Raw genomic sequence first — 57,671 nt, 5'->3', positions numbered from 1 at the left:
CTCCTACAGGTTTCGCCCCGTTTTTCTTTGATCGAGATGAGTCATGAACCGAAATCTGCTGACCGTTGGACTGACTGCACTCCTCGCAGGCCTGCTGCCAGTTGCCGCGCATGCCACCACTCCCCCGCCGCCGGGCAACGTATTCAAGGACTGCCGCGACTGCCCGGAAATGGTCGTGCTGCCCGCCGGCACGTTCACCATGGGCACACCGGACGATGAAGTCGGGCGCGAACCCGATGAGGGCCCCCTGCACGAAGTGACCTTCGCCAAGCCGTTCGCCATGAGCCGCTTCCAGGTCACCGCCGGTGAATGGGACAGTTACGTACGCGAGAGTGGCGTGACCATCGCCAACGGTGACACCCGGCCGGGTCGCGAGTGCGTCGCCAGCAAGCCGCGTTATCCGCAAAGTCCGCGCCAGCCAGCCGTCTGCATGAACTTCGACGACGTCAAACACTACGTCGCCTGGCTGTCGAAAAAAACCGGGCAGATGTATCACATGGTCAGCGAAGCGCAACGCGAATACGCGGCACGCGGCGGCAGCAAAGGGCCGTTCCCCTTCCCGTTCGATGAAGGCAAGGAATACAGCATCAGCCAACACGCCAACACGTACGGCCCGGCGGACGGTTACAGCTACAGCTCGCCAGTGGGCAGCTACCCGCCGAACGCCTTCGGCCTGTACGACATGCACGGCAATGTCTATGAGTGGGTCGAAGACTGCGAACACCCGGACTACGTCGGTGCGCCCACCGATGGCAGCGCATGGCTGGAACCCAATTGCGAAGCCGTGCGGATTCGCGGCAATGACTGGGGCGAAGCACCGGTGTTCTCGCGCTCCGGCAACCGCAACGCCCAGTACCCGCAAGAGCGCGGCGACTGGATGGGCTTTCGCATCGTGCGCGACCTCTAAACACTCCCCCCTGTAGGAGCTGCCGAAGGCTGCGATCTTTTGATCTTGACCTTTAAAAGCAACATCAAAAGATCGCAGCCTTCGGCAGCTCCTACAGGTTTTTTGTGTGCCCCCTGCCGCCAGTCGGAGGCCGCCAGTCGGCGACCTTGTAAATTAACCCTCCCACCAGACGTTCTACTGGGTATCTGCCTTCACGACCCAAGGAATTGTCTTCCATGACCCAGCCTCCCCGTGGCGCCATCGGCGAGTTGTTCGCCCTGTTGAAACCCTTTCGGCTCATCGTCGCCGCGTCCATTTTCCTGGGCATGGTCGGCGGCCTGAGCGTCACGGTATTGCTGGCGACCATCAACAACGCACTGCACTCGGACATTGGCCTGACCCAAGGCGTCGTCGCCCTGTTCGCCGGCCTGTGTTTGCTGGCGCTGTTGAGTTCGATCTGCTCGGACATCGGCACCAACTACGTCGGCCAGCACATCATTGCAAAGCTGCGTAAACAGCTGGGTGAAAAGGTCCTCTCGGCACCGATCGAACACATCGAGCGCTATCGCAGCCATCGCCTGATCCCCGTGCTGACCCACGACGTCGACACCATCAGCGACTTCGCCTTCGCCTTCGCGCCGCTGGCGATTTCGGTCACGGTGACGTTGGGTTGCATGGGTTATCTGGCGATGCTGTCGTGGCCGATGTTCCTGATCATGATCGCCGCGATCCTGATTGGCACCGCCATCCAGGCCTACGCCCAGAGCAAAGGCGTGCAAGGTTTCATGGCCGCCCGCGACGCTGAAGACGAACTGCAAAAGCATTACAACGCGATCGCCGAAGGGGCCAAGGAATTGCGCATCCACCGGCCTCGCCGCCAGCGCATGTTCGTCTCGGGCATCAAGGCCACTGCCGAATTCATCTGCAATACCCAGGTGCGCTCGATCAATACCTTCGTCATTGCCAAGACCTTCGGCTCGATGCTGTTCTTCGTGGTCATCGGCCTGGCGCTGGCCCTGCAAACCTATTGGCCGAGTGCCGACAAAACCGTGATGAGCGGTTTTGTGCTGGTGTTGCTGTACATGAAAGGTCCGCTGGAGCACCTGATCAGTACGCTGCCGATCGTCAGCCGCGCGCAGATCGCGTTCCGCCGCATTGCCGAACTGTCCGAGCAATTTTCCACCCCGGAACCGCACTTGCTGTTGAGCGATCAGGGCCACGTCAAGCAAGCGGTGCACGAACTGAAACTGGCTGACGTGCGTTTCAGTTTTCCGGCGGCCGAAGGCGCTGCGCCTTTCCAGTTGGGCCCGGTGAACCTGACGATCAAACAAGGCGATATCACCTTCATCGTCGGCGAGAACGGCTGCGGCAAGACCACGCTGATCAAACTGCTGCTGGGCCTCTACACGCCGCAACAGGGTGAAATTCGCGTCAACGACGAGGCCATCGACGCGCAGAACCGCGATGATTATCGCCAGTTGTTCACCACGATCTTTGCCGATTACTACCTGTTCGATGACGTGGTCCAGGGTGATCAGCAGATCCCCGAAGACGCCAACAAGTACCTGCAACGACTGGAAATCGCGCACAAGGTCAGCGTCAAGGACGGCAACTTCACCACCACCGACCTCTCCACCGGCCAGCGCAAACGCCTGGCCCTGGTCAATGCCTGGCTCGAAGAACGTCCGGTGCTGGTGTTCGATGAATGGGCCGCCGACCAGGACCCGACGTTCCGGCGAATCTTCTACACCGAGCTGCTGCCGGACCTCAAGCGCCTGGGCAAAACCATCATCGTGATCTCCCACGATGACCGCTACTTCGACGTGGCGGACCAGTTGGTGCGCATGGAAAGCGGCCGGGTCGTCACCGAGCTGGCCCCTACCTGAAAACGCTTACTCGGTCTTTGTAGCAGCTGGCGAAGCCTGCGTCCGGCTGCGCAGCAGTCGTCAACTCGGCTCGTGTGGTCTGCCTGACACACCGTGAGTGCTGGTTTCACGACTGCTGCGCAGCCGAACGCAGGCTTCGCCAGCTGCTACAGACCGAGTTGCGGCGGCCTTCCCGAAATTATTTATGCGGTTTCTTTCCGGTTTTGCATTCGTGCTGCGTCTAATAATCATTCCTATTAACAAAAACTCTGCACAACACTTTTCCAGGAGCTCAGGTAAGTAATGCGACCTCAAACCCGCTGCACACCACTCGCGCTGGCCGTACAGCGTCCGACTTTGCACCGCACCCTGTTCACCAGCGTACTGCTGACCGCCACCTTGCTGGGGAGCTCGATGGCCAATGCGGCACCTGTAAAAGTGAATATTCCCGTTCAGCCGCTTTCCAACGCGTTGACTGAACTGGGCATGCAGACCAACCTGCAAATCCTCTACAGCCCGGACCAGGTGGCCGGGATCAAGTCCCACGCGGTGTCCGGTTCGCTGGAACCGTCCGACGCCCTGAAAGCCCTGCTGCAAGGCACCGGCATTTCGTTCCAGATCAATGGCAATAGCGTCACGCTGGTGTCGGGCGGCGGCTCGAGCCTGCAATTGGGCGCGACCACCATTTCCGGCCAGGCCCTGGGCCTGACCACTGAAGACACCGGTTCCTACACCACCGGCGCCACCACCACGGCGACCAAGCTGCCGCTGACCATCCGTGAAACCCCGCAGACGGTCACCGTCGTGACCCGTCAGCAAATGGACGATCGCGGTGTCACCAGCGTCGCCGACGCCCTGCGTAACACGCCCGGCATCACGACCCAGAAGTACGACAGTGACCGTACCGAGTTTTCCGCCCGTGGGTTTGCCATCACCAACTTTCAATACGATGGCGTCAACATTCCCTACGATGGCGTTTACGGTGAAAACCCCAACAACAGCGACGACGCGGCCAACCTCGACCACATTGAAATCATCAAAGGCTCTACCGGCCTGATGACTGGCGCCGGTGATCCGTCCGCCACGGTCAACCTGATCCGCAAGAAGCCGACCAAGGAATTCAAGGCCTCGATCAGCGCAACTGCCGGCTCGTGGGACAACTACCGCACCGAAGGCGATATCTCCGGTTCGCTGACCGAAACCGGCAACGTGCGCGGCCGTTTCGTCGGTGCCTACCAGGACAAAGATTCCTACATCGATCATTACAGCCAGAAAAAGGACCTGTTCTACGGCGTCCTCGAGGCTGACCTGACCGACGATACCCTGCTGACCATCGGTGCCGACAAATCCAGTGCCACCCCGCGTGGCAGTTCCTGGACCGGTAACGCGCCGTACTTCACCGACGGCGGCCGTACCGATTTTTCTCGCAGCTTCAACCCGGGTGCCGACTGGAGCCGTCGTGATTTCGACAGCGTCACCTATTTCTCGACGCTGGAACAAGCACTGGCCAATGACTGGAAATTCAAGGCCAGCTTCGACCAGAAAACCACCGATCACGATACCCGTCTGGCCTCGGCCAGCGGCGGCAGCCCGGACCGCGCCACCGGCGAAGGCATGTTTCTGTACTGGGGTCGCTGGGAAGGTCACCGCGTACAAAACACGGCTGACGTGAACGTCACCGGCCCGTTCACCCTGGGCGGTCGCGAGCATGAATTGGTGGCCGGCTTCATGGCGTCCCACTCGCGTCAGACCGGTGCGACCTACGACACCAGCGCCTTCAGCCTGGTGCCGGGCAGCATCTATGACTGGAATGGCGACCTGCCAAAACAGGACTTCCCGAAAAACGGCAAGTACGAACGCACCCAGAGCCAGAACGGTCTTTACCTGGCCACGCGCCTGCGTCCGACCGACGATTTGTCGTTCATCCTTGGCAGCCGTTTCAGCACCTTCAAGTACAATGAGGATTATTCCTACTATCAGGGCGCCGGCCTGAGCGACACCCATGCCAGCTACAAGGAACATGGCGTCGTCACGCCGTACGCCGGTGTGGTCTACGACCTGAACGATACGTACTCGGTCTACGCCAGCTACACCAGCATCTACCAGCCACAAATCTACAAGGACGTCAGCGGCAAGACCCTGGAACCGGTTGAAGGCAACAGCTACGAGACCGGCCTGAAAGCGGCCTACTTCGAAGGCAAGCTGAACGCCAGCCTGGCCCTGTTCCAGATTGACCAGGACAACGTCGCCCAATACGTCACCACCGACGACACGGGGCAGGACCGTTATAAAGCCATCTCTGGCGCCACCACCAAAGGCGTGGAACTGGAACTGGCCGGCGAACTGGCGCAGGACTGGAACGTGTCGGCCGGCTACACCTACGCCCGCACCCGTGACAAGGACGAACAACGCATCTTCGGTTTCCCGTTGGCCACCAGCAAACCGGAACATGTGGTGCGGACCTTCACCACCTACCGTCTGCCGGGCGCCCTGAACCAGGTCACCGTCGGTGGTGGCGTCAGCTGGCAGAGTGCTTTTTACGGCCAGAGCTACAGCCCCAACCTGGGTAATGGCGAGGGCGGCGCCACCACGCTCAAGCAAGGCGGCTACACCCTCGTGGACCTGATGACCCGTTTCCAGTACGACGAACACCTGAGCTTCACCGCCAATGCCAACAACGTCTTCGACAAGAAGTACCTGACGGGGCTGGGCAACTTCGGCACCACCTTCTATGGCGAGCCGCGCAACCTGCAGATCACCGCGAAGTATGATTTCTGAGGGGTGAGTTGAAATGAAAAATGCCCGTGTCGCGAGATACGGGCATTTTTTTTGGGGCAGAATCAAGGGCAGGATCAAAAGATCGCAGCCTTCGGCAGCTCCTACACAGGTGGATCGAGTTGATCCAGCGCCCGGTTCACCGCCAGTTCACCCAGCATGATGACTTGCGCAATCCCCAACAGAGAATTACGACTTGTCCCCTCCAGATGATCCACCAGGTCCGTGGCCATGACATTGGCCGATGCCAGCGACTCGCAAGCGTGGACCAGCAAGGTGACGGTATCGAGTTCCGGGTTGATGGTGAACATGCTGCTGGGCGTGCGTGGGGTGGCCATGATGTCGGCGGCCGAGTTGAGGTGGTAATCGAGGGCGCGGTCAGCGGCTTCGTGGAGTTTTTTTGAATCGAGAGATTCGTACGGGGATGCCGGATCGGTTTCCGGCGGGTTTGGTGTTGGTTTGATCATAGATGAAACTCCATATGGGACTAATGGAGCCATCACCCTCGCTACCAAACGAAAGGTGGTGGCCATACGAAGGTTGGTAGACCGGCCCATATGGCAAACCCGGCGCACCCGAGGGCGCCCTGCGCATGGCCACCATTGACACAAGTGCCCTAAGAAAAGCACCTGTAAAAGGTGACGCTGTGCGCCATATAAGGACGGGCTACCAAACCCGATCACTGTTTTTTTCAGCGACCGGCAAACGATAGAGCCCAGGCCCAAGGCGCACAAGCCGGCGGATTCTGGCGTACCTGTAGGCAACGGCGCAAGGTGTTGTAGCTTTCATCAAGTAACCTACAAAGCTTTTAAACAGGCCCGATCAATCAATGTTTAAACACGGTCCCTGTAGGAGCTGCCGAAGGCTGCGATCTTTTGATCTGCTATTTACGTCAACTCAAACCCGCGAACGCACCCACCCCGCCACTTCCGCATGAATCCCCTCCACCTCACCCAACAACCCACCCATGCGCATAAAGTCATGGGTCATGCCCGGCTGCTCCAGCAACGTCACGTCGTTGCCAGCCGCGCGCAACCGATCGGCATATGCCAACCCTTCGTCATGCAACGGATCATGCCCGGCCAGGTACACCAGCGCCGGCGCCACGCCCGACACATCAGCCGCCAGCAACGGCGAACAGCGCCAGTCCGCCAAGTCTTCTGGCGTGCGCCCGTAATGCGCGTAGAACCAGTCCAGCGTTGGCGTTTCCAGCAAATACCCCTCGGCGAAATCCCGATGCGAAGCACGTTTGGTCGTGGCATCCGTCACCGGATACACCAGCACTTGCGCCTTGGGCCTCAAGCTCAGTTCCCCGGGCTCACGCACCGCCATGATCGACAACACCGTGGCCAACGTCGCGCCCACGCTGTCACCGGCCAGCGCCACCCGATTCGCGTCCAGACCCCGCGTCGCGCCCTCGCGCACCAGCCAGTTCCCCGCGTCGCAGGCGTCCTGCACCGGTGTCGGGAAACGCCATTCCGGCGCCAGTCGATAATCCACGGTCAACAACGCAAACCCGCCCTGTGAGGCCAGTCGCCGACACAACGCATCATGGGAATCCAGGCTGCCGACCACATACCCGCCGCCATGGAAGTACATCATCACCGGCTGCAACCCATCGTCCGGCTGCCCATCTCGATACAGGCGCGCCGACAGGCTGTGGCCATCCCGTGCGGCAATCGTAAATTCCTCGCAGGAAACGCTGACCAGCGGCACGTCGAGAAACGCCGACGACGCTTCGAAATCAATCCGCGCCTGTTGTGGCGACTGTTCGTGCATCGCGCGGCTTTTGCCGGTCATCCGGCCGAACTCGGCGAGTTCGAGGAAAGCTTCAAGTTCTGGCAATACGGCCATGGGGGAATCCTTTAAAAAATACGTCGATCAATACACGCTTTTGTAGGAGCTGCCGCAGGCTGCGATCTTTTGATTTTTATTTTGAAAAGCAAGATCAAAAGATCGCAGCCTGCGGCAGCTCCTACAGGGGGTTACGCCATAACCGGGCGGTGCTCGAGCAGGTCTTCGAGTTCGTCGAGCAATTCGTTGCCGCGCAGCAGCTGGTAGTGTCCGCCGGCCAACAGGCGATCAACGCCGTGACTGCCGACCTGGGCCTCGAATACCCGACGTTCGTCGTCCCGTTCGGCCACCCACCAGCGATGAGCCGTGACCTGGATCGCGGGCAATCGGCGATGGGCCAGGGCCAGTTGCTTGAGGCGTGAGCCGGTGGCGAAGATCTGCGTGAGTTCCCCCGCGCCCAAGGCGGCCTGTTCATTGGAACCGTGCATGGCCGCTTCAATCACGGCCATGGAACCCTCGCGCTCGTTCAGGTCCGCGGCTTTCAGCGCGATCAGCGTTTGAGCCTCATCGGCTGGCAGCCCGAGCACAAACCTCAGGAAATCGCTCAAGTCCTCGCGCCAGTCCCCGGCCTCGGCGGTGCCCGCAACATAGCTGTCGACCAACCCGGCAAACGCCACGGCCTCACCCTGCGACTCCAGTTCGTGCGCGACCAATTGCGTCAACGCGCCCCCCAACGACCAGCCCAACAGGTAATACGGGCCTTCCGGCTGTTGCGCACGAATCCGCTGCGCATAGGCCTGCGCCATCGCCAGCAGCGACGCCTCCTGCCAGTGTGGATCGAGCAGCATGCGGCATTGCACGCCGTATACCGTGCGACGTCCTTCCAGACGCCGCGCCAGCGGCTCGTAGTCGAACACCGTGCCGAACCCGGCATGCAGGCAGAACAGCGCCGGCACATTCGGGATTCGCGCATTCAACGCCAGCAACGGGTCCGGCGCCGCTGCCATCGGCTCGGCAGCCTGATAGCCGCTGAGTTCGGCGATGCACGGTTTCTGCATCAAGTCCCGCAGCTTCAATTCGAAGCCCAGTTGCGGCTGACTGCGCACCCGCGAGATCACTTTCAGCACCTGCAACGAGTCGCCGCCCAGTTCGAAGAAGTTGTCGTCGATGCCCACTTGCGGCAGGCCCAGCACCTCCTGCCAGATCGCCGTCAACGCCGTTTCCAGTGCATTGCGCGGTGCGCGATAACCACCGAGCGCCCACTCAGGCGTCGGCAGTGCACGACGGTCGAGCTTGCCGTTGGCCGACAGCGGAAAACGCTCCAGCACCAGGATTCGCGCCGGCACCATGTAATCCGGCAGTTGCGCTTGCAGCTCAGCCTTCAAGCGACGGTCCAGCCCGACAGCACCGGCCGCCACCACATAACCGACCAATTGCTTGCCCGTCGGCGTGTCATGCACCACCACGGCGGCATCTTGCACACCCACGCAACCACGCAGACGCGCTTCGATTTCGCCCAGTTCGATACGGAAACCACGGATCTTCACTTGCTGGTCCAGCCGCCCCAGATAATCGATCAACCCGCACTCGCGCTGGCGCACCAGGTCGCCCGTGCGATACATGCGGCCACCCGCCTCGAACGGGTCTGGAATGAAACGTTCGGCGCTCATGCCCGGGCGCTGGTGATAACCACGGGCCAGGCATTCGCCGCCCAGGTACAGCTCGCCACTGACACCGACCGGCAACGGATTGAGGTCCGCATCCAGCACATACAAACCACGCCCGGCCACGCCGCGCCCAATCGGCGCATACGCCGCATCGCAGATTTCGCTCACTTCGGCACGCCACAACAGCGGCGTGACCACGGTTTCGGTCGGACCGTAGCCGTTAACCAGACGCTGCGGACGCAAGGCGCGTTTGACCTGCTCGAAACTGGCTTCCGGCACCGCGTCACCGCCAAAGCAGTACACCTCGACCGCCGGTGGATTGCCCAAGCGCTCGGCCACTTCGGCCATCTGTTGCAGGTACGCCGGCGGGAAGCAGGCGACGGTGACGGCATGCCGATGCAGCACTTCCAGGGTTTGTTCCGGGGTCCACACACTGTCGTCGCGAATCACCAGACTACCGCCCGCCAACAACACACTCAGCCAACGCTCCTGCGCACCGTCGAAGGCGAATGACATGAAGTGCAGTTCACGGCTGCGCGGTGCCAGTTCGTAAAGGTCGATGATGCCGCGGCAGTGCCGGGCAATCGGCCCGCGCGCCACGGCCACGCCTTTCGGTTGACCGGTGGAACCGGAGGTGTAAATCAGGTACGCGAGGTGCCCCGGCAAGGGTTGTGAAACCGGGCACTCGGCGTTGTCGGCAACGCTCAGCTGATCGAGCAACAATCGTGGCGGGCTGTCAGCCAGGGTCAGCCGTCCCCCCAGATCGCTGTCGCACAGCAGCAGGCTGGCGGCCGAATCGCTGAGCATGTAGGCCAGGCGTTCGGCCGGGTACGCCAGGTCCAACGGCAAATAAGCCGCCCCTGCTTTCAGCACCGCAAGGAACGCGACAATCGTGCGTTCAGAACGGGGTAGCGCCACGGCCACCAGGCTTTCCGGGCCGATGCCGCGAGCGATCAGTTGCTGCGCCAGCCCATTGGCCTGTGCCTCAAGCGCGGCATAACTGACTTCCCGCTCTTCGCAGATCAAGGCAATTTTCTGCGGTTGTGTGCGCACATGCTGATTGAATGCGTGCAGCAAATCGGCGTTATCGGCGGACACCTGCGGCAGACTCAAACGCGCTTCAGGCAAACCGATATTGCCGAGCAGGCAGAACGCATCCTCAGGCAACGCCCGCAGCAACCCTTCAAGCTGCGCACGAATCCGCTGCACTTCCACGTCACTGAAGCGATCCCGCAGGAACAGGTATTCAACTTCCAGGCCTTCTTCGTTGGCGCTGACCATCAAGTCCATCGGGAAGTTGGTCACTCCGCCGCTGCCCACCTCGGCAAAGCGCAGCTCACCTTCCTCGCCGCCGCGTAACGCACGGTCGACCGGATGGTTTTCGAAGACGATGATGCTGTCGAACAGGCCCTGGCCACCTTGCCCGGCCCAGCGCTGGACGTCCGACAACGGCGTGTGTTCGTAGTCGCGGACCATCAGGTTGTAATCCTGCAAGGCACGCAGCCACTCGCCCAACGGCTGTTGTGGATCGAGGGTCTGGATCACCGGCAAGGTGTTGATGAACAGGCCGAGCATGTCCTGCGCCCCCGCAAGCCCGGTCGGACGCCCCGCCACCGTGGCGCCGAATGCGACGCTGCGCTGGCCGCTGTGGCGTTGCAACAGCAACAGCCAGGCGCCTTGCACCAGCGTGTTGAGGGTGACGCGTTGACGCTTGACGAAGGTGTGCAGTTTGCGCGTCACTTCGGCGTCGAGGTTGCTGTACATCACGCCATGCCCGGAACCGGCAGCACCCGACGCCTTGGCCAGGATGGTCGGCGCTTCGAGCAGCGCCAGTCGCTCGCGCCAGAAACGTTCAGCCTGAACGCCGTCCTGACGTTGCAGCCAGGCGATGTAGTCGGCGTAGCGACCGGTCGGGGTCGGCAGGCTGTCGTTGTGGTACAGGCGCAGCATGTCGCCCAACAACCGCGACGCGCTCCAGCCGTCCAGCAACAAATGGTGGTAAATCCAGATCATCTGGTAACGGTCGTCACCCAGGCGCACCAGCACAAAGCGCATCAACGGCGGACAACTCAGGTCGAAGCCTTTGGCCTGCTCCGCTGCCGCGAGTGTACTCAGTGCCTGCTCGGTGTCGGTGCGGTCACGCCAGTCGAGCTCTTCGATGGGCAACTCGACGTGGGCGAACACCGCTTGCAACGGATCGGCCAAACCATCGCGCCAGCGGAACGCTGCGCGCAACACTTCATGACGTTCGACCAGGGCCTGCCAAGCGGCGCGGAAACGCGGCACCTGCAAACCATCTACCGCCACGCTCAACTGGTTGACGTAGGGGTTCAGCTCCGGTGAATCGAGGCAATGGAACAGCATGCCTTGTTGCATCGGCGACAGCGGATACAAGTCTTGCAGCCCGACCCGGGCGGCGACGTCGAGGTGCGGCACCAGCGAGAACGCCTCGACTTTCGGCGCGTCTATCAGCGTTGCTTCACGACTGACGGCCACGGCGGCGAGCGCACGAATGGTCTGCTGTTCAAACAGTTGCTTCGGACTGAACACCAGCCCGCGCTGCCCGGCACGACTCACCGCTTGCAGCGAGATGATCGAGTCACCGCCCAGTTCGAAGAAATTCTCGGTGACGCCCACCGACTCCAGCCCCAGCAGTTCTTGCCAAATCTCCACCAGCAACGCTTCGGCCGGCGACGCGGCGGCCACTTGATCCTGATGCTGGCGAGTGGCTTCAGGCGCCGGCAGGCCCTGACGGTCGAGCTTGCCGTTCGGCGTCAGCGGCAACGCCGCCAGGCACATCAAATGCGTCGGCAGCATGTGCGCCGGCAAACGGCTGCGCAGGTGAGCAACCAGCGCTTCACGCAGGTCCTGCTCATCGGCGAGTGGATCACGCGGCACCACATAACCCACCAACTGGCGGCTGACCGGGCCTTCGCGATCAATCACAAAGGCTTCACGCACACTTGGGTGTTCAAGCAAGCAGGCTTCAATTTCGCCGAGTTCGATACGGAACCCGCGAATCTTCACTTGCTGGTCGATACGGCCAAGGTATTCAACGACGCCATCGGCACGGAACCGCGCGAGGTCGCCGCTGCGATACAAACGCGCGCCCGGCACGAAGGGATCCGGCACGAAACGTTCAGCGGTCAGGTCCGGTCGCTGATGGTAACCCCGGGCGACGCCCTCGCCACCGAGGTACAACTCGCCCGCGACACCCACCGGCAACGGCTGCAAGCCGCCGTCGAGGATGTAGGCACTGCGGTTGCCGACCGGCCGGCCAATCGGCATGAACGCCGAATCGAATTCGGTCTCCGGATACGCCAGCCAGATCAGCGGCGTGATCACCGTTTCGGTCGGCCCGTAGCCGTTGATCAGGCGCTTGGGTTGCAGCACCTGCTGCACCTCGTCGAACGCATGTTTGGCCATGCCTTCACCGCACGGGGTGTAGGAACGGATCGGCAGGTCACGCCCCGCTTCGCCCATGAAATCGGCGATCTGCCCCAGATAGGTCGGGGTGAAGCAGGCGATGGTGATGCCGTGCTTTTCAATCTCGGCGCACGTGCGCTCCACGCTCCACAACTCGTCGTCACGCGGCATCACGGCCGAACCGAACACCAACGGCGTCAGCCAGCGCTCGTGGGCGCCGTCGAAGCTGATCGAGGCAAATTGCAGTTCGCGGTCATCCGGGGTCATGCCGTACAACTCGCCGATCGACAGGCAATGCATGGCCAGCGGACCGTGGGCCACGCTGACGCCTTTCGGCCGCCCGGTGGAGCCCGAGGTGTAAATCAGGTACGCGAGGTTTTCGCCGCAGGTCAGGTTGACCGGGTTGCTGTCAGCCATGCCGTCCAGCGGTTCGCGGTCGATTTCCAGCACCGACAAGCCGTCCGGCAAGGGCAGTTTTTCCCGCAGCCACGACTGGCTGATCAGCAGTGAAATGCCGCTGTCTTCCATCAGATAGCGCAGGCGTTCGGCGGGGTATGCCGGGTCCAGCGGCACGTAAGCACCGCCCGCCTTGAGGATCGCCAACAGGCCAATGATCATTTCCGGCGAACGCTGCATCGCAAGGCCAACCCGCACTTCCGGGCCGATGCCCAGTGCGCGCAGGCGGTGGGCCAATGGGTTGGCGCGGCGGTTGAGTTGGTCGAAGGTCAATTGCAGGTCGTTGAAAATCAGCGCCGTGGCGTCTGGTCGGGCAATGGCCTGGGCCTCGATCAACTGATGCACACAGAGCGGGTTTTCTGCAGCGGTGAACGCGGGGTTCCACTCCAGCAACTGTTGCGCGCGTTCCGGCGCGGTCAGCAGGTCCAGTTCGCTCAGTGCAGCGTGTGGCGCGGCGACCATCGCCACCAGCAATGCGTTTAGGTGCTCGCTCATGCGGGCGATGGCGTCGCTGCTGAAGTGGGCGCACTGGTAGCTCCAATTCAGGCTGAGCTGGCTTTCGGCGGTGGCCGCCAGCGTCAACGGGAAGTTGGTGCGTTCATGATTCTGCGGAATAGAGAAACTCAAACCGGCCGGCGCGCCTTGTTGCAGCGCTTCGGCTACCGGGAAGTTTTCGAACACCAGCAGGCTGTCGAACAGCGGCTCGCCGGCACGCCCGGCCCAACGTTGAATGTCACCGAGGGCGGTGAATTCATGTTCACGCAATTCCAGGTTCTGCGCCTGCAAGCGAGTCAGCCACTGGCCCACGCTTTCAACCGCGTCCGGCGTGCTGATCACCGGCAAGGTGTTGATGAACAGGCCGAGCTGGCTTTCAGCCCCCGGCAAATCCACCGGTCGCCCGGCCACGGTCGCGCCGAACGCGACGCTGCGTTGACCGCTGTAGCGTTGCAGCAACAAGGCCCAGGCACCTTGGACCAAGGTGTTGAGCGTGACTTTTTGCTGACGGGCGAACTCGCTGAAGCGTTGGCTGGTGGCGACGTCGAACGTCTGGCGATGGTCGGCAAAATCGACGTCCGAGTGTTTTTTGCCCGTGCCATGCGCCAGGCTTTGCGCCAACAGTGTCGGGTTGTCGAGAGGCGCCAGTTGCTCGCGCCAGAACAGCTCGTCGGCCTGCGCATCCTGTCGTTGCAGCCAGCCGATGTAGTCGGCGAAACGTCCGGTCGGCGCCTGCACGGCTTGCCCGGCATAACGCTGCAGGACTTCGCTCAACAGCAGCGAGTTACTCCAGCCATCGAGCAGCAAGTGATGATGGGTGTAAATCAGTTGCTGGCGCTCGTCGTCGAGTCGCACCAGGGTCAAGCGCATCAGCGGCGCCCGGGTCGAATCGAGTTGCAGGCGTTCGCTGTCGATCAGTTGCGCCAGCGCTGGGGCCTGATCGCTGCGGCCGCGCCAGTCGAGGCAAGTCAGGGGCAATTGCAGATGACGATGAACCAGTTGCACCGGGGCCTCGAAGCCGTCGGGGAAGTGGAAACTGCTGCGCAGGATCGGATGGGTATCGAGCACCGCTTGCCACGCGCGGCCCAAACGTTCGGCATCGAGCCCGCGAGCTTCGACGCTGAGCTGGTTCACGTACGCGCCGCAATCCGATTCGTAGAGACTGTGGAACAACAAACCGGCCTGCATCGGCGACAGCGGATACAGGTCTTCGATGTGCGCCGGCGGCACTGGTAGGCCATCGAGTTGTGCCTGGGTCAGGCGCGCCAGCGGGAAGTCTGCCGGGGTCACACCGCCCGCGCCATCGCTGAGGCAATGGGCGATCAGCGCCAGCAATTCGCGCTGGTAATCCGCCGCCAGCGCTTCGATCTCGTGCAGGTCGAAGCATTCGCGGCTGAAGGTCCAGTCGAGTTTCAGCTCACCGCCGTAGACCTGGCCGTCCACCGACAGCCAGTTCGGCAACGGCGCATCAGCCGATTGCGCGGCGCCGCTGGATTCGCGAGCCGGGGTGAACAGTGCGTCCTCGGCGAAGCTTTGGTCGAACTGGCCGAGGTAGTTGAACGTGACCCGCGCTTGCGGCAATGCGGCCAACGCCGCTTGAGCCGAGGCATTACCCAGGTAGCGCAACAGGCCGTAGCCCAGGCCTTTGCCGGGAATTTCGCGCAGTTGTTGCTTGATCACCTTGATCGACCCGCCGAGGTCGACCGTCGGCGTCAAACGCACCGGGAACAGGCTGGAGAACCAGCCGACCGTGCGGGTCAGGTCGATGTCGTCGAACAGTTCTTCGCGGCCATGACCTTCGAGCTGAATCAGCGCCGACTCGTGACCGGTCCAGCGACTGAGGGTGCGCGCCAGTGCGGTCAGCAGCAGGTCGTTGACTTGCGTGCGGTAGATCGCGGGCGCCTGTTGCAGCAACTGCCGGGTTTGCTCACGGTCCAGACCGATGCTCACGCCCTGACGCCGATGCCCGGCTTGGCTGGCCTGAGCATTGGCGGCTGGCAACGAATCATCGGCGAGGCTCAGTTGCGCCTGCCACCAGTCCAGTTCGCTGACGGCGGCTTCGGAGCGTGCATACGCGTCGAGCTTATCCGCCCAGGCCTGGAAAGCGCTGGTCTTCGGCGGCAGGTCCTGCCCTTGATAAGCCGCCTGCAAATCTTCCAGCAACACCCGCCACGACACACCGTCCACCGCCAAATGGTGGATCACCAACAGCAAGCGCTGCGAGCCATCGGCCTGGGCGATCAACGCCACGCGCAGCAACGGCCCGTCTTGCAGGCTGAGGCTGCGTTGCGCCTCATCGCACACCGATTCGAGCGAGGCATCGCTGGCCACGCGAGCGGTCCAGAGCATGTCGATGACATCGGCGCTGTCGGCCCCGACATAACGCGCCGACCATTGACCGTCGACCTGGCTGAAGCGCAAACGCAGGGCATCGTGCTGCTTGAGCAGGCGTTGCAGCGCGGCTTGCAGGCGCGGCAATTCGAGGGTTTCGCGCGGCACCAGCAGCACTGCCTGGTTCCAGTGCGCGCGTTGCGGGATCGGCTCGTCGAAGAACCAGCGCTGGATCGGCGTGAGTGTTTGCACGCCGTCCACCGGCCCTTGTGGCGCCAGCGGTGCCGCCTGCTCTTTCACTACGGCGGCCAGTGCTTGCAAAGTTTGCTGCTGGAACAGATCACGCGGTTGCAGGCTCAGGCCTGCACGACGGGCACGGCTGACCACTTGAATCGAAATGATCGAGTCGCCGCCCAGTTCGAAGAAGTTGTCCTGACGCCCGACCTGCTCCACGCCCAACACGTCCTGCCAGATCTGCGCCAGCACCTGTTCGTGTTCGCTGCGGGGCGCTTCGAAGGCGCGCTGGCTGACCTGTGCGGTCGGCGTGGGCAGGCGTTTGCGCTCGAGTTTGCCGTTGGGGCTCAGGGGCATCTGCTCGATCAGCACCGTCTGCGCCGGCACCATGTAATCCGGCAGGCTGGCGAGCAGATGGCTTTTCAGGGTTTCACGCCAGACGCCTTGTTGCTCGGCAGTGGCGCTGACCAACGCCTGATCCTGCGGCACGATGTACGCCACCAATTGCTTGCCGCTTGGGCCGTCGAGGGCCAGCACCACGGCTTCCTGCACGCCGACATGTTCTTGCAGGCGCGCTTCGATTTCGCCCAGTTCAATGCGCAGACCGCGAATTTTCACCTGATGGTCGATACGGCCACAGTAGTCGATAGCGCCGTCAGCGCGATAACGCGCCAGGTCACCGGTGCGGTACAGCCGCTCGCCGCTGCCGAACGGATCAACCACAAAACGCTCGGCGGTCAGCGCGCCACGCCGGTGATAACCACGGGCCAGGCCAACGCCGCCGAGGTACAACTCGCCCACCGCGCCGAGTGGCAACGGTTGCAGTTCGCTGTCGAGGATGCAGGTGCGCAGGTTGGCGATCGGGCGGCCAATCGGCACGCTGTCGCGGCCTTCTTCCACGCAGATCCAATGGGTCACGTCGATGGCCGCTTCGGTCGGGCCATAGAGGTTGTAGAGATTGGCTTGCGGCAGGCTGCGCAAGGTCTGGCGTTGCAGTTCCATCGGCAGCGCTTCACCGCTGCAAATGATCCGTTGCAGCGAGGTGCAGGCCAGCGCCTCGTCGGCACCAATAAATGCGGAGAGCATCGACGGCACAAAGTGCAGCGTGGTGATCGCCTGCTCGACGATCAGTGCGGCGAGACGCTGCGGATCACGATGTTCACCCGGTGCGGCGATTACCAGCGTGGCGCCCTTCATCAGCGGCCAGAAAAACTCCCACACCGACACGTCGAAACTGAACGGCGTTTTTTGCAGTACGCGGTCGCTCGGCAGCAGGTAGTAGGCTTCCTGCATCCACTCCAGACGGTTATGCAGCGCCACATGGCGGTTGCCCGCGCCTTTAGGTTTGCCGGTGGAACCGGAGGTGTAGATCACATAGGCGAGGTTTTCTGCGATGACCAAATTGGGTAGATCGCTGGCTGGCAGATCGCTCAGCCAATCGGCGTCAGCATGCAGGCACACGATGTGCACCCTGTCCGGGGTCGGCAGTTGCGCCAGCAGATGTGGCTGGGTCAGCAACAACGAAATGCCGCTGTCGTCGATCATGTAGCTCAGGCGATCCAGCGGATATTCCGGGTCCAGCGGCACGTAGGCGCCGCCCGCCTTGAGGATCGCCAGCAGGCCAACGACCATTTCAAAGGAACGGTCGCAGGCAATCCCGACCAGCACTTCCGGGCCGACACCCTGGGCGCGCAAGTGATGGGCCAGGCGATTGGCGCGCTGGTTCAATTCGCTGTAACTCAGGCGCTGGCCCTGGAACACCAGCGCGGTGGCGTCACCGTCTTCCGTCACGCGTTCTTCGAAATGGCGATGCACGCAGACTTCGCCCGGATAGACCTGAGCGGTGTCGTTGAGGTCATCGAGGATGCGCCGGCGCTCGTCGGCGTCCAGCAGCGGCAACTCGGCCAGCGGGGTTTGCGGGTTCGCCAGAACACCGGCCAACAGGTTGCGCCAGTGCCGAGCCAAATGCTCGATGCGCTCGGCCTCAAACAAATCGGTCGCGTAGGTCAGGCTGGCGAACAGCTTGTCGCCCTCCTCCTGGGTGTCCAGTTGCAGGTCGAACTGGGTGGTGTGTGCGGTGGCGTTCAGCGCTTCCACGCGCAGGCCCGCGAGCAAGCCGCTGACCGCCGTTGGTTTGGCTTGTTGGTGATTGAACATCACCTGGAACAGCGGACTGTGGCTGAGGCTGCGTTCACCTTGCAGCGCCTGCACCAGACGCTCGAAAGGCAAGTCCTGATAATCCTGGGCATCCAGCGATGCAGCGCGGGTCTGGTCGAGCAACTGGCTGAACGGCAGACGCCCGTCCAGTTCGGCGCGCATCACTTGGGTGTTGACGAAGAAGCCGATCAGGCCACGGGTTTCCGTACGATTGCGGTTGGCAATCGGCACGCCAACGCGCACATCGGACTGACCGCTGTAGCGATAGAGCAAGGCCTGGAAGCTCGCCAGCAACAGCATGAACGGCGTGACGCCGCGCTGTTTGGCCAGGATCATCAAACCGCTGGCCAACGTCGCATCGAGGGCGAAATCCAGACGCGCACCGCGCTGGCTTGGTTGCGCCGGGCGTGGACGGTCGGTGGGCAATTCGAGCAGCGGTTGTTCGCTGCCCAGTGTTTCACGCCACCAGTTGAGTTGACGCTCCAGCTCCCCCGCTTCCATCCAGCGGCGCTGCCACATCGCGTAATCGGAATACTGAATCGGCAACGCTTCCAGCGCTGCATTCTGCCCTTGACAATGCGCGGCGTAGAGCCAGGAAAACTCCTCGACCAACACACCCATCGACCAACCATCGGTGACGATGTGGTGCAGGGTCAGCAACAGCACATGGTCTTCGGTATCGAGTTGCAACAGGCTGACCCGCAACAGCGGACCGTGCTGCAGATCGAACGGCCGGGCGATGTCCTGCTCGACCGCTTTCATGGCCAGATCGAGTCGTTGTTCCTGAGGTTCGGCGCGCAGGTCGATCTGTTCGATCGGCAACGAAGTGAACCCGGCCAGTGTCTGCACCACCTGACCGTCATCCTCGACGAATCGGCTGCGCAGGCTCTGATGTCGCTCCAACAACACGTCGAAACTCTGCTGCAACGCCGCGATATTCAGTGGCCCGTGCAACCGCAACGCAGCAGGAATGTTGTACGCCGAGCTTTGCGGATCAAGCTGCCAGAGGAACCATTGGCGCTGCTGCGCATACGACAATTCGAAGGTCGCTTGCGGCTCGGCGGCCGGCGGAATCGGCAGTTGGCCAAAGCTCACGCCCTGCTCTTGCATGCGTGTCAGAAACTCGCGGCGCTTGTCCGCGGGCAGGCCGGCGAAGCGGGTGGCGATACGCTGGGCAGTGGTGTGTTCCATCAGTTGATCTCCATCTCGTCGAGAAGCGACTCAAGCGCATCAAGACGTGCATCGTTGTCAGCCGGGGCGTGTTGCCCGGCCATGGCGGCATAAGCCTGCAGGTCGGTGGATTCGAACAGCGCGCGCAGCGGCAGCTCGATGCCCAGCTCCAGTTCCACGCGGGCACTGGCCTGGGCGGCGAGCAACGAATGCCCGCCCAGTTCAAAGAAGTTGTCGTGCCGACCGATCTGCGCCACGCCCAACACCTCGGCCCAGATCGCAGCCAGTTGCTGTTCGAGCTCGCCTTCAGGGGCGGCGAACGGTCGCTGCCATTCCTGTGCATCGGGCAGCGGCAGGGCCTTGCGGTCGAGCTTGCCGTTGCCGGTCAGCGGCAAGGCCTCCAGCAGCAACCAGTGGCTCGGCACCATGTAATCCGGCAGGTCGACCTTGAGCGCGGCGCGCAGGTGGTCGCGCCAGGCGATCGGGTCATGCGGGGTTTGCTCGGCCACGACGTACGCGCAGAGCTGCGGGCCAGCGTCCCCTGAATGCACGCTCAACACGGCTTGGCGCACGCCGGGCTGGGCCAGCAAGGCGGCTTCGATTTCGCCGAGCTCAATGCGGAACCCACGAATCTTCACTTGCTGGTCGATGCGCCCGAGGTAGTCGATGCTGCCGTCGGCACGCTGGCGCGCCAGGTCGCCGCTGCGATAGAGCCGTTGCGAAGCGTCGAACGGACTCGGCACAAACCGCTCGGCGGTCAGGCCGAAACGGCCGTGATAACCCCGTGCCAGACCGGCGCCAGCGATGTACAACTCACCCGCCACCCCCACCGACACCGGCTGCAACTGGCTGTCGAGCAAGTACCAGCGCAGGTCGCGGATCGGCAGGCCAATCGGGCTTTGGGCCTTGCCGTCGAGGTCGGCCAAACGAATGGCGCGATAAGTCACGTGCACCGTGGTTTCAGTGATGCCGTACATGTTGACCAGGGTTGGCTGTTGGTCGCCAAACCGTTCGAACCACGGTCGCAGGCTCGCGACTTCCAGCGCTTCGCCACCGAAGATCACCTGACGCAACGCCATGCTCCGCGAGCTGGCGCAGGCAATGGGCAACAACTGGCGGAACGCGGTCGGGGTCTGGTTCAACACCGTCACGCGCTCGTCGCACAGCAACTGGTGAAACGCTTGCGGTTCGCGGCTGATGTAATACGGCACGATCACCAGACGCCCGCCAGTGCACAACGAACCAAACAGCTCCCACACCGAGAAGTCGAAGGCGTAGGAATGGAACAATGTCCAGACATCGTCCGGGCCGAAGTTGAACTCGGCAGCGGTCGCCGTGAGCAAGCGCCCGACGTTGCCGTGGCTGAGCAATGCACCCTTCGGCTGACCGGTGGAACCCGAGGTGTAGATCACGTACGCGAGGTTGTCCGGGGTCGCCAGCGCCGGCAGGTTGTCGTCGCTGCAGGCGTCCAGTGGTAACGACTCCAGGCTCAGCACCTGCACGCCGTCGCGGGCCGGCAACGCTTCGATCAAGTGCTGTTGGGTCAGCAGCAGCGTGATGCCGCTGTCTTCGATCATGTAGCTCAAGCGCTCGGTCGGGTACTGCGGATCGAGCGGCACGTAGGCACCACCGGCCTTGAGAATCGCCAGCAAGCCAACCACCAACGGCATCGCTCGCTCGGTGGCGATGCCGACCCGAACTTCAGGCCCGACGCCCTGTTCGCGCAGTGTGCGCGCCAGTCGATTGGCCTGTGCGTTGAGCGCGGTGTAGGTCAGTTGCTCGCCTTCGTAGACCAGCGCGATGGCGTTCGGTCGTTGTGCGGCTTGAACTTCGAATATTTGGTGCAAGTTTGGCGACGGCGGCTGTGCCTGGAATACCGGATTCCACTGCTCGATCAGCGCGTCGTATTGCGGCGCATCCAACAACGGCAAGTCGGCAACGCGTTGCTGCGGGTCGTTGACCACCGCGCGCAGCACGTTCAGCCACTGCTCGGCGAAGCGCTGCATCGATGCTGCGTCGTACAGGTCCGTGGCGTACGTCAGGCTGGCGTCGAGTGCTTCGCCCTGCTCCTGGGTGTCGAGCACCAGATCGAATTGCGTGGTGGTTTGCTGCCAGTGCAGACGTTCGACGTTCACGTCCGCAATGCTGCGCTCGATGCTCGTACCCAGTTGCTGCTGGTGGTTGTAGAGCACCTGAAACAATGGGCTGTGATTGAGGCTGCGGTCCGGCTGCAAGGCGTCGACCAACTGCTCGAACGGCAAGTCCTGATTCGCTTGAGCTCCCAATGCAACCTGCTTGACCTGTTGCAGCAAGGTGCTGAAGGACTGCTGCCCATCGATCTCCGCACGTAGCACTTGAGTGTTGATGAAGAAGCCAATCAGGCCTTCGGTTTCGAAGCGTGAACGTCCGGCACTCGGCACGCCGACGCTGATGCTCGACTGGCCGCTCTGGCGATGCAGCAAGGTCTGGAAACTCGCCAGCAACAGCATGAACAGCGTCACCTGTTGTTCCTGGGCGCGTTGACGCAAACCGGCGAGCAGCTCGCGATCAACGTTCAACATCAGGCTCGCGCCGCGCTCGGTGCGACGGGCCGGACGGGTCAGCTCACTCGGCAATTCCAGCGGCGCCTGGCTGCCGGCCAGTTGCTCGCGCCACCAATCAAGCTGACGTGCACCCTCGCCGGCTTCCAGCCAGTTGTGCTGCCAACGGGCATAGTCGCTGTAGTTCACTGGTAGTTTGCTCAGGTTGGCAGCGTTGCCTTCAACGGCAGCCTGATACAGCGCGCTGAACTCATCGACCATGACCTGCATCGACCAGCCATCGGCGGCGATGTGGTGCACGGTCAGCACCAGCACGTGTTCGTCGGTGTTCACCTGCAGCAGCAACACCCGCCACAACGGGCCGTGGCGCAGGTCGAACGGCCGGGCGATTTCTTCGGCCACAGCCTGCTCGACCGACGCCTGATCGAGTGTGCGTTGTTCCAGTTGCAGCGCCAGGTTGTCGTGCAGCACCGGGCGCGCCTGCTGGCCATCCTGCTCGAACGTTGTGCGCAGGGTCTGGTGACGGGCCGGCAACTGAACGAAGGCTTCGCGCAGCGCATGGCGGTCCAGCGAGCCCTTGAGGCGCAGCGCGGCGGGAATGTTGTAGGCCGGGCTCTGTGGGTCCAGCTGCCAGAGAATCCACTGGCGCTGCTGGGCGTAGGACAGCATCGGCAGCTGATCGGCTGGCGCACGCAGCAGCAGTGGTTGGCCACTGCCGTTGGCCAGCGCCGCACGCTCGGCAAACTCCGCCAGATTCGCCGCCGAGAACAGGCTGCTTACCGACAGTTCAAGCTGCAGCTGCTGACGCACGCGGGAAATCACTTGGAGCACCAGCAACGAGTGCCCGCCGAGCTCGAAGAAATTGTCGTCGCGGCCCACCTGTTCGACCTGCAAGACGTTTTGCCAGATCTGCGCGAGTTGCGTTTCCAGGCCTTCGAGCGGGGCTGCGAACTCGGCTTGAGCAGCGCTAGCCTCAGCGCGCGGCAAGGCCTTGCGGTCGAGTTTGCCGTTGTTGTTGAGCGGCAATTTGGCCAGCAGGATCAGATGGCTCGGCACCATGTATTCCGGCAACGACTGGCGCAGAACTGTTTTGAGTCCTTCCAGATAATCAGCCTGAGAGGCCACCGCGCCGCTGGCCACGATATACGCCACCAGTTGCGTCCCGTCCTGAGCGATGACCGCTGCTTCATGCACGTCCTCCCTCGCTTGCAGGCAGGCCTCAATCTCGCCCATCTCAATGCGGAAACCGCGGATTTTCACTTGATGGTCAATGCGCCCGACGTATTCCAGATCGCCGCCGGCGTTGTAACGCGCCAGATCGCCGCTGCGGTACAGCCGCGCGCCCGGTTCACGGGCGAATGGGTCCGGGAGGAAACGTTCGGCAGTCAGCGCCGGACGATCGAAGTAGCTTTGCGCCAGGCTGGCCGGCGCGCCGATGCTCAACTCACCGACGCCGCCGTTTGGCAACAACTGACCGGCCGAGTCCAGCACATACACTGCCCTACCCGCGATAGCCCGCCCGATGGGGACACCAAACGCGTCGCTGGCATCTTCGACCCGGCATTCGTGAACACTGGAAACCACCGTCGCTTCGGTCGGACCGTAGGTGTTGAGCAAACGCACGTAGCTCAAACCGGCCTGATGCCACAAGCGCAGACCTTCGACCGACATCGCTTCGCCGCCGACATGAACCTGGCGCAACTTGCCAAGATCACGCACCACACCGCTCGCGCATTCCCGGACCAGCAAGTACCAATAAGCCGCCGGCAAGTCCGCCACGGTCACGCCCTGCGCGACGATTTCGGTGGCGAGACGGCCGGCGTCCCACACGTCATCGCCACGCATGATCAACGCCGCACCGACGCACAAGGCCGGGAAGCACTGCTCGACGAAGCCATCGAAGCTGAAGGTTGCGAACTGCAATACGCGGTCGGACGCCGAAAGCACCGAGTAGTCGGCGGCGGTCTGGCAGAACTCGCGCAGTGCGGCGTGGGTGATGGCCACGCCTTTGGGCTGGCCGGTGGAGCCGGAGGTGTAGATGATGTAGGCCAGGTCTTCTGCGGCGGGTCGACCGCTTTCGCGAGCAAGCTTCGCCCCTACAGGGGCCGGGGGGGATTGCGGACGGGTGTCTTCGAGGGTGAGGCGTAGGACGCCGGGCACCTCTTCCAGCAGGCCGGTTTCGCACAGCAGTACGTCGAGGCGGCTGTCGTCGATCATGTAGGCCAGGCGTTCGGCCGGGTATTTCGGGTCCAGCGGCACGTACGCTGCGCCGCTTTTGAGCACTGCCAGCAGGCTGACGATCAGTTGCGGGCCACGATGCAACGCCAGGCCAACGCGCTTGCCGGGGCCTGCGCCGTTGTCAATCAGGCGCTGGGCCAGGCGATTGGCCTGAGCGTTCAACTCGCCGTAACTCAAACGCTGGCCATCGACGCACAACGCTAATGCGTCCGGCGTGGCGGCCGCTTGAGCGGTGATTTGTTCGTGGGCCAAAAGCGTTGTGGATAACTCAACCGTGGCCGGTTGGCTGATCGCGAGCACCGCGTTTTTTCCGGCCTGATCGAGCAGTTCCAGTGCGCCCAATGCCGCGTCCGGCAGTGCCACCAATTGCGCCAGCAGGTGCTGCAAATTGGCCGACAACTCAGTGATCTGAGCCGCACTGAACCGCGCCGTGTCGTAGCTGAAGTCCAGGCTCAGGCTGTCGCCCAGTTCGATGCCCAGGGTCAGCGGATAATGCGTGCGCTCGTGATTGTGCAGGTTGCCGAACGACAGCCCGGCCGGCGCGCCCTGTTTCAGCGCTGCGGCCACCGGAAAGTTTTCGAACACCAGCAGGCTGTCGAACAATACCGAGCCCTGCTGCCCCGCCCAACCCTGGATGTGGTAAAGCGGCACATGCTCGAACTCGCGCATGGCCAGGTTCAACCCTTGCAGCTCGCTCAGCCATTGGCTGACGGTGCACTGCGGTTTCATCGCACACACCAGCGGCAGCGTGTTGATGAACAGCCCGAGCTGTTGTTCGATCCCCGGCAGTGGCGCCGAACGCCCGGCGACAGTGGCGCCAAACACCACGCAGTCCTGGCCGGTGTAGCGATGCAGCAACAGGCTCCACGCGGCTTGCAGCAAGGTATTGAGGGTGACTTTCTGCTGGCGGGCGAACTCGGCCAGGCGCTGGGTCGCATGACTGTCCAGCGCAAGCCGATATTCCTCGTTGCCCTCGGCCCCCAACGGTGGGCGCAAGGCCTCGGCCAACAGCGTTGGCGCTTCAAGCGGTGCCAGTGCGGCTTTCCAGAACTGCTCGCCGGCCACCGCCGATTGCTGCTGCAACCAGCCCAGGTAATCGCGGTATTGGCCCGATGGTGTCGGCAGCGACTGCCCGGCGGCGTAGTGCTGGATCACTTCGGCGAGTAACTGCGCGTTGCTCCAGCCGTCCATCAAAATGTGGTGGCTGGTGTAGATCAGATGCCAGCCGTCAGTGCCGGTACGCACCAGTTTCAAGCGGAATAACGGCGCCGTGCCCAGCTTGAAACCTTGAGCGCGTTCGGCGTCGGCCAAGGCATCGGTGTCAGCGGTTTCGAGTACTTCGAGGGGCAAATCGATCTGGCGGGCAATCGCTTGATGCGCGGTGTCGAGGCCTTGCCAGTGGAAGCTGCTGCGCAGAATGTCGTGCCGCACCACGGCGGCCTGCCACGCCTCGGCGAATCGCTGCGGATCGAGCCCCTGGATATCCAGACGCAGCTGACTGATGTAGGCGCCGACTTCGGGTTCGTACAGGGTATGGAACAACATGCCCTGCTGCATCGGCGACAGTGGATAAAGGTCTTCGAGCGTGGCGATGGTGACCGGCAAGGTATCGAGTTGCGCCTGATTGATGCGCGCCAGCGGGAAGTCCGACGGCGTGGCCTGCGCGGCCTCCAGGGCGCAGCAGTGATCGATCAGCGCATTGAGTTCCTGCGCGTAATCGTCGGCCAGGTTCTGGATGGTCGCGGTGTCGAACATCTCGCCGCTAAAACCCCAGCTCAGGGACAACTCGCCGCCGTAGACCTGGCCTTCGACGGTCAGCCAGTTGCCCAGCGGTGCCGAGGGGTCCTGCGCCACACCGTTGCCTTCGGTGGACGGCACGAACATCGCGCCTTCGTCGAACTGGCGGTCGAATTGCCCCAGGTAGTTGAAGGTGATGCGCGGTTGCGGCAACGCGGCCAGTTCGGCGCGCTTCGACGGGGTGCCGAGGTAACGCAAAGCGCCGTAGCCCAGACCTTTGTCCGGCACGGCGCGCAGTTGTTCCTTGATGGTTTTGATCGAAGCGCCGAGATCGTCGCAAGGCATCAGGTTGACCGGGAACAGGCTGGTGAACCAGCCGACCGTGCGGGTCAGGTCGATGTCGTCGAACAGGTCTTCGCGTCCATGGCCTTCGAGTTGAATCAGCGTGCTGCCCTGCCCGCTCCAGCGGCAAACCACACGCGCCAGTGCGGTCAGCAGCAGGTCGTTGACTTGCGTGTGATAGGCCGCCGGGGCCTGTTGCAGCAATTTGCGGGTCTGTTCGGCGTCGAGGTTGAGTTCGAGTTTTTGTTCGCTGCGGTTTTCCAGCGCGCCGTTCGGGCGGTCGCACGGCAGATCGTTCGGTGCGTCGTGCAGGTGGCTCTGCCAGTGAGCGAGGCTGTGTTCAAAGGCGGGGAGATGATCCTGCAGGCGTGCGACCCAGCGCTGATAGGTGCTGGTTTTCGCCATCGCCACGGCGCCGCCGCTGTAGAACTGCTGAAGGTCTTCCAGCAGTACGCGCCAGGACACACCGTCCACCGCGAGGTGATGAATGACCAGCAGCAAGCGTTGAGTACCATCGGCCATCGCCACCAGCAGCGCGCGCAGCAGCGGGCCGTTTTGCAAATCGAGACTGCGTTGGGCTTCGTCGCACAAAGCATTGAGTTCCGCGACCGATTGCGCCTGACGCTGCCACAACACTGATTCAGTGGTCGGCGCGGCGTAGGCTTGCTGCCAACCTTTGGCAGTCTGTTGGTAGCGCAGGCGCAAGCTGTCGTGATGGGTCAACAATTGCTCAAGAGCGCGATCCAGCGCAGCACCGTCCAACGCGTCGCGCGGCACCAGCAGCAGCGACTGGTTCCAGTGCTGACGCTCGGGGATCGCTTGCTCGAAGAACCACTGCTGTACCGGCGCCAACGCCACCGCGCCAACCGCTGGACCTTGATCGATCAACGGTTGCTCACCGTTGCGGGCGGCCTGGGCCAGGCTGCGGACGGTCTGGTGCTGGAACAGATCCTTGGGGTTCAACACGATCCCGGCCTGACGCGCACGGCTGACCACTTGCATGGAAACGATGGAGTCGCCGCCCAGTTCGAAGAAGTTGTCTTCCAGACCCACATTTTCGACGGCCAACACGTCCTGCCAAATCGCCGCGAGGGATTTTTCCATCGCAGTGCGCGGCGCCACGTTTTCGCGTTGTTGCTGCGAACCGTCAATCGCTGGCAAGGCCTTTCGGTCGAGTTTGCCGTTGGGGGTCAGTGGCAGCTGTTCGAGAAAAAGCAGGAACGCCGGGACCATGTAGTCCGGCAGGTGCTGGCGCAGCGCGGCTTTCAAGGTTTCACGCTGGGTCGCTTGAGCGTCGATGTCGTCCAGTAGCGATGGATCGGCCGGCACGATGTACGCGACCAGTTGTTGGCCGTTGACACCGTCTTGCGCCAGCACCGCCAATTCACGCACGGCGTCCTGCTGCAACAGCCGCGCTTCGATTTCACCGAGTTCGATGCGGAAGCCACGCACCTTGACCTGATGGTCGTTGCGACCGACGTATTGCAACGTGCCGTCAGCCTGGTAACGGGTCAGGTCGCCGGTGCGATACAGGCGTTCGCCGTTGCTGGCGAACGGGTTCGGCACGTACTTTTCGGCGGTCATGCCCGGCCGTGCCAGGTAGCCGCGAGTAATACCCGAGCCCGCCAGATAGAGCTCGGCGGATACGCCTTGCGGCACCGGTTGCAACTCGGCATCCAGCAAATAGCTGGCGGTGTGTTTGAGGGGGCGGCCAATGTTCGCGCTGCCACCGGCCTCGCGGCGGGTCCAGGTCGAATAGGTGGTGTCTTCCGACGGCCCGTACAGGTCGTAGACATGCTCGACGGTCGGCTGCTGATACAGCGCCTCTACCAGGCTCTGCTTCAGCGGCTCGCCGGCGAGATTGATGATGCGCACGCTCGGCGGGATCTGCCCGTCGCGCTGCAAGGCGTTAATCGCCGAGGGCACGGTGTTGATCAAGCGCACCTGATCACGGGCCGGCAGTTGCGGCAGTTCCAGGGCATTGCGGGCGATGATCACTGAGCCACCGTTGGCCAGGGTGACGAACAGCTCCCACACCGACAAATCGAAGCACACCGAAGTCGAGGCCAGCACGCCCTGGATGTCTTCGCGGCTGTAGACCGATTTCGACCAGTCAATCAGCGCCGTTACGTTGCGATGGGCAATCGCCACGCCTTTGGGTTTGCCGGTGGAACCGGAGGTGTAGATCACGTAGGCCAGGTTGTCCGGCGTGACGCGAGTGATCGGGGCGCTGCCCGGGTAAGCGGCCAGCGTCGACTCGACATCGTCCAGCAGCAACACTTGCGTATCGGCTGTCACGGTCAAGGTCGCGGCAACCGCCTGCTCGGTCAACAGCACCAGGGCGCGACTGTCTTCGAGCATGTAGGCAACGCGTTCGGCCGGGTAATCCGGGTCCAGCGGCACATAAGCGCCACCGGCCTTGAGCACCGCGAGCAAGGCAATCAACAAGTGCTCCGAACGCTGCATCGCCACGCCAACGCGCACTTCCGGGCCAACCCCCAGTGCGATCAGCTTGTGGGCCAGGCGATTGACCTGGACGTCGAGTTCGGCGTAAGTCAGTTGCCGGGTGGCGAACGTCACGGCCCATGCAGTCGGGTTGGCGGCCACTTGCCCGGCAATCAACTCATGGATGCACAGGTCCTGCGGGAAGGTTTCATCGGCGCGATTCCAGTCATGAACGATGCGTTGATATTCGGCCTTTTCAAGCAGCGATAAATCGCTGATGCGCTGTTGTGAATCGCGGACCATGCCGTGCAGCAGATTCGTCCAGTGCTGCGCCATGAGCTCGATGGTCGCGGCGTCGAACAGGTCATTGGCGTAGGTCAACGCGGCGTGCAGCTTGCCGCCCTTTTCGTAGGTGTCGAGGGTCAGGTCGAACTGCGTGGTGCGCCCTTCCCACTCGATCACGCCCAGCGCCAGGCCGGACGCGGTGCTGACCGTGGAAATGTCCGCCACCTGCGGCTGGTGGTTGTACATCACCTGGAACAGCGGCGTGTGGCTGAGGCTGCGTTCCAGTTTCAGCGCTTCGACCAGGCGCTCGAACGGCAGGTCCTGATGGGCCTGGGCACCCAGGGCGGTTTCCTTGATCGCGCGCAGCAGGTCATCGACGCGGGTCTGACCGTCGAGCTGCGTGCGCAGCACCTGAGTGTTGACGAAGAAACCGATCAGGCCTTCGATTTCTCCGCGGTTACGGTTAGCGATCGGCACGCCGACGCGGATGTCGGTCTGCCCGGTGTAGCGATGCAGCAGCGCGTTGAAGGCACCGAGCAACAGCATGAACAGGGTGATGTTGTGCTTCTGTGCGGTGGCGCGCAGTTGCTCGGCCAGTTGCGCGTCGACCGCGAATTCGTACCGGGTGCCGCGATAGCTCGGCATCGCCGGGCGCGGGTGATCGGTTGGCAGCTCCAGCACCGGGTGCTCGTCGCCCAGTTGCGCTTGCCAGTAGTCGAGTTGACGCGCTTGTTCGCCGGCCTCCAGCCAACGCCGCTGCCATAGTGCGTAGTCGCTGTACTGGATCGGCAACGGCGCGAGTTGCGGCTCGGCGCCCGCTTCGAAGGCGTCGTAGCAGCGAATGAATTCGTCGATCAGCACGTTCATCGACCAGCCATCGGACACGATGTGGTGCAGGGTCAGCAGGAGCACGTGTTCCTGCTCGGCGAGCTTGAGCAAGGTGACGCGCAGCAATGGACCGACTGCCAGATCGAACGGCAGCACTGATTGCTGCTCGGCGGCCTGGGCGACGACCCGTTCGCGCTCAGCCACCGGCAACCCGCTGAAGTCCACCTGATCGATGACCAGCGGCGCGCTGGCCGGGACTTGGCGCAACGTGTCGTCGGCCTGGCGCTGGAACACTGTGCGCAAGGTTTCGTGACGCTCGACGAGACTGGCAAAGGCTTGCTCCAGTGCCGGCAGGTTCAATTGCCCGGTCAGACGCACCGCTCCCGGCAGGTTATAGGCGCCGCTTTGCGCATCCAGCTGCCAGAGAAACCACATGCGCTGCTGAGCGTACGACAGTGCGTGGCGGTCCTCGGCGTCGACCCCGGCAGGAATCGGAAACCGGGCGAAATCAACGCCCTCCTTGTGCAAGGCCGCAAGGAACATCTGGCGCTTTTCCAGGGGCAACCCGATAAACCGGCGAGCAAGTTTCAAGGAGTCTTCAGCATTCATTTCATAGCATCCGGATCAGTGGCGGGAAGCACAAAGGCACGTCGTCCCTATAAAACGAATGCAGACCGGAAAAATTAGCGAATGAGAACAAGTATCAGGAATGAAGGCTGGCACCTATCAAAATGTGGGAGCGGGCTTGCTCGCGAAGGCGGTGGATCAGACAACACCATTATTGAATGAAAGACCGCTTTCGCGAGCAAGCCCGCTCCCACAGGGTCGGAGTGAGGCTTGATAATGGGCTAAATGGCAGCCGCCATGGCATGCCGCCGATGATGAACCTCAAGCTGATCCTTGATCACCCGCAACACCTTGGCCTCGTGCTCATGGATGAAGAAGTGACCGCCGGCCAGCATGTCCACGGAAAAGCTGCCATGGGTTTCCTTGCTCCAGCCGATCAGCTGTTCCGTCGTGGCGCGGTCGGCCTTGCCGCCGAGCACGTGCACCGGGCACTTGAGCAAGGGACGGTGGATGGGTTCGAAACGACCGCACAGCAGGAAGTCCGCGCGCAGGACCGGCAACGTCAGGCTCATCAGCTCTGCGTTGGCCAGCACTTCTTCGCTGGTGCCGTTGAGGGTGCGCAATTGCTCGATCAACTCCGCGTCGGTCTTGGGTTTGGCAAACCCCCGGTCATAGTCGGCGCGCAGGGTCGGCGCGGCGGTGCCCGAGGCGAACAGCGCGACGGGTTCCGGGCAGCCCAGCGAGCGCAGGGCATGGGCCAATTCACACGCGAGCAACGCACCCAGGCTATGGCCGAACAGTGCGTACGGCGCCTTGAGCGTGGCTTTTTGTTCCTGCGCCAGTTGCAGCGCCAGACGCCGAATATCGGTGTGCAACGGCTCGCCAAACCGCGCACCGCGCCCCGGCAGTTCCACGGGTTGCAACGTGAGCCACTCCGGCAGCTTGCGCCGCCAGCGGCTGTAGACCATGGCGCTCGCGCCTGAATAGGGCAGGCACAGCAATGTCAGCTGGGTCACCGGGCTTACCTCGAAAAGTTGTCTGCTAAGAGAACGGATGAGGCACTGCCTGAATTAGTCGAAGATCCAATGTGGGAGCGGGCTTGCTCGCGAAGGCGGTGTGTCAGTCGACATCAACGTTGACTGGCACACCGCCTTCGCGAGCAAGCCCGCTCCCACATTGGATCTCTATTTCAAATGGCGATGGCTTTGCACGGCAGAACCGAGGACCACCGCCCCCGCCGCGATCGCCACCCAAAACCCGCTGCGCGCACCGAACGCATCTATCAACCATCCCGAACCGGCCGCGCCAATCGCCACGCCAATACTCAACCCGGTCACCAGCCAGGTCAGGCCTTCTGTCAGCTTCGCCGGCGGTACGATGCGTTCCACCAGTGCCATCGCCACGATCAGGGTCGGCGCAAAGAACAGCCCGGCGACGAACACGGCCAGCGACAACCCGAGAATGTTGGTCGCCAGCAACAACGGCAATGTGGTCACCGCTGTCGCCACCCCGCCGTACAAAAACAGCCGCGGCAGCGGCACTTTCGAGCGCAATGCCCCGAACGCCAGCCCGGCCATGCATGAGCCAATGGCATAGACCGACAGCACAATGCTCGCGGCAGCCGGCTGCCCCTGTTGCTGGGCAAACGCCACGCTCACCACATCGACCACGCCAACGATGGTGCCCATGGCGACCATCAACAGCATCAGTAGCTGAATGTCGCCGGAACGAATGATCGAGACCTGATGGTGGGCTTCGTGAGGATGAATCGCCGGCTCGGTGTCGCGCTGCAGGACAAACGCCGTGACGCCCATCGCCAACATCAACAACGCCGCCAGCGGCCCGGCCTCGGGGAACGCCACCACGCACAACCCGACCGACAACGGCGGCCCGACGATAAAGCACACTTCGTCGAGGACAGATTCCAGGGCATACGCCGTTTGCAGTTGCGGCTGGCCGCGATACACCTCGGTCCAGCGTGCACGGACCATCGCCGACATGCTCGGCATGCAACCGGCCAGCGCGGCGAACACAAACAACGTCCACTGCGGTGCCTGCAAGCGAGTGCAGAGCAATACCATCAACAAGGCCCCGCCGCCGATCAGCGCGGAGACGGGCAAGATCCGGCGCTGCCCGTAACGGTCCACCAGCCGCGACACCTGCGGTGCGTAAAATGCCGTGGCCAAGGCGAAGGTCGCCGCCACCGCACCGGCCAGTCCGTAGCCACCCTGCAACTGCGACAGCATGGTGATCAGCCCGATGCCGGTCATGGAAATCGGCATGCGCGCGATCATGCCGGCCAGCACAAACGCTCGGGCGCCAGGGGCTTTGAACAGTTCGCGGTAGGGGTTTGCCATGGTTCGGGATCTCGACAAGGGCCTGCAAGTTGCCATAAACGGCTGAAGATCAAAAGATCGCAGCCTGCGGCAGCTCCTACAAGGGATCGCAGTGTAGGAGCTGCCGCAGGCTGCGATCTTTTGATCTTATTGCTGAACTCTTAAAGCATTCGGTCAGTCAGCTAGTTAAGCCCTCTATTCAAGGCTTTACACCCATGCAGATCTCCCTCGACCAACAAGTCGCCCTGATCACCGGCGCCAGTTCCGGCATCGGAGCCGCTGCCGCCAAAGCCCTGGCCACCGCCGGGGCCGCGGTGGTCATCAATTACAACTCCCAGGCCGCTCCCGCCGAAGAACTGGCCCGGCAGATCAACGCCGACGGTGGTCGCGCCATCGCTATCGGTGCCGACGTCTCCCAGGAAGAAGACGTCGAACGGCTGTTCGCCCAAACCCTCGAAGCGTTCGGTTTTCTGGACATCCTGGTCGCCAACTCCGGCCTGCAAAAAGATGCCAGCGCCGTGGACATGAGCCTCGCCGACTGGAACCAGGTCATCGGCGTGAACCTCACCGGCCAGTTTCTTTGCGCCCGCGCCGCCCTGCGTATTTTCAACCGCCAAGGCATTCGCGAAGGCGTGTCCCGGGCCGCCGGAAAAATCATCCACATGAGCTCGGTGCACCAGCGCATTCCCTGGGCAGGTCATGTCAATTACGCCGCGTCCAAGGGCGGCGTCGATATGCTGATGCAAACCCTCGCCCAGGAAGTCAGTCATCAGCGCATCCGCATCAACGGTATCGCGCCGGGGGCGATCCGCACGCCGATCAACCGCGCGGCCACCGAAGGCGCGGCCGCCGAAGCACTGCTCAAACTGATTCCCTACGGCCGCATCGGTGATGTCGAGGACATCGCCAACGCGGTGGTATTCCTCGCTTGCGATGCCTCCGACTACATCGTCGGCACCACCCTGTTCATCGACGGCGGCATGAGCCTCTATCCGGAGTTTCGCGGCAATGGCTGATCATCATCTCGAACGACAAAGCGCCATCGACGCCCACGGCATCATCGGCGACATGCGCAGCGCGGCACTGGTCAACGACAAGGGCAGCGTGGACTTTTTCTGCTGGCCCGAATTCGACAGCCCGTCAATCTTCTGCTCACTGCTGGACACCCCCGAGGCTGGCATTTTCCAATTGTCGCCAGACTTGCCCGACGCCCGCCGCGAGCAGATTTATCTGCCCGACACCAATGTGCTGCAAACCCGTTGGCTCAGTGATCGCGCGGTGGTCGAAGTCACCGACCTGCTGCCGATCGGCGACAGCGAGGACGACTTACCGGTGCTGATGCGCCGGGTTCGGGTCGTCAGCGGCCAGGCGACGTTTCATATGCGCTGTGCCGTGCGTCACGACTACGCCCGCGCCAGCACTCGTGCGCGGATGGATGAAAAAGACGTGGCCTTCGAGGCGACCGGGCAGCCGTCCATGCGCCTGTCTTCGGATCAGGTCTTGGGTGTCGACGGCAACGCGGCGGTGGCCGAATTTACCCTGAAGCAGGAGCAGAGCGCGCAATTCCTGCTCGGTGGCCTGGACGATCCGCGCTTCAAGGAAGGTGCCGCGCAGTTGTGCCTGGAGCGCACGCTGAAGTTCTGGCGTGACTGGAGCGGCCAGTCCAACTACCGCGGCCGCTGGCGGGAAATGGTCAACCGTTCGGCCCTCGCGCTGAAATTGCTGACCTCGCGCAAACACGGCGCCATCCTCGCCGCCGCGACCTTCGGTCTCCCGGAAACGCCCGGTGGCGAACGCAACTGGGATTATCGCTACACCTGGATCCGCGACGCCTCATTTACCGTTTATGCGTTCATGCGCCTGGGTTTTGTCCAGGAGGCCAACGATTACATGCGCTGGTTGCGTGGACGCGTCAGCGATTGCCATGGCAAATCGATGAAACTCAACATCCTGTATGCCATCGACGGTCGCCAGGAGCTGCCGGAAACCGAACTCTCGCACCTGTCCGGGCATGGTGGCGCCACGCCGGTGCGCATCGGGAATGCGGCGTACGATCAAGTCCAGCTCGACATCTTCGGTGAGCTGATGGACGCCGTGTACCTGGTTAACAAATACGGCGACGCCATCTCCCATGAAGGCTGGAAACACGCAGTAGAAGTGGTCGATCAGGTCTGCGAAAGCTGGCAGCAAGAGGACGTGGGCATTTGGGAAATGCGAGGCGAGCAGCATCACTTCCTGCACTCGCGGCTGATGTGCTGGGTTGCACTGGACCGGGCGATCCGGCTCGCCTCCAAACGCTCGCTGCCCGCCCCTTTCGCCCGCTGGGATCAGACGCGCCAGGCCATCTACGCCGACATCTGGGAAAACTTCTGGAACGAAGAACGCGGGCATTTCGTGCAGCACATCGGCGGCACCGCGCTGGACGGCTCGATGTTGCTGATGCCGTTGGTGCGGTTCGTCAGCGCCAAGGACCCGCGCTGGCTCGCGACCCTCGAGGCCATTCAGAAAAACCTTGTGCGCGACGGTATGGTGTACCGCTATCACAATGACGATGAAGGGATTGACGGCCTCGACGGCACCGAAGGCGCGTTTGCCGCGTGTTCGTTCTGGTACGTCGAATGCCTCGCCCGCGCCGGCCAGGTGGAAAAAGCTCATCTGGAATTTGAACAATTGCTGCGGTACGCAAACCCGCTGGGGTTGTACGCCGAAGAGTTCGACAGCCATGCGCGCCATTTGGGAAACACGCCGCAGGCACTGACGCATTTGGCGTTGATCAGTGCGGCGAGTTTTCTGGACCGCAAGTTGGGGGGCGAAAAAAGTTACTGGCAGCCTTGAGGCCGAGGTGCCTTCTTCGCGAGCAGGCTCGCCGCCGAACAACTGTAGGAGCTGCCGAAGGCTGCGATCTTTTGGCGGCCTCCCGATTGTTGAAGATCAAGATCAAAAGATCGCAGCCTGCGGCAGCTCCTACAGGGATCACGTGCCTGGCCCAAAAAACCTGCGCCGATTTGAATCAGCCATTGCGCAATCACCTCGCAGGAGAGCCGAATGAACCGTAACGCGCTAATCCAATATGCCCTCAGCCCAAGCATGAAACTGGCCTACGAAGAACAGGGTCCCGCCAGCGGCGACGCCGTGATTCTTCTTCATGGCTTCCCCTACTCGCCGCGCGCATTCGATGAAATCGCCCCGGTTCTCGGCGCACAAGGCTACCGCGTCATCGTCCCTTACCTGCGCGGCTACGGCCCGACCCGTTTCAACAGCCCCGACACCCTGCGCTCCGGCCAGCAAGCTGCCCTCGCCCAGGATCTGCTCGACTTGATGGACGCCCTTTCGATCCAACAAGCGGCCCTTTGCGGCTACGACTGGGGCGGTCGTGCGGCATGCATTGTGGCGGCGTTGTGGCCGGAGCGGGTTCGTTGCCTCGTCACCGGTGATGGCTACAACCTGCAGGACATTCCCCACTCAATCGAACCGCTGGCCCCGGAAACCGAGCACCGCCTCTGGTACCAGTATTACTTCCACACCCCGCGCGGGGTCGCAGGGCTGACGAAAAATCGCCGCGCCTTCTGCGAGTTGCTTTGGACGTTATGGTCGCCAACCTGGACCAAAGGCCCTGAGTTGTACCCGTTGAGCGCGCCGGCCTTCGATAATCCGGACTTTGTCGACGTGGTGATTCACTCCTACAGACACCGGTTCATGACTGCGCCCGGCGATCCGGCGTTGGAGTGGATGGAAGAGGCCCTGACCCGACAACCGCCGATCAGCGTACCGACGATTTCCCTGTGCGGCGCTGACGATGGCGTCGGACCGGCACCTGAACTCGACGAGGATATCGAACATTTCACCGGCCGTTACGAAAGGCGCGTGCTGGCGGGCGTGGGCCATAACATCCCCGAGGAAGCACCCGAGGCAACCATCAGAGCATTGCTGGATCTGCTTGAGCGCTGACAGAAAAGCGCTCGCGATAGGCTTGCGGCGTCACGCCCATGGCCCTGATAAAACTACGCCGCAGCGTCTCCTCGCTGCCAAACCCGCATTGCACCGCGACGCGTTTGATCGGCACGCCGGTATCGCTGAGCAACCGCCGCGCCGTCTCGACCCGGATCAGTTCGATCGCCCGCGCCGGGGTTTGTCCGGTGTCGCAGCGATAGTGGCGGACAAAGCTGCGCTCGCTCATGCCGGCCTGCAAGGCGAGTGTAGGGATACCGAGGTCTTTGGTGAGATTTTCACTGATCCATGCTTGAAGTTCGTCAAAACGGTCGCCTTCTTTCTGTAATGACAAGGTCACGCTGAATTGTGACTGGCCGCCGGGCCTTTTTAGGAACACCACCAGTTGCTGCGCGACTTCCAGGGCCATGTTGCGGCCCAGATCTTCTTCGACCATCGCTAGCGCCAGATCAATACCGGCAGTCACCCCGGCCGACGTCCACACCGGTCCGTCGTTGATAAAAATCGGATTAGGCTCGACCTGCAACAGCGGATGCTGCTGCGCCAGTTGCTCGCACCGCGTCCAGTGAGTGACCACCCGCCGACCATCAAGCCAACCGCTGGCCGCCAGCAAAAACGCTCCGGTACACACCGATGAAACCCGCCGACACGCCTTTGCATGTTCGCGCACCCACGCCACCAGGGGTGCGTCTTCCGCCGCGGCGTAAACGCCCCAGCCGCCGGCAATGATCAAGGTGTCGCTGCCCTGCGTGGGTAACGGTTCCGCCAGCAGCGCCAACCCCGCCGAGGACATGACCGCCCCGCCGCCGCTGGCAATCACCGTGGGAGCATAGGACGGCGGCAAACCTTTCTGGCGGGCAATATCGTTGGCAGACGCGAACACCTGCAACGGCCCGGTGACGTCGAGCAATTGCACGTTGGCAAACGCGAGCACATGAATGGATTTAGGCATGATTGGCGTAATTCGTGGGGTGATTGGCGTATACGCCAAAGCCTACGAGCCTACAGTGAAGCCGTCCACCCATTCCAGGAGAAAAATGCCATGACGCTGCAGATCGGTTTTCTGTTGTTTCCACAGGTTCAGCAACTGGACCTTACCGGCCCCTACGACGTGCTGGCCTCGTTGCCGGACGTGAAAGTGCATTTGATCTGGAAGGACCTGGTGCCGGTCACCGCGAGCACGGGCCTGGTGCTGAAACCGACTATCACCTTCGACGATTGCCCGGCACTGGACGTGATCTGTATTCCCGGCGGCAGCGGCGTCGGGCCGTTGATGGAGGATGAGGAGACCCTGGCGTTCATCAAGGTGCAGGCGGCCAATGCGCGTTACGTGACGTCGGTTTGCACCGGCGCGCTGGTACTTGGCGCTGCGGGCCTGCTGAAAGGCAAACGTGCCACCACTCACTGGGCTTATCACGAGTTGCTCAAGCCATTGGGCGCGATCCCGGTGCAGGATCGAGTGGTGCGCGACGGTAATTTGCTGACGGGGGGCGGGATTACCGCGGGCATCGACTTTGCCCTGACCCTGGCGGCGGAGTTGTTCGATAAGGACACGGCGCAATTGGTGCAGTTGCAACTGGAATACGCCCCCGCGCCACCGTTTACTTCGGGCAGCCCGGAAACTGCGCCGGCTTCGGTACTGGAAGAAGCCCATCGACGCTCGGCGCAGTCATTGCAACAACGGACGCTGATTACCGAGCGAGTGGCAGCCACACTCAACCTGTAGCAAGCTTGCTCGCGAAGAACGATGACGCAGCTCCTCTGACACACCGCGGCGTCCCCTTCGCGGGCAAGCCTCGCTCCTACAAAAGCGGTCATGCGTTTTTCCGGAGGCGAAAAAAAACCCGCCAGAGGCGGGTTTTCCCAAGACCATGTTCGACTCCCTGTCGGTAGCGAATCCTTGCTGATGGTCGATCGTCCGTGATCCTGAAGCGCTTCCTGTGCTTCAGTTGATGAAGCTAGATTACGCATCGGATCCAATCTGCAATAGACGACATAACTACCATCTCGTGTAGGACATTCGCTATAGCGCCCCTTCCGAAAACCCTTAGACACGTCAGGCGCCCAGCCTGGAAGCCGCCAGTTCCGCGACCTGCAGCCCTACTCTTCTTCGCGCGCGTGGGCCTTGGCGCTGGTTTTCAGAAATTCTTCAATATTGCTCATCTGCTCATCCCAGCCGCGGCTGTCCATGCGGAATGCCTTGAGCCTGCGCATTTGGGGAATGTGATCGAACCCGGATTCAGTGACCTTCAACAAGGTGCCGTCATCCATGTCTTCGAGCTCGAACTTCACCAAGGTGGTGGGCTCCTGGGAGTAGTCGATTTCGGGCTCCACCGCATAGGGGTGCCAGCGAAACGAAAACACTCGCTCGGGCTCGACGCGCTCCACCAGCACATTCCACAGCAAGTGTTCATAACCGGGGTAAGTAATCTGCCCCTGGGTCCACTCGCCGGCGACAAAACGCTTGCCTTCCAGCGCCACGCCAAACCACTGCCCGAACGCTTCGGCATTGGCCACCACGCGCCAGACCTGCGAACGTGGCGCTTTAAGCAGGATCTTCCTTTCGATGCGATCTGATGCTGGGTTCATAAGTCACCTCCTGTAATGAACAGTAGGCCTGTAAGACCACAAGACCAACCTTAAAGTTGTATCAATGGGGAGCTGGAATCAACCCTCTGCGAAATATTCGGCTGCATTTCTGTCCCTGAGCACCGGCCTGAAGACACCAGTCAGCAGATAGAAGCTGCTAACGTTTGCAATACGACGTTGACTCAGACAAGGAAGATTCATGCAGCCCTCACTTATGGAGCGTTACCGCGGAGCCCTGCTGGGCCTGGCCTGCGGTGATGCCGTTGGCACCAGCGTCGAGTTCAAGCCACGTGGCTCATTCAAGCCTCTGACCGACATGCTGGGCGGCGGTCCATTCGATCTGAAGCCAGGGCAATGGACCGATGACACCTCGATGGCGCTGTGCCTGGCCGAAAGCCTGCTGGCCCAAAACGGTTTCGATGCAGCCGACCAGATGAGCCGCTATCTCAATTGGTGGCAATGGGGTTATCTGAGTGCCACCGGCGAATGCTTCGACATTGGCATGACCGTGCGCGACGCCCTGTCCCGATATCAGGAAACCGGAGCACCCTTTGCAGGCTCAACCGATCCTTGGACGGCCGGTAACGGCTCGTTGATGAGGCTGGTGCCAGTGGTGTTGTACTACTTCCCGAATGGCGAACGGATCAGGATATTTTCTGCGAACAGTTCCCGCACGACCCACGCGGCGCCGGAAGCCATCGAAGGCTGCCAATTATTTGCCGATCTGATCGGCAAGGCACTAAAAGGCGACCTCAAGGCCGATCTGCGCTGCCTGCCAGAGACAGCTTATGTGCAGCCAAAGATTGCGGCCATTGCCCGAGGCGATTACCTCGGCAAGTCCAAAAACGATATTCGTGGCAGCGGGTATTGTGTTGCATCAATGGAAGCGGCCTTGTGGTGCTTTCATCACACTGAAAGCTTCGAAGCCGCCATTCTGGAAGCCGCAAATCTGGGCGAAGACGCCGACACCACCGCAGCAATTGTCGGTCAATTGGCCGGAGCTCATTACGGTGTCCAGGCCATTCCCGACAGCTGGCTGGAGAAGTTGCATTGGCGCGAATATATCGAAGCCATGGCTGATGCTTTGCTGAGGCGGCACCCTTTGGCACCATTCACACTCACGCAATCAGGAGCATGCAATGACGTGCCCTGGCTTGAATATGAAGCCGTTGAGAAAAACCCTGAATGGCGGCCATAGATTATTGAATACACCGCAGCGTTACACTGCACCTCACCTTTCAATGTCACAGCGAGAATCACCATGCACCCAAGCGTTCTCCTGGCGCTGACGCCTTTGCTGTTCACTGCGTTGGCCCATGCCGTGGACTGCGCCAGCGCCACCGACCAGGCCACGATGAATCAATGCGCGGTGCAGCAGAACAAAGCGGCGGACAAGGAGTTGAATGCGCTTTACCAGCAGATCACCGCGCGTTTGAAGAGCAATCCCGACAGCAAGAAATTACTGGTTGACGCCCAGCGTTCGTGGGTTGCGTTTCGCGATGCCGAGTGCAAGTTCTCGAGCGCAGGAGTGGAAGGCGGGAGTGTGTATCCGCTGATCTACAGCAACTGCGTGACTGAGTTGACCAAGGCGCGGGTGGAGATGTTCAAGAATTACTTGAAGTGTCAGGAGGGGGATTTGAGTTGCCCGGTGCCAGGGCAGTAGGTTTTCGATTGTTTTTGCGGGCCTCATCGCGAGCAGGCTCGCTCCCACAGTGGATCTTTGGTGTGGTCACTTTCGTGTAAACACCATTGAACCCTGTGGGAGCGAGCCTGCTCGCGAAGGCGTCAGTCCAGGCGCCGCTATTACCGGACAAACACCTGCGCAGTCGTGATCGCCATATCCCCACCCGGCATCTTGATGCTGCCGATCTGTTTCATACTCTCCGGATCAAAAATCGCCACATCGTTGAACGTCCCGGCAAGGTAGATCTTGCTGCCGTCCTTGTTGAACGAAATGCAGTAGTAGGAATGATCCAGCGTTGCCGCCTGCAGCATTTTCTTCTGCTTGATGTCGTACTTGGCCAAGCGATTGAGCACGCCGAACATCAAGTTCGGATCCTTCGGCGAACGCATGCCGCTGAAGTAGATTTCCGTCAGGGGCCCGAAGTCGGTGGTTTCGGTCTTGCCGGTTTTCAGGTCGATGCTGAACAGTCCGTAGAGGTATTCGGCGGTCAACGGGTCCTGCTTCTTGTCCTTGAATTTCGCGGCGGTGTATAGCAGCGAGAAGTCATGGCGATAGGTCTGCTGGTTCCACACATAAAGCACGTCCGGCGCGCTGTAGTTCGCCCGTTTCCAGTGACGGCTGGGGATCAGCACGTCGAACTTGCCGGTCTTCACATCAACCTTGTAGACGTCCGCCCCCGCCACATACAGCGTGCCGTCGTCGCCACTCTGCATGATGGTCAACTGCCGTGGCGCCGGGAAACTGCGCACGGGTTTGGCGTCCATGCCGGCGTCGGTGGCGTACACATCGAGCCGCGGCTGCTGCACTTCGTAACGGTCATTGAGCATCAACGTCGGGTTGGCGATGGCGAACAGTTCCTTGCCGTCGTGACTGAGGGTGAAGGCAAACATCGACTTCGCTTTCTCCCCCGATTTTTGCGTGATGCTGGCGTGGAACACCTGTTTGCAGCTGTCCAGTTCGACGCCGTAGACATCCGCGTAGTGGTTGTTCAACACGTAGGCGGTCTTGCGATCCGGTGACAATTGCACGGTGCCGGGACCGAAAGCGTCCGGCATCTTGCAGGTCTTGAACAGGGTGTCCGTGGCCAGGTCGATCACGTGCAGGTTGTTCGGGTAATTGGTGGTCAACATGTACTCGTGACCGTCTTGCAGGGCTGTATTTTCATCGGCCAGAACAGTGAGCGAAAACGTGCTCAGGACGGCGAACGCGGCCAGGCCGCAGGCTTTGATGCTAGGCATGCTGGAATCCTTTTATCTGACCGATCACTTGTCTTTTGGAAAGACAGTCCCGAGGTTGCGCCAGTTTTCGTTGGACGCCTGGGCATCCTTGTTCCAGTCCGGGTAGGTGCTCATCATGTCGGGCACCTGGGCCGGCCACCAGCAAGGGTCGGAGCAGCCATACAGGTCGGCTTCCATCGGCTGGCACAGCGACGACACGCCACCAAACGCATCGATCTCCCAACCCGGGTCGGTGGTCGAGGCGCAGCCCGCGACGGAACTCATCGCCACCACTTCTTCGATACGGTTTTCGGCCGCGGCCTCATCGAGTTTCAACGCTTTATTATTGATTGCCTTGAGATGTTTCATATCAGTGAGCCTTGCGCGGGGTGATGTAGCTGCTGATAAACGCAGGGTTGTGGGCCATGATCCGGGTGTAGACCTCGATGCCGAAGTCGACCCAGTCACGCATCAGTTCGCAGTAGTGATAGGTCGGGTGGGTCGGGTCGCCGTACCGGGCGTAGCTCTCGTGATAGCAGCCGCCGGAGCACAGGTTACGGATCTGGCAGTCCTCGCAACCGGTGTTGGTCCGGTCCAGGCGCTGGGACAGGAAGTCATTCAACTCGACCTGCTTCACGGCGGTGTGGACGTTGCCAAACGTCGGCAGGCTCGAACCGGTGAAACGGTGGCACAGGTTCAATTCACCCTTGTGATCCACCGCCAGCATCTTCAGGCCCGCGCCGCACGGCAGGGCTTTTTTGTGGCCTTCGTGGATGTCGGTGATCAACTGGTGCAGGTTGGAGAAACCGATGTTGCGGTGCTCCAGCGCCGCTTCCAGATAACGCCGGCCGAGCCGCTTCATGCTGGCGAAGACTTCGATCAGTTCGTCGCTCGTGAGGTTGAAGGTGCTGATGTCGCCGGAGGTCACCGGGGCAAAACCGACTTCGGCAAAACCCAGTTCGTTGAACAGATGATCCCAGATGGTTTCGACGTCGGTAACGCCCGTCGTCAGCGTTACCCGAGCGCCGACCGGGCGGCTGTTGTAGCGCGACAACAGCATCTCGGCCTTGCGCCGCACCACGTCATACGTGCCCTGCCCGCCCACGGTGATGCGGTTGCGGTCGTGCACGGTTTTCGGTCCGTCAATACTGACCGACAAGCCGAAACGGTGGGCGTTGAGGTAATCCACGGTGTCTTCAGTGAGCAGCGTGGCGTTGGTGGTCATGACGAACTCGACGAACTTGCCGGCCTCACGGAAACGCTTCTCGCAATAATCGACCATGTACTCGATCAGCTTGCGATTGCTCAGCGGTTCGCCACCAAAAAACACCACGGTGAAGCGTTCTTCGTCCGGCGATTCGCGCAGCAGCATTTCCACTGACGCGACGGCGGTTTCGATGTCCATTTTCTTGCCGGCCGAGGGCTTGTCGAGGTCTTCCTTGTAGCAGTAGGTGCAGCTCAAGTTGCAACCGGTGTTGACGTTGAGCACCACGGTATTGATCGCGGTGCGCTCGACCCGTTTAGTGCCGATGTCGGGAGTCAGCGGCGAGCCGTCGCTGACCAGTTCCAGGGACATCAGCTCACGCAGGGTCTCGGTGATTTCTTCGCCATTGAAGCGCGCGGCCAGACGCTGGATCAGGTCGTCCGACGTACAGCCCGGACCGCGCAAGGTGTCGATGATAGTGCCCGTCAGCTCATCGCTGGCAAACAGCGAACTGCTGGGAATATGGAACAGCATGCGGTCAGCGTCGACGTGCACTTCGTGCAGGTTCCGTTCAACCAGATTCAAAATAGCGCCCATTGCAACCTCCTGTGCAAACCCCGCTTGGCGGGGCCTGCGATCATTCCGAAAAAGTGTCCGAAGCCATTGGTTTCAGGCCGACTCACGGAATGGGTGGATTGTTCCAGCGTTGCACGGTGACGATCATGTGGCCTTCGCCGGTCAGGGATTTCCCTGCGTCGTCGACGGCGGCGATCACCTTGAGGTTGCCGGCATTGTTGGTGGACATTTTGCGTTGTGGGTTCGGCCCGGCATCGCCCGGGGTAAACACGCCGCTGTCAGCCTGCATGGTGCCGGCGAACTTGACGTCTTCGTCTTCCTTGGCGCGATCGTCGAAGGCTTCGACCTTCCATTGCGCCGGGAACACACCGATGCGATACGGCTTGCCGTCAGCACCCTTGCCCCAGGCTTCTGCGTCGAAACGGCCCTGGACCTTCGGCGTCGAGCCGCCACCCTCGCCGATCCGCGCCACCGAGAACTCAGGCACGACTTTGACTTCGGCGATGGTGTTGTAGACCGACAGGGTCGGCCCTTTCAGCGAGCCGACGGTCACCGCGCGCAAACCCGGTTGGGCATTGGCGGCAGCCTTGAGTCTGACCTTGATTCGCTCCGGGCTCTGCTCGATGACTTCGACCACTTCCACGCCCTTGCCGAAGTTCGGTTTGCCGGTGAGACCGCTGCCGAGCAGCGTCACTTCGGTTTCAGCGCCGGCTTTCAGATAACCCGGCTGCACCGCCAGCAAACGACTTGAACCTTGCTTGGCGGCCACGAAGTCGAGGCCGCGCTCATCGTGTTCAGCCTCGAACATCCGGCCTTGCATGGCGTTGCCTTGGGCGGCGAACACCTGGCGCATGGTCACGCCATCGACGGTCACGTTGCCGCGCCATTCGTAGCCGGTATAGAGAATCGCGCTGCCGTCGCCGTTGAACGGGCTGCCATCGGCGTATTGGCCTTTGACGCTGACCTTGAACGTGTCGCTGCCATCGGCCGTCACGCTCATCACGCCGGCCAGTTCACCTTTACCCGGCAAGTGGCCGCTGAAACTCCAATCACCCACCAGTGCTTCGGCCTTGGGTGCGGCGCTCAGCCATTTTTTCCAGGCCGGGTTGTCCAGCGGATACCGCTTGGCCAAGAGCGGCACCATGTCTTTGCGGGCAATGTCGAACCAGTCGCGATCACGGGCCAGGGCCTGGTATTCCAGCGACGGCCATTGGCCGAGGTGGAAGTTCACCAGGCGTTCCCATTCCTGGGCCGGACGGCGTTGCAGGGCGACCCGCGCGCCGGAGTGGCAGCGGCCGCACATCTGGCTGGTCTGGTCGTCGAATTTCTCGACGGTATTGAGTCGACGCTCCAGCGCATAACGCACGCCATCGGTTTCGCTCGGCGCCAGCCCTTGAGTGTCAGCCAGGTATTTGACCAGAGTACGGCGGTCGTCATCACTGATCTGCAAGCCATGCATGGTCTGCATCCGGGCGATGCTCATCAGCCAACCTTCCGGGGACTTGCGCTGTTGGCTGATGCGGCTCAGGGCATTATTGGCTTCAGGGGTGTGACAGCCCTGACAGGTTTCCTTGAGGACGGTCTGGGCGTCGCGGGCTGCCAGGCTGTAAGGCGAATGCAGCGCCACAAACGCGGCCACGGCCAGCAGACTGACGCTCAGGCCTGATCGGAGTTTTCTCTTCATCAACGTCGAACCTCGCACGGTGCTTTCTTATTTTTGTGGCTTATCGTTTTTATGGTTTCTGCCGTCGGCGGCGAACCGCTGACAGAGGCAAGAGAAACGTCTGGGATGAGTAATACACAGAGCGTGCCAGCTTGCCGATAACCTTTTTTATCAACGAGTTGCACGAATTTGACGTCTTTGAATCCTGGCTGAGTTAGATGACCTGCGTCTAATATCGCGACATCTGTTGCAGTCTGAGACAAGCATAGGACGCAGATCAAAAGATCGCAGCCTTCGGCAACTCCTACAGGTCATCCGATGTAGGAGCTGCCGAAGGCTGCGATCTTTTGATCTTGCATCACCACCGTCTCATTGCGTCGCAATTTGCGACGTCTGTTTTCCTCCCGGTCATAGCAAAATTACACGCAGCCCCCGCCAAATCGACCTTCCAACCGAAAAACCACAACTGGCACAGCCATTGCGAAAGACCTGCTTTCTCGAACAACAAGAGGTCTCGCCATGCCCCTCCCTTATTTGCTTCCCGCCACTTCGGCATTCATTCAACGCGCCCCGCGCATGCTGATCGGCGGTAACTGGGTCGAGGCCGCCGACGGCCAGACCATGCCCCTGCACAACCCGGCCACCGGCGACGTGCTGTGCGTGGTGCCACGGGCCACGCCTGAGGATGTCGATCGCGCGGTGCTCGCCGCCCGCCAGGCGTTCGATGATTCGGCCTGGACCCGCACCCGGCCACGGGAACGGCAGAACCTGCTGTGGAAACTCGCCGACCTGATGGAGCGCGACGCCGAACTGCTCGCTCAGCTGGAATGCCTGAACAATGGTAAAAGTGCGGCGGTGGCCCAAGTGATGGATGTGCAGCTGTCCATCGACTTCCTGCGTTACATGGCCGGTTGGGCGACCAAAATTGAAGGCTCCAGCGTCGAAGTGTCGTTGCCGTTGATGCCCAACGATCAATTCCACAGTTTTATTCGTCGCGAAGCCGTGGGGGTGGTCGGCGCCATCGTCGCCTGGAATTTCCCGTTGTTGCTGGCCTGCTGGAAACTGGGGCCGGCCCTGACAACCGGCTGCACCGTGGTCTTGAAACCGGCGGACGAAACGCCGCTGACCGCGCTGAAACTCGCCGAACTGGTGCTGGAAGCCGGTTATCCCGAAGGCGTGTTCAACGTGGTGACCGGTACCGGCATCACCGCCGGTTCCGCCCTGACCCACAACCCGCTGGTGGATAAGCTGACCTTTACCGGTTCCACCGCCGTCGGCAAGCAGATCGGCAAGATTGCCATGGATTCCATGACCCGCGTCACGTTGGAACTGGGCGGCAAATCACCGACCATCGTCATGGCCGATGCTGACCTGAAGACTGCCGCAGCCGGTGCCGCCAGCGCGATTTTCTTCAACCAGGGCCAGGTGTGCTGCGCCGGCTCGAGGCTGTATGTGCAGCGCAAGCATTTCGATAATGTGGTGGCGGATATTGCTGACATCGCCAATGCGATGAAGCTCGGTAACGGCCTGGACCCTAGCGTCGACATGGGGCCGCTGATCTCCGCGCGTCAGCAGGAACGGGTTTACGGCTATATCGAAAAGGGACGGGAAAGTGGCGCGACCATCGCCTGCGGCGGTGAGCAGTTCGGGCCGGGGTTCTTCGTCAAACCGACAGTGATTGTCGATGTCGATCAGAAGCACTCGCTGGTGCAGGAGGAAATCTTCGGCCCGGTACTGGTGGCGATTCCGTTCGACGATGAGGCCGATGCGCTGCGCATGGCGAATGACAGTCCTTATGGCTTGGGGGCCAGTATCTGGTCGAATGACCTGGCGGCGGTGCACCGGATGATTCCCCGGATCAAGTCGGGGTCGGTATGGGTCAACTGCCACAGCGCGCTGGACCCGGCGTTGCCGTTTGGTGGGTACAAGATGTCGGGCGTCGGCAGAGAGATGGGGTATGCGGCGATCGAGCATTACACCGAGTTGAAGTCGGTGTTGATCAAGTTGTAATTACGTCGTCCTCCAGGCCGCCTTCGCGACCAAGCCCGCTCCCACAGTAATTTTGTGTCGATCACAAATTCCCTGTGGGAGCGGGCTTGCTCGCGAAGAGGCCAGTCCAGACATCACAATTTCAGGGCTTGAACCCCTGCCCCAACAACCAACTCCGAACCATCCGCCCCTGCTCCACTGTCAACCCCGCCAACACCTGATCCGCCGGCTCAGTGCGCAACCGCCGCACCACCGGCGCCAGTTCAACCCCGTGCACATGCCAGATCCCCAGCGGCTGATCCACCGTGACCACCACCTCAGCCTCATCCACAAACCCCTCCTTCAGCACCGGCGCTCGCTCAATCTTCAGCGCTGCAAAATCCGCCTCGGCATGGGCCACCTCGGCATCCGGCCACTGCCGTCGTGCCTGCCAGAACGGCTGTTCCGGCCAGCGTCGCTCATCGGCATAAAAGTCCCGCCCGATCCGTGCAAATCGCAAAAACAACTGCTCCACCCGCTGCTGATGAAAGCGCTGCGCCAGCGCCGCTCGCTCCGGTTTGCGCAGCAGCGTGTTGATCACCGTCGGTGCCTGTAACGCCGAGGACAGTGACTGAAAAATCCCGTTGCCCGATAACGGGTCCACGGCCATCGCCGCATCGCCGACCCGGATCCAGTTATCGCCGCACACGTGGGGACTCAAAATGGCCGTGCTGCTGCGGGCATGCAGTTGCCTGTCCGTTTCCGCTTCAGTACCAAAAAACGCCCGTGCCAACGCGCAAGCTTGCCGTCGTTGCTGACAGTATTCGAGCAAACGTGCCTTGACCGGCAACTCGGCGCTGGCCACGTCCACCGTCCACTGCCAATAACACTGACCGTCGGCTCGCCGCGCCATCCACGCCCAGCCATCCTCAAGGCTTTCCACGGCGCTCGCCGTTGCACCCGGCGTGCCTTGCCAGCGATTCAGCAAGCTGACCGTCTCCGGTCCGCGCAGGCCTTTGCCAAGCGCAGGCGCCTGCCGTCCACGGGCCTCCACCAGAAACTCCGCAGCCAGCACCTCGCCCCCTTCAATCTCGACCCGATGCACCGAAGCCGACGTCTGAACGCTCAACACCCGCCCTTCGATCAGCTCGACACCGGCAACACGCAAGTCCTCGCGCAGGCCTCGGTCGAAGGTCGGACGGTCCAACAGAAATTCAATGTTTTGCGCATGCTGCTGACCGTTCCACGACACCTGCCGCTGAGACGGCAACGCCGCGTCCGCCAGGGCTTGATGCAAGCCCGCACCGCGCAATGCGTCCAGCACCCTCACGGAAACGCCTTCCAGCGCCGCAAATCGGCGCCACTCGCTGACCAGCGTCACGGGGTAACCGAGCCGCCGTAACCCCAATGCCACCGCCGCGCCGGCGGGCCCCGCGCCAAGAATCAGAATCATGGCCCGAAGCGCCGTTCCGGACCGCGGTAACGGGCGTTCTCCCGCAGCCATTCGATGACGTATTGATTGCTCGCGTCAGGCTGCTCGACCAGGAACCACGCAATGTGCCCACTCAACGCGGCACACCCCAGGCTGGCACCGGACTGTCCTGGGTACGTGCCATGCACACAGGCGGCGAAATCCGCCTGGTCGCTATTGAGCCATGACCATTCCTGCTCGGCACAGCGCGCGTCGCCCGTGACCCGCAGCACCTGTGGATAATTCGCCGGGAAAACGCCCTCGCCCTGTGCCGGGCTGGATGCACAGAGCAAGACACCCCGCGCCACCGCCGCCGCGCAGGCCTCGCGCAACAGACTGCGATCCTGACGCAAGCCGAGGCTGAGATTGATCAGCCGCACATCCTGCGCGACCAGCCAGTCAATCGCCGAGGCGATCTGCAACGCGCTGGTAACGCCTCGCTGATCGAATACCTGAGCCACGCAAAAAACCGCCGCTGGCGCCCGCCGACCGATGGCCTCGATCACCGCGCTGCCATGGCCCAGCGGATCGTCGCGCAAATCGCTTTCAGCCAGTCCATCCTCAAGCAACGAGAAGCGTCGCCCGGCAATGACCTGCACCCGTTGCGCCGCCGAGTGACCGCTGTCGACGACACCGACCCGCAGCTCAGGCTTCATGCAGCACCGTTTTTGAAGTGAGCACGCCGTCAAGCAGTTCAAAGCGCAGATCGGCATCGGCCAGTGTCGAAGGACGATGACTGATGAGGATTCGAGTGCGACCGGCAAACAGTCGGTCAATGGCCTCGATCACCTCACGCTCGGTCGCTTCATCGACCGCCGAGGTCGCTTCGTCGAGCACCAGAATCAGCGGATCCTGCAACAGCGCCCGGGCTATGGCGATGCGCTGTTTCTGCCCGCCGGACAATTGCTGGCCGCGCTCGCCCAGCGGACTGTCGAGGCCTTCGGGCAATGACGCGATCAGGCTGTCGAGTTGCGCCAGCCGCGCCACTTCGGTGATCGCTTCGCGGCTGGCGTCGGGCACGGCGTAGGCCAGGTTGTCGGCGAGGCTGCCGCGAAACAACACGATGTCCTGACTGACCACGGCTATCCGCCGACGCAACTGGAACAGGTCCAGTTCGCGCAAATCGACCTCGCCCAGCAATACCCGGCCAGACTGTGGATCGTGGTGGCGTTGCAGCAAGTCGATCAAGGTCGATTTGCCGACACCGGAGCCACCGCTGAGCGCGACTTTCAAGCCATAGGGAATTCGCGCTTCGATGCCGCGTAATGTGGTCGGGCGGCCCGGATGGCTGAAGTGCACATCGTCGAAACGCAGTTCGCCAGAGGTCGGCATCGGTTGTGGTGCGACGGGCGTGAGAACGGTCGGTACTTCGCCGCGCAATTCCATCACCCGCCCGAGGCTGACGGTCATCCGCTGAATCGCGACATAGAGCCCGAGCAGGCTCTGCACCGGCCCGACCGCCATGCCCAGGTAAGTGGAAAACGCGATCAGCGCGCCCAACTGCCAGGTCCCTTGCACCACCCAATAACCGCCAATCAAAAACGCGCAGGCGCGGGACAACGAGGTCAGCGTACCCGGCACGGCCTGGGTGAAAAACTCGGTGACTTGCAGGCGCAGCAACTGGCTCATGTAGCCCTGCCCCAGGGCCTCCAGCCGTCGCGATTCACGCTGTTGCTGGCCGGCGGACTGGATGAATTTCATCACTGGCAAGGTCTCGACCATGAACGAGGACATGTCCGCTGAACGCTCCCGCAGCTGCCGCACGTCCCGCTCGACCTTGCGCCGCATCCAGCGCAGCCAGAGCACGTCGAGCGGAATCAGCACCAGCGCCAAAAGCGAGAGCTTCCAGGACAGGGTCAGCAACATGCCCACCGCGCAGACCAGGCCGATGACGCTCGACACAGCAGAGAACAGCGAGTCCACGGCAAAGCGCTGGATTTCCGCGACGTCACCATCGAGGCGCGACATCAGGTCACCGATGCGCCGCTGCCCGTAGAAGCTCGGCGACAGGGTTTGCAAGTGCCGATAGAGATCATCGCGCAGAGAAAACAGAATCCGCCCGGAGAGCCGCGTGTGCAGGTAACGATTGATCCCCGACAGCCCTGTACCCAACAGCCCGGCGACGATCATCAGCCCGGCAATCAGCACCAGTTTCGGAAAGTTGCGCGCCAGCAAACCATCGTCAATCAGTAGTTTGGTCAACCAAGGCTGCACCAGCACCAGCAGCGAGGCGCAGACCGATAAACCGAGCAACCCGGCAATCGCCACGCGATGCGGGCGCACAAAGCTGTAGAGCCAACGCAATGCCGCCTGCAGGGCGTCGGGGTTCTGGCTGTCGATCAGCCGGACGATCAGGCGCTGCATCACGAACGCAACTGTTTGAGCTTGCGATACAGGGTCGCGCGGCTGATGCCCAAGGCGTCGGCGGCGGCCGTGACGTTGCCCTGATGAGTGTCCAGCGATTGGCGAATCAGCTCCAGTTCATTTTCGCGAATGCTGCCCGATTGTGGACGTTCGCTGGCGTTCAGCTCGTCAAGCATGCTGTCCGGCAAGTGATCGAGGGTGAGCACGGATTCGCCCGGTTCACGCATGGCCAGCGCGGTGCGCAAAACCATCTCCAATTGGCGGATATTACCCGGCCAGTGATAGGCCCCGAGCAAACGGTTAAAATCGTCATGCAGGACGACAGCAGGCGCGTTGAGTTTGACCAGCAGACGGCCAACCAGACCACTGAAATCCTCGCGCTCACGCAGGGCCGGGAGCATCACACTGATGCCATTGACCCGGTAAAACAGGTCTTCCCGAAAGTGCTTTTCCTCCACCAGGCGCTTGAGGTCACGGTGGGTGGCGCAGATCAGGGCGACGTCGATGTCCTGCTCCTCGCCGGCCCCCAGCGGCGCCACTTTGCGATCCTGCAAGACCCGCAGCAAACGGGCCTGCAAGGACAGCGGCATGTCGCCGATTTCATCGAGGAACAAGGTGCCGCCGTGGGCCTGTTGCAAGCGCCCCACCATGCCGCCGCGACGGGACCCGGTGAAGGCGCCTTCGCGGTAGCCAAACAGCTCTGATTCGATCAGGCCTTCGGGAATGGCCGCGCAATTCACCGCAACAAAGGGTTTGTCGCAACGGGTGCCAGCCATGTGCAACGCGCGGGCAATCACTTCTTTGCCGGTGCCGGTTTCGCCGAGCAGCAGCACCGGCAACTCATTGGCCAAACCCTGACAGGCCATGCGCAAGGCCCGTGCGTAACGGACGTTGCTGCCGGCCAGGGTGTCCAGATCGGGCTGTGGCTTGGCAATTTTACCGGTGCTGCGCGCCGGGCTGCTGACATTGATCGAGCGTTGTGGCGCGCGCAGGGTTTTGTAGAAAAATTCGCCTTTGGCGGTCTGTAGGCTGCCGACACCGTCCTGGTGCAGGCGCGCCAACAGTTGCAGGCCATCGACGCCGAGAAACTCTTCGCAACGCCGACCGATCAATGCCGAGCGCTCGGCATGGAGCAACTGACAGGCCTGGGTGCTGACCGCGAGGATCTGCCCGCCCAGGCTCACGGCAAGCAGACCTTGCCATGGAGATTCGAGGTATTGCCGACGGCTGTGGAACGCCAGGACGATCTGCTCGGGAAAACTGGCGTTGAACACCCGGCTTTCGATCTGGCTGACGGCCATGGCCAGCAAAGCGGTGCTGTCATGAACGCGGCCTAGCGGGCCTTCGCGGGTCAGGTCGAGAACGCCGAGGATGTCGCCCTGAGGGCAATGGATGGGCACCGAGGTGCAAGAAAAGTCAGTCAGTCGATCCAGGTAATGTTCGCCGCAATCGATCATCGTCGGCCGGGCTTCGACCAGCGCGGTACCGAGGGCATTGGTGCCGCGAGCGGCTTCGCTCCAGCAGGCGCCGAGGGTGATGTCTTGCAGGCCGCTGCCCTTGAGGCGATCGGCCCGACCTTCGACCGCAAGAATGGTGGCGTCGGAGTTGGCGAGGATGATCAGCCCTTCCTTGCCCTGACGCTCGGCCAGGTAATCGATCGCTGGCAACGCCGCGTCGATCAGCAGCCGATTGCTCGCCAACAGCAGTTCGAGGCTCGCGCTCGACTCCAGCGCCAGTTCGTGTTTGCTATTGAAATGCACGCCATGACTCAGGCTACGCCGCCACGACGCATCGATTTCCGCCCGCAATACGCCATCGGGGACTTCGCCCTCGAGATGGAGTTTTTCCCGGGCCAGCCGGGCTTCGCGGTGCAATTTGGGGGAAGTTGTTTTTATTAGCGTCATCAAGCGCTCCGGATCGGTCCGCCCTGCGCCTTTTTAAGTTCAGCGCCCTGCCGCAATCTTTACGTTAACGTAAGGGCAATGGCAAGTGCCTTACGGCACTTGGGTTTTATCCGTTGTACCGCGTTATCGTTCTTCGCGAGCAGGCTCGCTCCCACATTAGATCGGTGCTGGACACAGATCTTGTGAACGACGGAAATCAAGTGTGGGAGCGGGCTTGCCCGCGAAAGCAGTGTGTCAGTCAGCATTGATGTTGGCTGAAAGTCAGCATGCACGTGCATGCCCGCTCTCGCATTGGATGGCGATTACTCGACTTTTACCGGCGCGGGACAGCGAGCAGAACATGAGCCAGGCCGAAACCGTGCTCCTCGAAAGCTTCCAGCACATGCTCAGTATTCGTGAGCCTGTGCTGTAAAGCCTTGAGCGCTTATTAAACGTGAGGATCGCCCGGCGCTTTGCTCGGCGCGGCGTACTGCGGTTTCAAATGACCCTCCTGATCAAGTAACCAGGCATCCATGATCTGCCGCACCACGGGACCGGCGACACGACCACCGGCCTCGCCGTTTTCGATCATCACCGAGATGACAATCTTCGGGTGTTCCGCCGGTGCGAAACCGACGAACAACGCATTGTCGCGGTTACGCTCCAGGGTTTTCGCGCGGTTGTAGCGCTCGCCCTGCTTGATCGCGACCACTTGCGCGGTACCGCTCTTGCCCGCGATGCGGTACTGGGCGCCAAGCGCTGCTGCCCTGGCAATCCCGCGGGCATCGTGCATCACCATTTGCATGCCGTGGTTGACCTGCTCCCAATCGTGCGGATTTTTCAGCAGGATGTTTGGCATCGGATGCTCGTCCACTGGCGCGACCCCGTCGACGGTTTTGGCGAGGTGCGGTCGGTTCCACACCCCCTTGTTGGCGATCAGCGCCGTGGCCTGGGCCAACTGCAGCGGTGTGACCTGCATGTAGCCTTGACCGATGCCAAGGATCACCGTTTCGCCGGGGAACCATGCCTGACGGCGTGTGGCGCGCTTCCAGGCCTGGGAAGGCATCAGTCCGGCAGACTCTTCGAACATGTCCAGCGAGACCTTCTCACCGAGGCCGAACATCGCCATGTAGTCGTGCAAGCGATCGATACCGAGCTTGTGGGCAAGGTCGTAGAAGTAGGTGTCGTTGGAGCGCATGATCGCCGCGTCCATGTCCACCCAACCATCGCCGCTGTGGTTCCAGTTCCGGTATTTGTGATCGTAGTCCGGGAGTTGGTAATAACCTGGGTCGAAGACGCGGGTCTGCGGCGTCACTACACCGGCGTCGAGGCCGGCAATTGCCACTTCCGGCTTGATGGTCGAACCAGGCGCGTAGAGACCACGCAGGACGCGGTTGAACAGTGGCCGATCGATGGAATCGTGCAGCGCCGCGTATTCCTTGAAGCTGATGCCGGTGACAAACAGGTTCGGGTCGAAGCTCGGTTTACTGACCATGGCCAGCACTTCGCCGGTCGACGGATCGAGCGCAACCACCGAACCACGACGATCGCCCAGGGCGTCTTCGGCGGCCTCTTGAAGTTTGACGTCGAGGCTCAATACGATGTTTTTGCCGGGAATCGGATCGGTGTGCTTGAGCACCCGTAGCACGCGGCCCTGAGCATTGGTTTCAACTTCTTCGTAACCCACCTGGCCGTGCAGTTCGGACTCGTAGAATTTTTCGATACCGGTCTTGCCGATGGATTGAGTACCACGGTATTCGACCGTATCCAGTGCTTTGGATTCTTTCTCGTTGATGCGACCGACGTAACCGATGGAATGCGCAAAATGCGCACCTAGCGGATAGTGGCGGACGAATTGCGGTTCGACATCGATACCCGGCAGACGGAACTCGTTTACCGCGAGCACCGCGATCTGCTCTTCGCTGAGTTCATAGAACAGGGTGACGGGTACGAACGGATGCCGTGCTTGCCTCATTGCCTTGTCGAACACCGTGCGGTCTTCAGCCGGCAACTGCAGGAGGTTGATCACCTCGTCCAGCTCTTCTTTCACATCCGAGGCGCGTTCACGAGTGATGGTCAGGTTGAAGCTGGGCCGGTTGTCTGCCAGGACGACACCGTTGCGGTCGTAGATCAGCCCACGAGTGGGAGTGATTGGCAGGACGTGGACTCGATTGTTTTCGGATATCGTGGAGTGATAGTCAAATTCGACTACCTGCAAGATGTACATACGCACCACCAGTGCGCAGGAAATCGCGACGACAAACAAGGCGCACGCGATCAGTCGCTTGTTGACCAGGCGTGTCTCTTTTTCGTGGTCCTTGATGGGTATTGGTTCGGGCATTTCTGCAGCAGCTCTGTGACTAAAAAGGAGTGCCGATCCGTCAGCCTGAAAGCAGTCCGTTAAAAAACGAGCTGCACCATACCAAAAACTGTGCAGTCGCTTTAGTGCGATTTCCTCTAAGGAGAGTTCTTGAGGGCCAAAACGACGGTTGGTTTTTTCTGGTTCGGGTGTTTCCTGCGGGCAAAACAAAACCCCTACCTGCATACGCAGATAGGGGTTTCGGAATTTAATCTTGACGATGACCTACTCTCACATGGGGAAACCCCACACTACCATCGGCGATGCATCGTTTCACTGCTGAGTTCGGGATGGGATCAGGTGGTTCCAATGCTCTATGGTCGTCAAGAAATTCGGTAGCCAGGTCGTTCTCCTTGCGGATTACGCTCCAGCGAATGGGTATGCGATAGATCTTGGTGCTTTGTGAGTATCTCGAACTTTCGGTTCGTTTCGTCTTCACACACCGCAATCTGGCCTCTTTCGAGTTCACAAATTGCTTGGGTGTTATATGGTCAAGCCTCACGGGCAATTAGTATTGGTTAGCTCAACGCCTCACAGCGCTTACACACCCAACCTATCAACGTCGTAGTCTTCGACGGCCCTTCAGGGGACTCAAGGTCCCAGTGAGATCTCATCTTGAGGCTAGTTTCCCGCTTAGATGCTTTCAGCGGTTATCTATTCCGAACATAGCTACCCGGCAATGCCACTGGCGTGACAACCGGAACACCAGAGGTTCGTCCACTCCGGTCCTCTCGTACTAGGAGCAGCCCCTCTCAAATCTCAAACGTCCACGGCAGATAGGGACCGAACTGTCTCACGACGTTCTAAACCCAGCTCGCGTACCACTTTAAATGGCGAACAGCCATACCCTTGGGACCGGCTTCAGCCCCAGGATGTGATGAGCCGACATCGAGGTGCCAAACACCGCCGTCGATATGAACTCTTGGGCGGTATCAGCCTGTTATCCCCGGAGTACCTTTTATCCGTTGAGCGATGGCCCTTCCATACAGAACCACCGGATCACTAAGACCTACTTTCGTACCTGCTCGACGTGTCTGTCTCGCAGTCAAGCGCGCTTTTGCCTTTATACTCTACGACCGATTTCCGACCGGTCTGAGCGCACCTTCGTACTCCTCCGTTACTCTTTAGGAGGAGACCGCCCCAGTCAAACTACCCACCATACACTGTCCTCGATCCGGATAACGGACCTGAGTTAGAACCTCAAAGTTGCCAGGGTGGTATTTCAAGGTTGGCTCCACGCGAACTGGCGTCCACGCTTCAAAGCCTCCCACCTATCCTACACAAGCAAATTCAAAGTCCAGTGCAAAGCTATAGTAAAGGTTCACGGGGTCTTTCCGTCTAGCCGCGGATACACTGCATCTTCACAGCGATTTCAATTTCACTGAGTCTCGGGTGGAGACAGCGCCGCCATCGTTACGCCATTCGTGCAGGTCGGAACTTACCCGACAAGGAATTTCGCTACCTTAGGACCGTTATAGTTACGGCCGCCGTTTACCGGGGCTTCGATCAAGAGCTTCGCGTTAGCTAACCCCATCAATTAACCTTCCGGCACCGGGCAGGCGTCACACCCTATACGTCCACTTTCGTGTTTGCAGAGTGCTGTGTTTTTAATAAACAGTCGCAGCGGCCTGGTATCTTCGACCGGCATGGGCTTACGCAGTAAATGCTTCACCCTCACCGGCGCACCTTCTCCCGAAGTTACGGTGCCATTTTGCCTAGTTCCTTCACCCGAGTTCTCTCAAGCGCCTTGGTATTCTCTACCCAACCACCTGTGTCGGTTTGGGGTACGGTTCCTGGTTACCTGAAGCTTAGAAGCTTTTCTTGGAAGCATGGCATCAACCACTTCGTCACCCAAAGGGTAACTCGTCATCAGCTCTCGGCCTTAGAATCCCGGATTTACCTAAGATTCCAGCCTACCACCTTAAACTTGGACAACCAACGCCAAGCTGGCCTAGCCTTCTCCGTCCCTCCATCGCAATAACCAGAAGTACAGGAATATTAACCTGTTTTCCATCGACTACGCTTTTCAGCCTCGCCTTAGGGACCGACTAACCCTGCGTCGATTAACGTTGCGCAGGAAACCTTGGTCTTTCGGCGTGGGTGTTTTTCACACCCATTGTCGTTACTCATGTCAGCATTCGCACTTCTGATACCTCCAGCAAGCTTCTCAA

General features: G+C 61.4%; 27 protein-coding genes, 2 rRNA genes and 3 pseudogenes (1 of these 32 cut by a window edge). 11 read left to right on the top strand and 21 right to left on the bottom strand.

Annotated elements, in window-relative coordinates; genetic code table 11:
* Positions 1 to 43 precede the first annotated feature (43 nt).
* The 3 genes from pvdO to ACA052_RS09055 all read left to right on the top strand — a co-directional run bounded on the left by pvdO (position 44) and on the right by ACA052_RS09055 (position 5,529).
* The gene (gene pvdO, locus ACA052_RS09065) at positions 44 to 907 is read left to right on the top strand and encodes a dihydropyoverdine dehydrogenase (protein WP_497649350.1); all 864 of its coding nucleotides are present in this window, start codon (positions 44 to 46) and stop codon (positions 905 to 907) included.
* A gap of 215 nt (positions 908 to 1,122) precedes the next feature.
* Positions 1,123 to 2,772: a cyclic peptide export ABC transporter gene (locus ACA052_RS09060; protein ID WP_497649349.1), complete on the top strand. Its 1,650-nt coding sequence runs from the start codon at positions 1,123 to 1,125 to the stop codon at positions 2,770 to 2,772.
* A 282-nt stretch (positions 2,773 to 3,054) separates the two neighbouring features.
* The gene (locus ACA052_RS09055) at positions 3,055 to 5,529 is read left to right on the top strand and encodes a TonB-dependent siderophore receptor (RefSeq protein ID WP_497649348.1); all 2,475 of its coding nucleotides are present in this window, start codon (positions 3,055 to 3,057) and stop codon (positions 5,527 to 5,529) included.
* Positions 5,530 to 5,630: 101 nt separating this feature from the next.
* On the opposite strand, the gene ACA052_RS09050 is transcribed toward ACA052_RS09055, so the two are convergent.
* The 8 genes and pseudogenes from ACA052_RS09050 to ACA052_RS09015 form a co-directional block, all read right to left on the bottom strand.
* Entirely contained in the window at positions 5,631 to 5,993 is a 363-nt protein-coding gene (locus tag ACA052_RS09050; protein ID WP_497649347.1) for a DUF6124 family protein, read from the bottom strand.
* Positions 5,994 to 6,423: 430 nt separating this feature from the next.
* Positions 6,424 to 7,380, bottom strand: coding sequence for an alpha/beta hydrolase (locus ACA052_RS09045; RefSeq protein WP_497649346.1), 957 nt, complete (start codon positions 7,378 to 7,380; stop codon positions 6,424 to 6,426).
* Between the two features lie 131 nt (positions 7,381 to 7,511).
* Entirely contained in the window at positions 7,512 to 19,277 is an 11,766-nt protein-coding gene (locus ACA052_RS09040; RefSeq protein ID WP_497649345.1) for a non-ribosomal peptide synthase/polyketide synthase, read from the bottom strand.
* Positions 19,277 to 19,489: pseudogene (locus ACA052_RS09035) on the bottom strand (phosphopantetheine-binding protein); the annotation flags it as partial. The pseudogene ACA052_RS09035 and the gene ACA052_RS09040, both read right to left, overlap by 1 nt.
* 180 nt (positions 19,490 to 19,669) lie before the next feature.
* Positions 19,670 to 21,031, bottom strand: a pseudogene (locus ACA052_RS09030) (amino acid adenylation domain-containing protein); the annotation flags it as partial.
* Positions 21,032 to 21,211: 180 nt separating this feature from the next.
* Positions 21,212 to 30,106, bottom strand: a pseudogene (locus ACA052_RS09025) (amino acid adenylation domain-containing protein); the annotation flags it as partial.
* A gap of 413 nt (positions 30,107 to 30,519) precedes the next feature.
* Positions 30,520 to 31,254 (bottom strand): thioesterase II family protein, encoded by a 735-nt coding sequence (locus ACA052_RS09020; protein ID WP_497649344.1) that lies wholly within the window; start codon positions 31,252 to 31,254, stop codon positions 30,520 to 30,522.
* Between the two features lie 168 nt (positions 31,255 to 31,422).
* Complete coding sequence (locus tag ACA052_RS09015) at positions 31,423 to 32,595, bottom strand: MFS transporter (RefSeq protein ID WP_497649343.1); 1,173 nt, start codon at positions 32,593 to 32,595, stop codon at positions 31,423 to 31,425.
* 194 nt (positions 32,596 to 32,789) lie between these two features.
* On the opposite strand from ACA052_RS09015, the gene ACA052_RS09010 reads away from it, so the two are divergent.
* The 3 genes from ACA052_RS09010 (at position 32,790) to ACA052_RS09000 (ending at position 36,522) form a co-directional block, all read left to right on the top strand.
* Positions 32,790 to 33,590 carry an SDR family oxidoreductase gene (locus tag ACA052_RS09010; protein ID WP_497649342.1) on the top strand — a complete coding sequence of 267 codons (801 nt, stop codon included), beginning with the start codon at positions 32,790 to 32,792 and terminating at the stop codon, positions 33,588 to 33,590.
* Positions 33,583 to 35,409, top strand: coding sequence for a glycoside hydrolase family 15 protein (locus tag ACA052_RS09005; RefSeq protein ID WP_497649341.1), 1,827 nt, complete (start codon positions 33,583 to 33,585; stop codon positions 35,407 to 35,409). The genes ACA052_RS09010 and ACA052_RS09005 overlap by 8 nt, the downstream gene beginning before the upstream one ends.
* A 210-nt stretch (positions 35,410 to 35,619) precedes the next feature.
* On the top strand, positions 35,620 to 36,522 hold the full coding sequence (locus tag ACA052_RS09000; protein WP_497649340.1) for an alpha/beta fold hydrolase: 903 nt from the start codon (positions 35,620 to 35,622) through the stop codon (positions 36,520 to 36,522).
* On the opposite strand, the gene ACA052_RS08995 is transcribed toward ACA052_RS09000, so the two are convergent.
* Positions 36,491 to 37,474 carry a GlxA family transcriptional regulator gene (locus tag ACA052_RS08995; protein WP_497649339.1) on the bottom strand — a complete coding sequence of 328 codons (984 nt, stop codon included), beginning with the start codon at positions 37,472 to 37,474 and terminating at the stop codon, positions 36,491 to 36,493. The genes ACA052_RS09000 and ACA052_RS08995 overlap by 32 nt on opposite strands.
* 90 nt (positions 37,475 to 37,564) lie before the next feature.
* Here ACA052_RS08995 and inhA point away from each other — a divergent pair, with 90 nt between their 5' ends.
* Positions 37,565 to 38,248 carry an isonitrile hydratase gene (gene inhA, locus ACA052_RS08990; RefSeq protein WP_497649338.1) on the top strand — a complete coding sequence of 228 codons (684 nt, stop codon included), beginning with the start codon at positions 37,565 to 37,567 and terminating at the stop codon, positions 38,246 to 38,248.
* A gap of 374 nt (positions 38,249 to 38,622) precedes the next feature.
* Here the strand turns inward: inhA and ACA052_RS08985 are convergent, their stop codons facing one another.
* Positions 38,623 to 39,111: an SRPBCC family protein gene (locus tag ACA052_RS08985; RefSeq protein WP_497649337.1), complete on the bottom strand. Its 489-nt coding sequence runs from the start codon at positions 39,109 to 39,111 to the stop codon at positions 38,623 to 38,625.
* 199 nt (positions 39,112 to 39,310) lie between these two features.
* Here ACA052_RS08985 and ACA052_RS08980 point away from each other — a divergent pair, with 199 nt between their 5' ends.
* Positions 39,311 to 40,309: an ADP-ribosylglycohydrolase family protein gene (locus tag ACA052_RS08980; protein ID WP_497649336.1), complete on the top strand. Its 999-nt coding sequence runs from the start codon at positions 39,311 to 39,313 to the stop codon at positions 40,307 to 40,309.
* Between the two features lie 63 nt (positions 40,310 to 40,372).
* Positions 40,373 to 40,774, top strand: coding sequence for a lysozyme inhibitor LprI family protein (locus ACA052_RS08975; protein WP_497649335.1), 402 nt, complete (start codon positions 40,373 to 40,375; stop codon positions 40,772 to 40,774).
* A 140-nt stretch (positions 40,775 to 40,914) separates the two neighbouring features.
* On the opposite strand, the gene peaD is transcribed toward ACA052_RS08975, so the two are convergent.
* The 4 genes from peaD to peaA all read right to left on the bottom strand — a co-directional run bounded on the left by peaD (position 40,915) and on the right by peaA (position 45,476).
* Positions 40,915 to 42,033 (bottom strand): quinohemoprotein amine dehydrogenase subunit beta, encoded by a 1,119-nt coding sequence (peaD, locus tag ACA052_RS08970; protein WP_497649334.1) that lies wholly within the window; start codon positions 42,031 to 42,033, stop codon positions 40,915 to 40,917.
* Positions 42,034 to 42,057: 24 nt separating this feature from the next.
* Complete coding sequence (gene qhpC / locus ACA052_RS08965; RefSeq protein WP_008145336.1) at positions 42,058 to 42,381, bottom strand: quinohemoprotein amine dehydrogenase subunit gamma; 324 nt, start codon at positions 42,379 to 42,381, stop codon at positions 42,058 to 42,060.
* Between the two features lies 1 nt (position 42,382).
* A complete protein-coding gene (peaB, locus tag ACA052_RS08960) occupies positions 42,383 to 43,813 on the bottom strand; it encodes a quinohemoprotein amine dehydrogenase maturation protein (RefSeq protein ID WP_497649333.1) in 1,431 nt (476 codons plus the stop codon).
* Positions 43,814 to 43,895: 82 nt separating this feature from the next.
* Positions 43,896 to 45,476 (bottom strand): quinohemoprotein amine dehydrogenase subunit alpha, encoded by a 1,581-nt coding sequence (gene peaA, locus ACA052_RS08955; RefSeq protein ID WP_497649332.1) that lies wholly within the window; start codon positions 45,474 to 45,476, stop codon positions 43,896 to 43,898.
* A 498-nt stretch (positions 45,477 to 45,974) separates the two neighbouring features.
* Here peaA and ACA052_RS08950 point away from each other — a divergent pair, with 498 nt between their 5' ends.
* Complete coding sequence (locus ACA052_RS08950; RefSeq protein ID WP_497649331.1) at positions 45,975 to 47,465, top strand: aldehyde dehydrogenase family protein; 1,491 nt, start codon at positions 45,975 to 45,977, stop codon at positions 47,463 to 47,465.
* Between the two features lie 121 nt (positions 47,466 to 47,586).
* Here the strand turns inward: ACA052_RS08950 and qhpG are convergent, their stop codons facing one another.
* Genes qhpG through ACA052_RS08930 form a run of 4 tightly spaced genes read right to left on the bottom strand, consistent with a single transcriptional unit; the run spans position 47,587 to position 53,162 of the window.
* Positions 47,587 to 48,876, bottom strand: a complete 1,290-nt coding sequence (gene qhpG / locus ACA052_RS08945) for a flavin-dependent monooxygenase QhpG (RefSeq protein ID WP_497649330.1) — start codon at positions 48,874 to 48,876, stop codon at positions 47,587 to 47,589.
* Positions 48,873 to 49,550 (bottom strand): subtilisin-like serine protease QhpE, encoded by a 678-nt coding sequence (gene qhpE, locus ACA052_RS08940; RefSeq protein ID WP_497649329.1) that lies wholly within the window; start codon positions 49,548 to 49,550, stop codon positions 48,873 to 48,875. The genes qhpG and qhpE overlap by 4 nt, the downstream gene beginning before the upstream one ends.
* A complete protein-coding gene (locus ACA052_RS08935; protein ID WP_497649328.1) occupies positions 49,540 to 51,258 on the bottom strand; it encodes an ABC transporter ATP-binding protein in 1,719 nt (572 codons plus the stop codon). The genes qhpE and ACA052_RS08935 overlap by 11 nt, the downstream gene beginning before the upstream one ends.
* Positions 51,258 to 53,162, bottom strand: coding sequence for a sigma-54-dependent Fis family transcriptional regulator (locus tag ACA052_RS08930; RefSeq protein ID WP_497649327.1), 1,905 nt, complete (start codon positions 53,160 to 53,162; stop codon positions 51,258 to 51,260). Before ACA052_RS08930 ends, ACA052_RS08935 begins: the two co-directional genes overlap by 1 nt.
* A 214-nt stretch (positions 53,163 to 53,376) precedes the next feature.
* Here ACA052_RS08930 and ACA052_RS08925 point away from each other — a divergent pair, with 214 nt between their 5' ends.
* Positions 53,377 to 53,574 (top strand): hypothetical protein, encoded by a 198-nt coding sequence (locus ACA052_RS08925; RefSeq protein ID WP_497650420.1) that lies wholly within the window; start codon positions 53,377 to 53,379, stop codon positions 53,572 to 53,574.
* A gap of 15 nt (positions 53,575 to 53,589) precedes the next feature.
* Here ACA052_RS08925 and mrdA read toward each other — a convergent pair whose 3' ends face one another.
* From mrdA to ACA052_RS08910, 3 genes are all read right to left on the bottom strand, one after another.
* Complete coding sequence (gene mrdA, locus ACA052_RS08920) at positions 53,590 to 55,482, bottom strand: penicillin-binding protein 2 (protein WP_497649326.1); 1,893 nt, start codon at positions 55,480 to 55,482, stop codon at positions 53,590 to 53,592.
* Positions 55,483 to 55,712: 230 nt separating this feature from the next.
* A 5S ribosomal RNA gene (rrf, locus tag ACA052_RS08915) occupies positions 55,713 to 55,828 on the bottom strand.
* A gap of 159 nt (positions 55,829 to 55,987) precedes the next feature.
* Positions 55,988 to 57,671, bottom strand: a 23S ribosomal RNA gene (locus ACA052_RS08910); it runs 1,208 nt beyond the window's last position.

Source organism: Pseudomonas sp. LBUM1644, from assembly GCF_059716195.1.
Note: the sequence above shows the minus strand (reverse complement) of the source record. Positions and strands in the feature narration are given on the sequence as shown.

Bases quoted from the DNA above. Each gene is read 5' to 3' on its own strand.
- ACA052_RS08995 (WP_497649339.1), bottom strand. From the start codon at position 37,474: ATGCCTAAATCCATTCATGTGCTCGCGTTTGCCAACGTGCAATTGCTC.
- pvdO (WP_497649350.1), top strand. From the start codon at position 44: ATGAACCGAAATCTGCTGACCGTTGGACTGACTGCACTCCTCGCAGGC.
- ACA052_RS09005 (WP_497649341.1), top strand. From the start codon at position 33,583: ATGGCTGATCATCATCTCGAACGACAAAGCGCCATCGACGCCCACGGC.
- peaD (WP_497649334.1), bottom strand. From the start codon at position 42,033: ATGCCTAGCATCAAAGCCTGCGGCCTGGCCGCGTTCGCCGTCCTGAGC.
- qhpE (WP_497649329.1), bottom strand. From the start codon at position 49,550: ATGAAGCCTGAGCTGCGGGTCGGTGTCGTCGACAGCGGTCACTCGGCG.
- ACA052_RS08950 (WP_497649331.1), top strand. From the start codon at position 45,975: ATGCCCCTCCCTTATTTGCTTCCCGCCACTTCGGCATTCATTCAACGC.
- ACA052_RS09015 (WP_497649343.1), bottom strand. From the start codon at position 32,595: ATGGCAAACCCCTACCGCGAACTGTTCAAAGCCCCTGGCGCCCGAGCG.
- ACA052_RS08980 (WP_497649336.1), top strand. From the start codon at position 39,311: ATGCAGCCCTCACTTATGGAGCGTTACCGCGGAGCCCTGCTGGGCCTG.
- qhpC (WP_008145336.1), bottom strand. From the start codon at position 42,381: ATGAAACATCTCAAGGCAATCAATAATAAAGCGTTGAAACTCGATGAG.
- ACA052_RS08975 (WP_497649335.1), top strand. From the start codon at position 40,373: ATGCACCCAAGCGTTCTCCTGGCGCTGACGCCTTTGCTGTTCACTGCG.
- mrdA (WP_497649326.1), bottom strand. From the start codon at position 55,482: ATGCCCGAACCAATACCCATCAAGGACCACGAAAAAGAGACACGCCTG.
- ACA052_RS09040 (WP_497649345.1), bottom strand. From the start codon at position 19,277: ATGGAACACACCACTGCCCAGCGTATCGCCACCCGCTTCGCCGGCCTG.
- peaA (WP_497649332.1), bottom strand. From the start codon at position 45,476: ATGAAGAGAAAACTCCGATCAGGCCTGAGCGTCAGTCTGCTGGCCGTG.
- ACA052_RS08985 (WP_497649337.1), bottom strand. From the start codon at position 39,111: ATGAACCCAGCATCAGATCGCATCGAAAGGAAGATCCTGCTTAAAGCG.
- ACA052_RS09050 (WP_497649347.1), bottom strand. From the start codon at position 5,993: ATGATCAAACCAACACCAAACCCGCCGGAAACCGATCCGGCATCCCCG.
- ACA052_RS09010 (WP_497649342.1), top strand. From the start codon at position 32,790: ATGCAGATCTCCCTCGACCAACAAGTCGCCCTGATCACCGGCGCCAGT.
- peaB (WP_497649333.1), bottom strand. From the start codon at position 43,813: ATGGGCGCTATTTTGAATCTGGTTGAACGGAACCTGCACGAAGTGCAC.
- ACA052_RS08935 (WP_497649328.1), bottom strand. From the start codon at position 51,258: ATGCAGCGCCTGATCGTCCGGCTGATCGACAGCCAGAACCCCGACGCC.
- ACA052_RS09055 (WP_497649348.1), top strand. From the start codon at position 3,055: ATGCGACCTCAAACCCGCTGCACACCACTCGCGCTGGCCGTACAGCGT.
- ACA052_RS08930 (WP_497649327.1), bottom strand. From the start codon at position 53,162: ATGACGCTAATAAAAACAACTTCCCCCAAATTGCACCGCGAAGCCCGG.
- ACA052_RS09000 (WP_497649340.1), top strand. From the start codon at position 35,620: ATGAACCGTAACGCGCTAATCCAATATGCCCTCAGCCCAAGCATGAAA.
- qhpG (WP_497649330.1), bottom strand. From the start codon at position 48,876: ATGATTCTGATTCTTGGCGCGGGGCCCGCCGGCGCGGCGGTGGCATTG.
- ACA052_RS09045 (WP_497649346.1), bottom strand. From the start codon at position 7,380: ATGGCCGTATTGCCAGAACTTGAAGCTTTCCTCGAACTCGCCGAGTTC.
- ACA052_RS09060 (WP_497649349.1), top strand. From the start codon at position 1,123: ATGACCCAGCCTCCCCGTGGCGCCATCGGCGAGTTGTTCGCCCTGTTG.
- inhA (WP_497649338.1), top strand. From the start codon at position 37,565: ATGACGCTGCAGATCGGTTTTCTGTTGTTTCCACAGGTTCAGCAACTG.